Annotated in this window: 52 protein-coding genes and 1 pseudogene; 18 read left to right on the top strand and 35 right to left on the bottom strand. The window is 71.3% G+C overall.

All coding sequences use genetic code 11. The annotated features are described in order from the left end of the window. Positions 1–244 precede the first annotated feature (244 nt). On the bottom strand, positions 245–448 hold the full coding sequence (locus B1L11_RS47280) for a hypothetical protein (protein WP_179155406.1): 204 nt from the start codon (positions 446–448) through the stop codon (positions 245–247). Between the two features lie 272 nt (positions 449–720). Here B1L11_RS47280 and B1L11_RS47275 point away from each other — a divergent pair, with 272 nt between their 5' ends. Both B1L11_RS47275 and B1L11_RS47270 read left to right on the top strand, forming a co-directional pair. After that, positions 721–1593 carry a hypothetical protein gene (locus B1L11_RS47275; protein WP_079318982.1) on the top strand — a complete coding sequence of 291 codons (873 nt, stop codon included), beginning with the start codon at positions 721–723 and terminating at the stop codon, positions 1591–1593. 55 nt (positions 1594–1648) lie between these two features. Beyond that, a complete protein-coding gene (locus tag B1L11_RS47270; protein ID WP_256863046.1) occupies positions 1649–1891 on the top strand; it encodes a CDGSH iron-sulfur domain-containing protein in 243 nt (80 codons plus the stop codon). Positions 1892–1919: 28 nt separating this feature from the next. On the opposite strand, the gene B1L11_RS31250 is transcribed toward B1L11_RS47270, so the two are convergent. The 15 genes and pseudogenes from B1L11_RS31250 to B1L11_RS31185 all read right to left on the bottom strand — a co-directional run bounded on the left by B1L11_RS31250 (position 1920) and on the right by B1L11_RS31185 (position 11296). Continuing rightward, on the bottom strand, positions 1920–2954 hold the full coding sequence (locus B1L11_RS31250; RefSeq protein ID WP_256863045.1) for a glycosyltransferase family 2 protein: 1035 nt from the start codon (positions 2952–2954) through the stop codon (positions 1920–1922). Next, entirely contained in the window at positions 2951–3958 is a 1008-nt protein-coding gene (locus tag B1L11_RS31245; protein ID WP_079318981.1) for an iron-containing redox enzyme family protein, read from the bottom strand. Before B1L11_RS31245 ends, B1L11_RS31250 begins: the two co-directional genes overlap by 4 nt. Beyond that, the gene (locus B1L11_RS31240) at positions 3958–4695 is read right to left on the bottom strand and encodes a class I SAM-dependent methyltransferase (protein WP_079318980.1); all 738 of its coding nucleotides are present in this window, start codon (positions 4693–4695) and stop codon (positions 3958–3960) included. Before B1L11_RS31240 ends, B1L11_RS31245 begins: the two co-directional genes overlap by 1 nt. A 51-nt stretch (positions 4696–4746) precedes the next feature. Continuing rightward, positions 4747–4983: a hypothetical protein gene (locus tag B1L11_RS31235; protein ID WP_079318979.1), complete on the bottom strand. Its 237-nt coding sequence runs from the start codon at positions 4981–4983 to the stop codon at positions 4747–4749. Positions 4984–5053: 70 nt separating this feature from the next. Next, complete coding sequence (locus B1L11_RS31230) at positions 5054–5488, bottom strand: gas vesicle protein K (protein ID WP_079318978.1); 435 nt, start codon at positions 5486–5488, stop codon at positions 5054–5056. Beyond that, the gene (locus B1L11_RS31225; protein WP_079318977.1) at positions 5475–5780 is read right to left on the bottom strand and encodes a gas vesicle protein; all 306 of its coding nucleotides are present in this window, start codon (positions 5778–5780) and stop codon (positions 5475–5477) included. Before B1L11_RS31225 ends, B1L11_RS31230 begins: the two co-directional genes overlap by 14 nt. Next, positions 5777–6112, bottom strand: coding sequence for a GvpL/GvpF family gas vesicle protein (locus B1L11_RS52410; RefSeq protein ID WP_256863044.1), 336 nt, complete (start codon positions 6110–6112; stop codon positions 5777–5779). Before B1L11_RS52410 ends, B1L11_RS31225 begins: the two co-directional genes overlap by 4 nt. A 119-nt stretch (positions 6113–6231) precedes the next feature. Beyond that, positions 6232–6495: pseudogene (locus tag B1L11_RS52405) on the bottom strand (GvpL/GvpF family gas vesicle protein); the annotation flags it as partial. Positions 6496–6756: 261 nt separating this feature from the next. Next, positions 6757–7320 carry a gas vesicle protein gene (locus tag B1L11_RS31215; protein ID WP_079318976.1) on the bottom strand — a complete coding sequence of 188 codons (564 nt, stop codon included), beginning with the start codon at positions 7318–7320 and terminating at the stop codon, positions 6757–6759. Further along, entirely contained in the window at positions 7317–7751 is a 435-nt protein-coding gene (gvpO, locus tag B1L11_RS31210) for a gas vesicle protein GvpO (RefSeq protein ID WP_079318975.1), read from the bottom strand. The genes B1L11_RS31215 and gvpO overlap by 4 nt, the downstream gene beginning before the upstream one ends. A gap of 6 nt (positions 7752–7757) precedes the next feature. Beyond that, positions 7758–7991 carry a gas vesicle protein GvpG gene (locus B1L11_RS31205; RefSeq protein ID WP_030509755.1) on the bottom strand — a complete coding sequence of 78 codons (234 nt, stop codon included), beginning with the start codon at positions 7989–7991 and terminating at the stop codon, positions 7758–7760. An 18-nt stretch (positions 7992–8009) separates the two neighbouring features. Beyond that, entirely contained in the window at positions 8010–8801 is a 792-nt protein-coding gene (locus tag B1L11_RS31200; protein ID WP_079318974.1) for a GvpL/GvpF family gas vesicle protein, read from the bottom strand. Position 8802: 1 nt separating this feature from the next. Beyond that, on the bottom strand, positions 8803–9216 hold the full coding sequence (gene gvpJ, locus B1L11_RS31195) for a gas vesicle protein GvpJ (protein WP_079318973.1): 414 nt from the start codon (positions 9214–9216) through the stop codon (positions 8803–8805). A gap of 71 nt (positions 9217–9287) precedes the next feature. Next, positions 9288–10736, bottom strand: coding sequence for an SRPBCC family protein (locus tag B1L11_RS31190; protein ID WP_079318972.1), 1449 nt, complete (start codon positions 10734–10736; stop codon positions 9288–9290). A gap of 5 nt (positions 10737–10741) precedes the next feature. Then, positions 10742–11296 (bottom strand): hypothetical protein, encoded by a 555-nt coding sequence (locus B1L11_RS31185; RefSeq protein ID WP_079318971.1) that lies wholly within the window; start codon positions 11294–11296, stop codon positions 10742–10744. A gap of 333 nt (positions 11297–11629) precedes the next feature. Between B1L11_RS31185 and B1L11_RS31180 the strand changes: the two genes are divergently transcribed. From B1L11_RS31180 to amaP, 6 genes are read left to right on the top strand one after another with little or no spacing between them, the layout of a single operon-like run. Then, positions 11630–12106: an Asp23/Gls24 family envelope stress response protein gene (locus B1L11_RS31180; RefSeq protein WP_079318970.1), complete on the top strand. Its 477-nt coding sequence runs from the start codon at positions 11630–11632 to the stop codon at positions 12104–12106. Continuing rightward, positions 12103–12525 carry a hypothetical protein gene (locus B1L11_RS47265; RefSeq protein WP_179155405.1) on the top strand — a complete coding sequence of 141 codons (423 nt, stop codon included), beginning with the start codon at positions 12103–12105 and terminating at the stop codon, positions 12523–12525. The genes B1L11_RS31180 and B1L11_RS47265 overlap by 4 nt, the downstream gene beginning before the upstream one ends. 2 nt (positions 12526–12527) lie before the next feature. After that, positions 12528–12713, top strand: a complete 186-nt coding sequence (locus B1L11_RS31170; protein ID WP_079318989.1) for a hypothetical protein — start codon at positions 12528–12530, stop codon at positions 12711–12713. After that, positions 12710–13024: an Asp23/Gls24 family envelope stress response protein gene (locus tag B1L11_RS31165; RefSeq protein WP_079318969.1), complete on the top strand. Its 315-nt coding sequence runs from the start codon at positions 12710–12712 to the stop codon at positions 13022–13024. Before B1L11_RS31170 ends, B1L11_RS31165 begins: the two co-directional genes overlap by 4 nt. A 22-nt stretch (positions 13025–13046) precedes the next feature. Continuing rightward, the gene (locus B1L11_RS31160) at positions 13047–13655 is read left to right on the top strand and encodes a DUF6286 domain-containing protein (RefSeq protein ID WP_143737672.1); all 609 of its coding nucleotides are present in this window, start codon (positions 13047–13049) and stop codon (positions 13653–13655) included. Between the two features lie 17 nt (positions 13656–13672). Further along, entirely contained in the window at positions 13673–14251 is a 579-nt protein-coding gene (gene amaP, locus B1L11_RS31155; protein WP_079318967.1) for an alkaline shock response membrane anchor protein AmaP, read from the top strand. 125 nt (positions 14252–14376) lie between these two features. On the opposite strand, the gene B1L11_RS31150 is transcribed toward amaP, so the two are convergent. Both B1L11_RS31150 and B1L11_RS31145 read right to left on the bottom strand, forming a co-directional pair. Further along, entirely contained in the window at positions 14377–15180 is an 804-nt protein-coding gene (locus B1L11_RS31150; protein WP_143737671.1) for a hypothetical protein, read from the bottom strand. A gap of 66 nt (positions 15181–15246) precedes the next feature. Further along, entirely contained in the window at positions 15247–15609 is a 363-nt protein-coding gene (locus B1L11_RS31145) for a DUF488 domain-containing protein (RefSeq protein WP_079318965.1), read from the bottom strand. 190 nt (positions 15610–15799) lie between these two features. Here B1L11_RS31145 and B1L11_RS31140 point away from each other — a divergent pair, with 190 nt between their 5' ends. Further along, on the top strand, positions 15800–16927 hold the full coding sequence (locus tag B1L11_RS31140; RefSeq protein ID WP_143737670.1) for a cellulose binding domain-containing protein: 1128 nt from the start codon (positions 15800–15802) through the stop codon (positions 16925–16927). A 54-nt stretch (positions 16928–16981) separates the two neighbouring features. Here the strand turns inward: B1L11_RS31140 and B1L11_RS31135 are convergent, their stop codons facing one another. Continuing rightward, positions 16982–21277 carry a discoidin domain-containing protein gene (locus B1L11_RS31135; protein WP_079318964.1) on the bottom strand — a complete coding sequence of 1432 codons (4296 nt, stop codon included), beginning with the start codon at positions 21275–21277 and terminating at the stop codon, positions 16982–16984. A gap of 438 nt (positions 21278–21715) precedes the next feature. Between B1L11_RS31135 and B1L11_RS31130 the strand changes: the two genes are divergently transcribed. Beyond that, positions 21716–22663, top strand: a complete 948-nt coding sequence (locus B1L11_RS31130; protein ID WP_079318963.1) for a GerMN domain-containing protein — start codon at positions 21716–21718, stop codon at positions 22661–22663. A gap of 54 nt (positions 22664–22717) precedes the next feature. Here the strand turns inward: B1L11_RS31130 and B1L11_RS31125 are convergent, their stop codons facing one another. Next, the gene (locus tag B1L11_RS31125) at positions 22718–23557 is read right to left on the bottom strand and encodes a YwqG family protein (protein WP_179155404.1); all 840 of its coding nucleotides are present in this window, start codon (positions 23555–23557) and stop codon (positions 22718–22720) included. Positions 23558–23930: 373 nt separating this feature from the next. On the opposite strand from B1L11_RS31125, the gene B1L11_RS31120 reads away from it, so the two are divergent. Further along, a complete protein-coding gene (locus B1L11_RS31120) occupies positions 23931–24986 on the top strand; it encodes an endo-1,4-beta-xylanase (RefSeq protein WP_079318987.1) in 1056 nt (351 codons plus the stop codon). A 544-nt stretch (positions 24987–25530) separates the two neighbouring features. Here the strand turns inward: B1L11_RS31120 and B1L11_RS31115 are convergent. After that, entirely contained in the window at positions 25531–25869 is a 339-nt protein-coding gene (locus tag B1L11_RS31115) for a hypothetical protein (RefSeq protein WP_143737668.1), read from the bottom strand. Between the two features lie 601 nt (positions 25870–26470). Here B1L11_RS31115 and B1L11_RS31110 point away from each other — a divergent pair. Next, positions 26471–26953: a hypothetical protein gene (locus B1L11_RS31110; protein ID WP_143737667.1), complete on the top strand. Its 483-nt coding sequence runs from the start codon at positions 26471–26473 to the stop codon at positions 26951–26953. Positions 26954–26958: 5 nt separating this feature from the next. Here B1L11_RS31110 and B1L11_RS31105 read toward each other — a convergent pair whose 3' ends face one another. Both B1L11_RS31105 and B1L11_RS31100 read right to left on the bottom strand, forming a co-directional pair. Beyond that, the gene (locus B1L11_RS31105; protein ID WP_079318959.1) at positions 26959–28911 is read right to left on the bottom strand and encodes a hypothetical protein; all 1953 of its coding nucleotides are present in this window, start codon (positions 28909–28911) and stop codon (positions 26959–26961) included. A 30-nt stretch (positions 28912–28941) separates the two neighbouring features. Next, positions 28942–29250 carry a hypothetical protein gene (locus tag B1L11_RS31100; protein ID WP_143737666.1) on the bottom strand — a complete coding sequence of 103 codons (309 nt, stop codon included), beginning with the start codon at positions 29248–29250 and terminating at the stop codon, positions 28942–28944. Between the two features lie 315 nt (positions 29251–29565). On the opposite strand from B1L11_RS31100, the gene B1L11_RS31095 reads away from it, so the two are divergent. Beyond that, positions 29566–29985, top strand: coding sequence for a group 1 truncated hemoglobin (locus B1L11_RS31095; RefSeq protein ID WP_256863043.1), 420 nt, complete (start codon positions 29566–29568; stop codon positions 29983–29985). A 271-nt stretch (positions 29986–30256) separates the two neighbouring features. Continuing rightward, positions 30257–31429 (top strand): glycoside hydrolase family 36 protein, encoded by a 1173-nt coding sequence (locus B1L11_RS31090; protein ID WP_218671426.1) that lies wholly within the window; start codon positions 30257–30259, stop codon positions 31427–31429. Between the two features lie 34 nt (positions 31430–31463). Here the strand turns inward: B1L11_RS31090 and B1L11_RS31085 are convergent, their stop codons facing one another. Further along, complete coding sequence (locus B1L11_RS31085) at positions 31464–31967, bottom strand: nuclear transport factor 2 family protein (protein ID WP_079318957.1); 504 nt, start codon at positions 31965–31967, stop codon at positions 31464–31466. Between the two features lie 41 nt (positions 31968–32008). On the opposite strand from B1L11_RS31085, the gene B1L11_RS31080 reads away from it, so the two are divergent. After that, positions 32009–32368 (top strand): helix-turn-helix transcriptional regulator, encoded by a 360-nt coding sequence (locus tag B1L11_RS31080; protein ID WP_079318956.1) that lies wholly within the window; start codon positions 32009–32011, stop codon positions 32366–32368. A 25-nt stretch (positions 32369–32393) separates the two neighbouring features. Here B1L11_RS31080 and B1L11_RS31075 read toward each other — a convergent pair whose 3' ends face one another. After that, on the bottom strand, positions 32394–33629 hold the full coding sequence (locus B1L11_RS31075; RefSeq protein WP_179155403.1) for an ImmA/IrrE family metallo-endopeptidase: 1236 nt from the start codon (positions 33627–33629) through the stop codon (positions 32394–32396). Beyond that, entirely contained in the window at positions 33616–34407 is a 792-nt protein-coding gene (locus B1L11_RS31070) for a hypothetical protein (protein ID WP_143737665.1), read from the bottom strand. The genes B1L11_RS31075 and B1L11_RS31070 overlap by 14 nt, the downstream gene beginning before the upstream one ends. A 187-nt stretch (positions 34408–34594) precedes the next feature. Between B1L11_RS31070 and B1L11_RS31065 the strand changes: the two genes are divergently transcribed. Further along, the gene (locus tag B1L11_RS31065) at positions 34595–35518 is read left to right on the top strand and encodes a DUF72 domain-containing protein (RefSeq protein ID WP_079318954.1); all 924 of its coding nucleotides are present in this window, start codon (positions 34595–34597) and stop codon (positions 35516–35518) included. Here B1L11_RS31065 and B1L11_RS31060 read toward each other — a convergent pair. Then, positions 35503–36171, bottom strand: a complete 669-nt coding sequence (locus tag B1L11_RS31060; RefSeq protein WP_143737664.1) for a trans-aconitate 2-methyltransferase — start codon at positions 36169–36171, stop codon at positions 35503–35505. The two genes, B1L11_RS31065 and B1L11_RS31060, sit on opposite strands and share 16 nt — an antisense overlap. An 83-nt stretch (positions 36172–36254) precedes the next feature. Here B1L11_RS31060 and B1L11_RS31055 point away from each other — a divergent pair, with 83 nt between their 5' ends. Next, positions 36255–37424: an acyltransferase gene (locus B1L11_RS31055; RefSeq protein ID WP_079318953.1), complete on the top strand. Its 1170-nt coding sequence runs from the start codon at positions 36255–36257 to the stop codon at positions 37422–37424. An 18-nt stretch (positions 37425–37442) separates the two neighbouring features. Here B1L11_RS31055 and B1L11_RS31050 read toward each other — a convergent pair whose 3' ends face one another. Further along, positions 37443–37988: a phosphatase PAP2 family protein gene (locus B1L11_RS31050; RefSeq protein WP_256863041.1), complete on the bottom strand. Its 546-nt coding sequence runs from the start codon at positions 37986–37988 to the stop codon at positions 37443–37445. A 5-nt stretch (positions 37989–37993) separates the two neighbouring features. Next, positions 37994–38122, bottom strand: coding sequence for a hypothetical protein (locus tag B1L11_RS52400; RefSeq protein ID WP_256863040.1), 129 nt, complete (start codon positions 38120–38122; stop codon positions 37994–37996). 94 nt (positions 38123–38216) lie between these two features. Between B1L11_RS52400 and B1L11_RS47260 the strand changes: the two genes are divergently transcribed. After that, the gene (locus B1L11_RS47260) at positions 38217–38381 is read left to right on the top strand and encodes a hypothetical protein (RefSeq protein ID WP_179155402.1); all 165 of its coding nucleotides are present in this window, start codon (positions 38217–38219) and stop codon (positions 38379–38381) included. A gap of 62 nt (positions 38382–38443) precedes the next feature. Here the strand turns inward: B1L11_RS47260 and B1L11_RS31040 are convergent, their stop codons facing one another. The 6 genes from B1L11_RS31040 to B1L11_RS31020 all read right to left on the bottom strand — a co-directional run bounded on the left by B1L11_RS31040 (position 38444) and on the right by B1L11_RS31020 (position 42782). Then, positions 38444–39340 (bottom strand): oxidoreductase, encoded by an 897-nt coding sequence (locus tag B1L11_RS31040; protein ID WP_079318950.1) that lies wholly within the window; start codon positions 39338–39340, stop codon positions 38444–38446. A 16-nt stretch (positions 39341–39356) separates the two neighbouring features. After that, positions 39357–39668, bottom strand: a complete 312-nt coding sequence (locus tag B1L11_RS48815) for a TetR-like C-terminal domain-containing protein (protein WP_218671425.1) — start codon at positions 39666–39668, stop codon at positions 39357–39359. Then, a complete protein-coding gene (locus B1L11_RS48810; protein ID WP_218671424.1) occupies positions 39668–40039 on the bottom strand; it encodes a TetR/AcrR family transcriptional regulator in 372 nt (123 codons plus the stop codon). The genes B1L11_RS48815 and B1L11_RS48810 overlap by 1 nt, the downstream gene beginning before the upstream one ends. Positions 40040–40107: 68 nt before the next feature. After that, a complete protein-coding gene (locus B1L11_RS31030; protein ID WP_079318949.1) occupies positions 40108–40596 on the bottom strand; it encodes an SRPBCC family protein in 489 nt (162 codons plus the stop codon). A gap of 21 nt (positions 40597–40617) precedes the next feature. Further along, complete coding sequence (locus B1L11_RS31025) at positions 40618–41961, bottom strand: carotenoid oxygenase family protein (RefSeq protein WP_079318948.1); 1344 nt, start codon at positions 41959–41961, stop codon at positions 40618–40620. Then, a complete protein-coding gene (locus B1L11_RS31020) occupies positions 41958–42782 on the bottom strand; it encodes an MFS transporter (RefSeq protein ID WP_079318947.1) in 825 nt (274 codons plus the stop codon). Before B1L11_RS31020 ends, B1L11_RS31025 begins: the two co-directional genes overlap by 4 nt. Positions 42783–42816: the final 34 nt, after the last annotated feature.

Genomic DNA, 42816 nt, shown 5'->3' with positions numbered 1-42816 from the left:
GCAGTCCCTCCTCCGGCAGTCCCTCCTCCGGCAGTCCCTCCTCCGGCAGTCCCTCCTCCGGCAGTCCCTCCTCCGGCAGTCCCTCCTCCGGCGGTCCCGAAGGCCCGTCCGGGAAGTCACACGAGTCCACCGGATCGTCTCCCGGGTCGTCCGGTGCCACCCTTGGCGCCGGTTCTGGCGGCACCTCCACCCGGGACCGGACGGCCTACCGCGTGGGCGACCGGACGGCTCGTGGCACCCGTGATCACAGCCGCGAGTCCGGCCGCACCAGAGGCGACCGGTCGACCGGCACCTCAGGCCACACCGGCGGCAACGGCCACGCCGAGGGCTCCGCCCCGCCGCCCCCGGCCACTCCGTCGCCGTACACGCCGGGCGGTACGGCGGCACCGCCCGTGTCCTCGCCGTCGGCTCCGCAGGGGCCCACTCCCACCGCGAGCAGCGGCCCCATGACGAAGGCCCTGTCCGCGCCGATCGGGCAGGGCAAGCCGGGGCCGAACGGCGGGCAGGGCGCCGCCTCGACTCCGGGGCCGACGGCAGGCGGCGCCGCGACCGCGACTCCCGGCCAGACCGCTCAGGGCGCGCCGGCGCCGACCGCGGGCAGCGCGCCCACCGCGACGGCGAAGGGGGGCGCAGGCGCAGGGCGGCGCCACCGCGCCCACCGCGAGCAGCGCGCCCGCCGCGACCGCGACGCAGCAGGCCAGCCCGAACGCGACCGTCTCGGTGAGCGTCTCGCCCACTCCGGGCTCCACGGCGAGCAGCAACCCGAGCCCCACGGCCACGGAGAAAGCGACAGCCAAGCCCACAGCCAAGCCCACAGGAAAGCCCACGGACAAAGCGACGGAGAAGCCGACCGCCAAGCCGAGCCCGAAGCCGAACCCCACGGCCAAGGCCACTCCGAAGCCGAAGCCCACGGCCAAGCCGACGTCGAGCGACAGGCCGACGCACAAGCCGGAGCAGCAGCCGACGCAGCAGGCGACACAGCAGGCAACGCAGCCCAAGCCGAGCGCGGCCGTCACCTCGACCGCGCTCCCCACCGCAACGCCGCCCGCCACCCCGCCCGCCGTCCCCACGGCGGCCGGTACGGCGACGCCGGCACGGACGGCCTTCCCGGCGGTGACGCCGACGACCGGCGCCACGGCCGTGCCGACGTCTCCGGGCAGTACGACGTGGGTGACCCCCGTGCCGTCGCTCAACGCCCGTACGGCGGCGGTGGCGCCTCCCGCGGGCGGGCAGCCGCCGGCCACGCCGATCGTGATCCCGGGATACCTGCCGCTGCCGCCGCTGGTCGCCCATACGCATGTTCGGTGCGGGGACGACGGCACGGCCGGCTGCTGGAGCCTGGCGCCCTGGCGGAGCCGTACGCCGGGGCACTCCCAGGCGCTCCCGGGCGGCGGGCGGACGGGCGGCACGGCGACGCCGCGCTGGGCCTTCGCCCCGCCGAGCGTGAAGTCGGGCCTGCCCAGTCCGTCGGGCGTCCCCGGCGCGTTCAGCGGGCCGTACGCCGGGTCCGCGCTCGCGGCGGACGAACCGGCCGCGGGCCGGGCCGGGTGCTGGGCCTTCAGCCCCTCCGCCCACTGCGCGAGATGGGACTGACCGTACGCCACTGACCACGTGTTATGCCGTCACCGTCCCGGGCAGGCTGCACCGCATGGAGCACATGGCGGAGGACCCGGCCGCGGTGACGGCGGTCACGGTGACGCCCTGCGAGGACGGCCCGCTGCTGGTCCGCGGGCCGTTCACGCTGGTGACGCAGGACGGGCGGCGCATCGACCCCGGCAGAACCACGGTGGCGCTGTGCCGCTGCGGCAGGTCCTCGATCAAGCCGTTCTGCGACGGCTCCCATAAGGCGGTCGGCTTCCGCGCGACGAGCGAGCCCGACCCGCCCGGCTGACCGACGCTCCGGCCGCCGGTCCAGTACCTCACCCGAGAACAGTCCCGCGCCTACCCTGCCGCGAGTGCCCAGGCGGCGGAGCCGCCGCGTCGAGTGCGCGGCGACCCGCAGGCGCCGCCCCCGCGTACGGCACACCGCCGAGCGCGAACCTGGCGGCCAGAGCGGCCCAACTGCAGGTGGCGCGTTCGAGCACCCAGACCGGCGCGAACAGGGCGGCGGTGGCGGGGAAGACCCGGCGGCCCCCGGCGCGGCGGCGTCCGATCTCGGCCAGGCCGACCGCCGCCGCCGCGCCCGCCGCGAGCAACTCCGGCCGGCGTCGCCACAGAGCCGCGCCCACACAGGGGAGGACGGCGAGGAAGACCGCCATCCGCGCGGGCTGGGCCAGGTCGTCGTACGCCTGCCGGACCCGCTGTGACCAGAACCGGCGGGTGCCGGGCGGCAGGCGCCGCACGTACAGGTCGAGCGGGCGGACCTCCCGGCCGCCGTGGGCGCGGACCGTGCGGATGAGTTCGAGGTTCTCGAACAGCACGTCGCCGTCGTAGCCGCCCATCTTCTCGAACGTCGAGCGGCGTACGCCGAAGGTGCCCGGATAGTCCGCCCCGAGGCCGCGGTTGAGCAGGGTGCGTGCGGTGTCCCAGCGGGCGTGCCAGGGGAGCGGGTGGAAGTGGTTCTGCGGGCGGACGAGGTCGGCGTGGTCGAGCAGGGCGTGGACCCGGGCGAGCGCGTCCGCGTCGTAGCGCACGTCGTCGTCGGCGATGACGACGTGCTCGCTCCGGGCGCGGCGCATGCCGGTGAGCACGCCGGCCACCTTGCCGTTCGCGACCGTCGGGTCGTCGTCGGGCCGCACGTGCTCGGCGATGCCGCGCCACAGGCGCGCGTGCCGTTCGAACAGCGGCGGAGGCGAGCCGTCGACCACCACGATCCGGGCGTGCCGGGACAGGCTGTGCAGGTAGCCGGTCAGCTCCGCCAGCCCGGCGTCGTCGTGCCAGCGCAGCGGCAGCACGTAGTCAATGTCCGCCGTCGCGCGGCCGGCTTCGGGCAGGCGGCCGCCGGACGTGGTCATCGCACCGTCACCTCGGCGTCGGCCCGCCACTCCGCCTGCCACAGGGACGTGCGCCCCTCCCGCCAGCGGTTCAGCAGATGCTCCGCGAAGAGCCGGTCGAGGGTCAGCGCGCAGGCGGCGCCGTACAGGATGTCGCCGGTCAGGCCGGGGTGCTCGGCGGCGAACGCGCCGCACATGTCGTGCGCGGCGATCTGCTCGTGCACGGCGTCGGCCTGCACGTGCTCGTCGTAGTAGCGGCGCGCGTCGGCGTCGCCGCCCAGCCGCCGGAGGCCCTGGCTGTAGCGGCGGTTGGGGAGCGACGAGGTCATCTCGAACGCCGCGAGGTGCCCGAGGAGCGCGCCCCGGTGGTGGCGGTGCAGCCCGAACAGCGACATGACGTTGCTGATCGCGAGCGTCACGCCGGGGACGCCGCCCAGGTAGGCGCCGTAGGAGTCGTCGAGGCCGAGCCCCCGCATGGTCGCGCGGAACAGTTCGGCGTGCATGCGCTCCGGCCTGCCCCCGCCGTACTCGTCGGACTGGATCTCCACCAGCGCGGCCTTGGGCCGTCCGAGCAGGCGTGGGATGCCCCACGTGTGGGGGTCGGCCTCCTTGAGCTGGTAGATCGACCGGTGGATCACGAACTCGCGGAACTGCGCGGCGTCGCCTCTGCTGCGCAGGTACGCCGACAGAGAGGGGCCGTCGTCGGCCGCCACCAGCGCCGCCAGGGCCCGGGGCACCTCCCGCGGCGGCGGAGCGGGCGGGCGGGGCACGCGCCGGGCCAGCCACCCCTCGAACCACGCCTCCAGGCGCTCCCGCAGGGCCAGCACCGACGGGTTCCACTCCCAGCGGTCGTCGACGCCGTCGAAGCCCTGGTAGTGCAGCTCGTAACAGACGAACAGCGCGAGCTGGGCGTCGTCCTCGGCGTCGCACGCGCCGACGGGCGGCGGGCCGAAAACGTGAGGCGGCCGGGCCAGCTCCGCGAAGAGCCGGTCGGTGATCGGGCCTCGGGGCGCGGGCAACTGCATCAGCTCTCCAGCAGGCGGTAGACGGACACGTGGCCGCGGCTGTCGTCGGTGAACGGAGCGCCGGACCAGTCGGCCCAGCGGTGCTCCCGCTCCATCCCGGCGAGGCGGGCCATGAGGTCCAGCTCGCACGGCCAGGCGTAGCGGTGGTTGGCCGGCAGCAACCGCAGGCCGTCCGCGGTCATCCGCAGTTTCGTGGTGTGCATGAACTGCTCGGCCGGGCTCAGCCGGGCGGCCTCGACGACGACCTCGTCCTCGCCGAGCGACAGCAGCCGCAGTGACGTCCGGTCGCGGAAGGCCGCGGGGTCCGGCACCCACGTCTCGACCACGAAGCGTCCTCCGGGCCGCAGGTGGGCCGCCGCGTTGTGGAAGCACCGCACCTGGGCGTCCTGGGAGGGCAGCGCGAAGACGGTGTTGAAGGCCAGCAGGACGAGCGCGAACCGCCCCTCGACCCGCACCTCCGAGAAGTCGCCCACGGTCACCGGGATGCGGTCGCCGCCGGGCTTGTCCCGCAGGATCGCCACCATGTCGGGCGACCCGTCGACGCCCGCCACGGCCAGGCCGCGGGCGGCGAGGGGGAGCGCCAGCCTGCCGGTGCCGATCCCGAACTCCAGGACCGGCCCTCCCTCGGCCAGCCGGAAGACGCGCTCGACAGCAGGACCGGTGGGCAGGTGCTCCACCATCTCGTCGTAGATGTCCGCGATCGCCCGCCCGTACGCGGACGCGTCGAACTCCCCCATACCTTCCCCCCACCCGACCGGCACGCGCCCATGGGCCTGCCGGTCGGCCCGTCACGCCCCCAGATCGCGGGCGACCGTGTCGAGCCGGTCCGCGAGCTCGCCGAGCCGCCGGTCGTCCAGTGGGTCGTCTCCCACCTGGCTCTCCAGGTCGCGCCGGCTGGCGATCACCAGGCCCTCGGCGCGTGACTCCGGCACGACCTCGCAGCGCCCGCCCACCAGCACCAGCGTCGCGTCGGGCGACGGCGACTCCAGCAGCGCACGGACCTCGTCCCGGCCGACGACACTCATGACATCTCCTCCAGGCCCCGGTCGATGTCCTCCGCCTACCCCTGCGACCTGGCCGTACACGCGCCCGCGCTCACGGCCTGTCGGTGGGCAGCAGCGTGCCGAGGGGCCCCAGGTCGAGGTTGAGGTCGGACGGTGAGACGCCGAACCGCTCGCACAACTCGGTCATGGCCTCCTCCAGGCGCATCAGCGTCAGGCCGAGCGTCTCGACCTGCTCGTCGGACAGGTCGCCCTGGTCCATCCGCCGGATGGCCTGCCGTTCCACCAGTTGGCGCACCAGCTCGACGAGCGTCAGCACGAGACGGCTCAGGTCGCGCCGCACCGTGTCCGGGTCGGTGTTCAGCCGCCAGGGGCTGCCCTTTCCGGTTTCCGCGCTCCGCTCCCCCTGGTCCTGCTCCCACCGGTCCTGCGCCCACCGATTCGGGCCGCCCGCGTCGGTTTCCACGCCGATCCGCCAGGGCCCCGCCTCGGTGTCCCACGGAGTGCTCCCGGCCTCACCACCGGTCATCCTCGATCTCCCTCCTGCCGCCGACGTCGTCCGTCCCCGCGTACGGCTCGCCGAGCGGGTCGAACGGCTCGGTGCCGCGTACGGAGCCGAGCAGCGCCCGCAGGGAGATGCGGACGAGGTCGATGTCGGCGATCGACAGCACGATGTCGCCGGTGATCACCACGCCGCCCGCGAGCAGCCGGTCGAGCAGGTCGACGAGCGCCACGCGCTCGGGCGGCAGGCGGCCCTCGGCGGCGAGGGAGGCGCCCCGCGGCCGCTCCGGCACGTACGCCGGGATCCCGCCGGGCGTCATCGCACGCCCCCGGCCCGGCCCGCCCCGAGGTCGATCGAGGTGAAGGAGTAGGGCGCCCACGGGCCGGTGAGCTCGACGTCCAGGAACCGGTCGCGGTAGCCGCCGAGCACTGCGGCGAACTCCTCCTCCCGGGCCGGATCAACCAGGTAGGCGCCGTTGAGCACCATCGACTCGCTCCGTCCGGACAGCTGGGGGTCCTGCGGGCGGTGGCGGCGGCTCGCCACGGCGACCTGTCCCAGGTCGGCGTGCAACCGCTCGGCCCGCTCGGCCGCCGCGCGCCACAGGTCCTCCCTGCCGCGCAGGTTCTCCTTCTTCCGGCGCAGGTACGCCATCCCGGGGCTGTCGCCACCGGCCTGGGGCGTGGCCGCGGGCGCGGCGAGGGGGGCGGCGTGTCCCGCCGCAGGTATGCCTTGACTCCCCACTCCCGGCGTCCCGCGACACGCGACAGGATCTCCGCGAAGTCGTCGTGCCGCCGGTCGAGGAGGTCGCGGACCTGCTCCTCGCCGGTGTAGACGGTCACGAGGCGCACGGGGGCGGTCGGCCCGGCCGCCGCCAGCGCCTCGACGACCCGGTGGTGGGCGCGGGCGACTGCCTCCACCCAGTCCAGGTCCTCCAGCGAGCGGCGCAGCGGTTCCTCGCCGAACCGGTCGAGGGGCACGTCGCTGACGTGGGCCACGAGCCCGCCGTGCGGCACGGGCCGCACCGCACCGTCCATGACGCCGCGCAGGTCAGGAGGGGGCTCCCCGCCGGACGTCACCGCGTACAGGTAGACCCCCGCGCCGGGACCGCCCGGGGTGGCGGTCTCAGGTGCCGCGCCAGGGTCGCGCCCCGCGCTTCGGGGGCGCCAGGGGTGGCGGTCTCACGGGCCGCGCGAAGGGTCGCCCGTGGTCGCCGCCCCGCGTCTCGTGCACATCGGCGGGGGCCGTCAGGGGCGTGCGCCTTCCGCGGCGGGGTGGTGGGAGCGGCGGGGTGGTTCTCACTCACGGCCGGGCTCCGTTCCGGGAGGCCGGCCGAGCCGCCGGGCGCGGGCCTCGGCCTGACGGTCGCCCCGCCGCTCACCCGCGCCTTCTCTCATGCCTTCTCCCCTGCGTTCTCCCGCACGCTCGCTCCGCCGTTCGACCGGCCGTTCGTCCGCACGTTCGCCCCGCCGCTCGACCGCACGCTCACCCGTGCGCTCGCCCGGTTCGAGTTCGGTCCGCTCCTCCCAGGCGAGCAGGCGCTCCTCGACCGCGTTCAGGCGCTCCCGAAGCCGGCGGTTCTCCTCGACCAGTTCGCGGTCCCTGCCGCTGAGCCACGGGTCGCGCTCCCACCAGTCGATGCCGATCTCCCGCGCGGTGTCGACCGAGGCGATGACCAGCCGGAGCTTGATGGTCAGCAGCTCGATCTCCAGCAGGTTCACCCGGATGTCGCCGGCGATCACGATGCCCCGGTCGAGCACGCGTTCCAGGATGTCGCCCAGGTTGGTCGACTCCCGGCCCATGACGGCCGGCGGCGCGTACGACGACTCGCGCAGGACGGGACGCGAGCGGGGATCGGTCATAGCCCACCGCCGTAGGCGCCGCTGCCGCGCCGGTAGGTCCTGGTGCGCCGGTAGGACATGAGGTTCCCCTCGTCGTCCACCTGGCACTCGTAGATCGACAGCATGTCGCTGGTGGACGGGATCCTGCGGTCCTCGACGACCTCGACGTCCACCAGCCAGCCGTTCTCCACGGGTTCCACCGACGTGACCCCCTCCGTGTCCTTGGAGGTCAGATCCGCGATGAAGCGCAGGCCGAGCCGCCCGGCGGACACCGCGTTCAGCGCCGCCCGGCGTCGGCGCGGCTCGGCACCGCGCTCATCTCCGCGCTCGTACTCGTCTTCGTCCTCGGACTCGTCGTACGGCCCGTCCTCCTCGACGGGCATGCCCGAGGAGGCCCGCCGCCCGTACGGCGCGGCGTCCTCGTCGTAACGGGCTCTCCGCCGGGGAGGCATGGACGATCACCCCCTCCGCGGGCCGCTCATGAGCCTGAGGATCTCTTCCACGGCCTGGGCCTCCTCCTCTTCGGAGATCTGGCCCGAGCGCCTGGCCTCCTCGATGGCCTCCAGCCGTCGCCGGACCGCCGCCGGATCCCTCAGCTCATGCTCGACCTGCTGCTGGATCAGCTCACCCAGCCGGATGACGCCGTGGACCGGGGCGAGCGGCCAGGTGAACAGCAGGCTGATCAGTCCCACGGCGGCCTCCCCTCATAGTCAGGTGGTGACGAAGTCGTACGGTGCCATCGGACCGAGCAGGCGGACCTCGACCCGGTCTCCCCACTCGGAGCGCAACTCCCCGACGGCGCGTTCGAAGTCGGCCTGGCGGTCGTTCTCCACGAGGAACGCGACGTGTGCGGCGTCCCGTTCGTGGCTGGGGTCCCGGACCACCGCGCCGACGGTGACGGGCTCGAAGCGTTCGACGACCGCCCGGGTGTCGGCCTCCCGCTTCGCGGCGATGATCTGCGTGATCAGCTCGCCGAGGCGGATCCGCTCGTTACGCGTCACCTCTTCCGGCAACTGCCTGATCCGGTCACGCAACTGTCTGGCCTCGGCGTTCTCCGTCAGCACCTCGACCAGCACCGGCTGCTCGGCGTACCGCGCCTTGAGCACGAACTGGGCCCGGCCCTCGATCTGCTTCAGCGCGGCCGCGAACGAGTCGTGGTGCGGGGCCAGCAACTCCTCCACGACCGCTTCCGGCGTGGTCATCACGGCGCCGAACCGCAGGGGAAGCACGGGCACCTCGGCCGCGGCCTCGTCGAGCAGCTGCTCGTGCGCCACCAGGTCCTGTGCGCGGCCGAGGGGGCGGTCCACGTCGACGTCGCTCACCAGGGCGGCGATCTCACCGTGCCTGATGATTTTGACACGGCCGGGAGGATCGCCCACCCCGACGGCGTCCTCGCTGATCTCCACGTCCTCCGGGAGGATGCCGTAGACGTAGCACGCGGTGTTGCGCGGGGGAGCCTCGGCCCGGTCGCCCGCCCCGGACTGCCTGGTCGAGCCCGTCATCTCAGTCCTCCTCCCGTCGACGCCGGCGGGTACGCGGGGCGGGTTCCTCCGCGTAGCTCGCCATGAGGTCCTGCAGCTTCTCTCCGGCCGCCTCCAGCACGCCCTGGGCAACGCCCTTGGACTTGCCATGGGCGATGCTCTGGGGCGCACTCGACAGGAGGTCGGGCAGCCCCTGCTGCTGGGACGCCAGGTCCAGCCGGTTCACCGCCTCGGCGAACCGGAGATAGGTGTCGACACTCGCGACGACGACACGCACGTCGATGGTCAGAATCTCGATGCCGACCAGTGAGACCCGTACGTAGGCGTCGATCACGAGGCCCTTGTCCAGGATCGTGTCAATGACGTCGGCCAGGCCCGATCCCGACGACCGGCCCGGCAACCCGCCGCCACCCGCCGGTGGAACGGCTACCGTCATGCGCTTCCCCTCCTCGGTTCCATGTCGCGTTTCCGATCACTCGCCCCGCCCGCCGCACGCGGGCGGCTGTTCTATTCCGGGGGACGGCGGCGCCGGACCAGGGGGCGGCGGCGCACCGGCTGCTCCTCCCTCGCCCCTGCGTGGGTCTCGCCCGTCTCCTCCGACTCCTCGCCCCTGCGGCCCTGCTCGCCCCGCCGGGGTTGCTCGCCCTCGCCTCGCTCGGCCTCCGCCCCGCGCCGCCTGACCGGCGCCCGCGTGCCGCGTTCCTCGGGTTCGTCCCCGCGCCTCCGGGTGACCGGCGCGCCGGCCCGTCCACCCCGCTCCGCACCCGCGTAGGCGGGCCTGCGGGCCCGCTCGGGCTCCTCTTCTTCCTCCTCCTCGTACGGCTCCTCTTCGGCGCCTTCTTCTTCGGCGCCCTCTTCTGCAGCGCCCTCTTCTTCCGGGGCCTCTTCCTCCTCGAATTCCTCGGCTTCCTCGCGCTCCTCGGGGGCCTCCTCGCCCCGCTCGCGGCCCTCGCGTTCGCGCTCCTCGCGCAGCGCCGTCTCGTGGTCCTTGACGACCTCGCTGTCGCGGATCTCGCCCCGCCAGCCCTCGATCTCGTCGGGACGCAGCAGGGCGTTGGTCATGACGTGCCGCTTGAAGTGCTTGAACTCGAGCCGGACCCGGCGGCCCTGGGCCCGCCACAGGTTGCCGACGCGCTCGAAGAAACCCTGCGGGTGATACTCGACGACGAGCAGGACCCGGGTCAGCTCGGGAGCGATCTCGTGGAAGGTCACCGAGCCGTCAGGGAAGCCCTTCGGGCCCTGCGACCGCCAGATGATCCTGCTGTCGGGGACCTGCTCGACGATCGTCGACTCCCACGTGCGGTGGGACCAGAAGACCTGCGCCTTCCACCCGAGCTTCTCGTCGGATTTTTGCTCGACGGTCTCGACCTTCTTCATGAAGCTCGGGAAGTCCTCGAACTGCGTCCACTGGTTGTAGACCAGGCGGAGCGGCGCGCCGATGTCGAGCGACTCGACGATGTTGGTGACCTTGAGCTTCTTGCCCTTGCCGCCCTTGCCTCCGCCGCCGCCCCTGCCGAACAGGCCCTTGATCTTCTCCTTGCCGTAGGCCATGAGGGCCGCGCGTACGGGATGGCCGCCCCCGCCGTCCTCGGTGAGAGCGCTGGTGACAGCGCCGAGCAGGCCACCGCCGCCCGTCGCGCCGAGCCGGTCGGCGGCCGACTTGAGCAGTCCCCGGGCGTCCCGGCCGCGGGTGAGGCCGCGGAGCAGCCCGCCGAGCGCCTCCCGTCCGCCGCCCTCTTTGCCGGTGAGCGCGCTGAACAGCCCGGAGCCGCCGTGCTCCACGTAGTCGGTGAGACGGCCGGCCAGGCCGTCGATCTTCTCGGCGACCCGCGACAACGCGCGCTCGGCCACGGCCGTGGCGAGGTTCTGGAACTCCTGCCCGAGCCGTTGCGTGGGCAGCGCCCCTTCGTCCGGCGCCCGTGCGCCCTGGGTTCGTTCCCGCGTCTGTTCGGTCATGGGTCTCACCTCCGCCGCAGCACGGGACGGGTGGGACGGATCCGGGGCCGGCGCCGCTCTTCGGGTTCGGGCTCCTCTGCCTCCTCCGGCTCCTCCTCGTACTCCTCTTCCTCCTCGTAGGCCTCTTCGGGCTCAGGCTCGCGCTGCGGCGGGCGGCGGCGGGGCACCCGGCGGCGGCCTTCCTCCGGACGCCCCTTCTCCTCTTCCTCTTCTTCCTCCTCCGCGGCCCGGCCCCGGCCCTTGGGCTGCCGGAGCGCCTCGGCGCGTTCGTGCAGCTTGTCGCTCAGGTTGTCGATCTGGCGGCTGGTGGCGCGCATGGCCGCCGCCTTGCCGATGTCGAGCAGGTCGCCGCGTACGCGTTCGGTGAGCTTGCCCAGGTCGGGGACGTTGCCGCCGAGGATCTTGGGGACCTGTTCGAGGAGGGCGCCCGCGGTTCCCTCACCCTTGAGGCGGGCGGCGAGGATGGCCAGTGCGAGCACCAGCGCCAGGCGCAGCTTGTGGTGTCGGCCGAGGTAGTAGCCCGCGATGACAGCCAGGGCCACCTTCAGTCCGTCTTTCATGATCGCGCCTCCTACTGGCCGCCCCCGAAGCGCCTCTCCGCACATCCGTCCGTCTCGCCGTGCGGCGCTGCGATCCGACTGAACGGTATGAATGCCCTAGACAGGAACAGAAAAACTCGATCCCGTACATACCGGGCAGTTTTGGTCGGACTTGATCTCCCCCTTAGGGCCATCCGTTCTGGCCTCCCCGGGCTCGCCGGTCTTGGCGTTTTGGAGGGGTTTCGATGACCCAACCTCGCCCCACCTCGGATGATTACTGTGTGCAAACCGGGTATCACGGGCGTGTATCGGCGGTAAGCGGTACCTACCGCGCACGTGAAGCCGGAGAGTCACATGACCGAGACCAGAACGTCGACCGCGACCGTCGAGCACGCACCCGGACGGTCCCTCGGGACGCAGGGTGGCTCCAGCCTGGTGACGGAGCGAGGCCGCACCACGATCGCCGACGAGGTGGTCGCCAAGATCGCCGGAATGGCGGCCCGCGAGATCGACGGAGTCCACGACTTCGGCACCGGCACGGCCCGCGCGTTCGGCGCGATCAGGGGCGCGCTCGGCGGGGAGGACGGCGTCACCCGCGGCATGTCCGTGGAGGTCGGCGAGCGGCAGGCCGCCGTGGACATCCACCTCGTCGTCGAGTACGGCGTCGCGATCCCCGACCTCGCGCAGGCGGTGCGGAGCCACGTGATCCGCGCGGTGGAGCGCATGTGCGGGCTGGAGGTCACCGAGGTCAACATCGCGGTCGACGACGTTCACCTGCCGAGGCAGCAGGAGCCGCAGGCGCCCGCGGACGGGGAGCCGCGGGTCCAATGAGCGCCGTTCCGGAGAGCGCGGGGGCGGAACACGGCCACCGGCGGGTCCCGGTGCCCGAGCCCGCTGGGCACGGCTCCCCGGAAGCCCCGCCGCAGGAGCGGGATGGCCACACCGAAGCGGAAGAGGAACGCCAGGTCTCCGCCCGCCGGATCGCCGACCGCGTGCTGTCGTGTCCCGACGTCGCCGACCTTTCCCGGGGACCGTTCGGCGTGGTCGCGACGTACCTGCCCGGCGGCCTCGTCCCCGGCGTCGCCGTACGGGACGACGCGATCGAGGTCGACATCGTCGCCCGGTACGGCAGGCCGCTGCCGGAGGTCGCCGACCTGGTCCGCGACGCGATCGGCGACCTGGCGGCCGGCCGCAGGGTGGACGTGACGATCGCCGACGTGGTCAGAGACGACGGCGGAAGGAAGGAATGATCATGGAAGGCTATCCGCTCTGGGGCCTCGCGGGGCTGCTGTTCGGCACGGTGCTGGGGGTGGTCGGGGCCTTCGGCGGCCTCAGCGCGTTCATCATCGTCCTGGTCCTCGGCATCGCCGGGTTCCTCGTCGGCCTGGTGCTCGAAGGCGGCGTACACATGCCGCAGATGCACCCGAGACGGCAATGAGCGAGCCCGCGGCGCACGGGACGACGACGATCTCCGACCGCGCCTTCACGAGGATCGCCGAGAAACTGGCGAGCGAGGACGAGCACGTGACCGGCCTGCCCCACGTGTCGGCGTCGGTGTGCGGGGCGGTCGCTGCGGTCCACTGCGATCTGGCCGTGCGTTATCCGGCGCCGGTGCCGCGGCTGGCCGCGAAGATCCGCGAGCACGTCCGGCGGCGGCTGCGCGAGCTGACCGGCATCTCCGTGGAGAACGTGGACATCGAGGTCGTGGAGCTCGTGCCCGAGCGGAAGACCGGGCGCAGGCCCGTGTGAAGGCCCGAGCGGAGGGGTGGCGATGACCGAAGGCCGAGGCCCGTCTGAGAAGGTGCCGCGCTTCGTCCCGATGCGGGGGTTCGGGGGCGGGGGAGCCTCCCGGGCCTTCCGGCCCAGCCGGGGGCTGCCCGCCGCGGTCGCCGCACTGGCGCTGCTGGCGATCGGCGGCCTCACCGCCGTCCACGTGGTCTCCGCGCTGGTGGGGCTCCCCGTCAGGCTCGTGCCGTACGACCAGTGGGCCCGCTGGGCGAGCACCACGCCCTGGGACGACGGCCGGGCCCTCGCGGTGGCCTCCGCGCTGGCCCTGATCGGCCTGGTGCTGATACTGATCGCGGTGGTCCCCGGCCGGGGGCGGATGATCCCGCTGCGCACGGGAGATCCCGACCTGGTGGTCGGCCTGCCGCGCCGCGCGCTGGCGCGGGCGCTGAGCGCCAGGGCGAACCAGGTGGACGGCGTGCGCTCGGCCGGGGCGCGGATGCGCGGCTGGCACGCGGACGTGTCGGTCCGGACGGACCTGCGCGACACGACGGCGCTCGGGGAGCGCGTGCGTGCGGCCGTCGAGGGCGAACTGGCCCGGCTCGCCCCGGCCCACCGCGTTTCGCTGAACCTGCGCGTCCACGGCCCGTCCTAGGCGAAGGAGGCAGGACCGTGAAGACGAGATCGGGCAAGGGCAACCGAGCGGGCCTGGCGTTGTTCGGCCTGGTCCTGCTGGCCGCGGGCGGCCTCGCGCTCGCGCGGGCGCTGGGCGCCTTCGGCGACGCCGCGGTGCGGGAGCCGGTGGTGGACGCCGGGGCCAGGAACCTGGCGGCGACGGCGCCCTGGTTCTGGCCGGTCGTGGCCGCCATCGCATTCGTGATCGGGCTCGTCGGACTGGCCTGGCTGCTGGCGCTGCTGCGGGTCGACCGGCCGCGGCGGCTGCGCCTGGAGTCGGACACGTCCGGGGTCACCGAGATCGACGCGCATCCCGCGAGCGAGGCCCTGGCCGAGCAGGTCAGCGCCTATCCGGAGGTGCGCCGGGCGCACGCCGTGCTGCGCGGCTCGTCCGACGACCCGCACCTCGACCTCGGCGTCTCCGCCGTGGAACCGGCCGACCTCGGGGCCCTGGTCACGCGGCTGCACGACGAGGCCGTCCCGGACCTGCGCACCACACTCGGCCTGCGCCGCCTCCCGGCGATGGTCCGGCTCAACCTCACCGGCGGCGGCCGCCGGACCCGCGCGGTCCACTGAAGCCGGAACACCGAGTCGCCGGAACACCGAGTCGCCGGAACACCGAGCCGCCGGAACACCGAGCCGCCGGCACAGCGAGTCGGCGGCGGAGGGCGGCACACCCGGTGTGCCGCTCTCGGCGGTCGTCACAGATCGTCGTTCTTGGTGCTACAGGTCACGAGGTAGGCGATCTGGCTGGAACCCTGGTAGGGCGACAAGATCTCCACCCTGAAGTAACCACCGCTCTCCGACACGTTCGTCCTGTATCGGGCGGTGATGGTCTGCTGCTGCGCCCCGGTCGAGCTGAAGGTGGCGCTCCCGTCAGCGAAAGACACCCACTGGTTGCGGGTCTGGTTGCTCCTGCGCCACCAGCGGTAGCCGATGGTGGCAGGGCCGTCGGCCACGGCGAGCTTCGCGGTGAGCTGGAACTCGGCGGGCTGACCGGGTCCGCACCCCTCGTCCATGCGCTGCTTGCTGATGTCGGACACCGTCGGCTGCGCGGTCAGGCAGACCGTGTTGAACGTCGCGTTCTGGGTCTCGGCGACGCCGGCGGGCTCGACGATCCTGAGGCGCATGTAACCGCTGAGACTCGTCTTGCGATAGAAGCCGTTGACGACCGTCTTGGTGCCCGGCGCATCGAACGTCACCGAGAAGGGTTCGGGGCCCGGCCAGGGCAGCTCCTGCTGGTTGACCCAGACATACTTCACGGTCATCGGCCTGGTGACGGTGATCTTCGCGGAGACCTGGTGGTCCAGGCCGTACTCCGTCTCGGTGCACGGGCCGGTGTAGGAGGACGGTGTGATCTGCATGTCCCAGGCGACCACCTCCGAATTCGCCGTCGTGGTGGCGTTCCGCGCCGCGGTCGCCTGCTGCACGGGCAGGGCGAGCAGCAGCCCCGCCAGCAGCACACCGGCCGTTCCGAGCCTGCGGAGAAATGATGGACGTCTCACATGACACCTCGTGTGTGATCGGAAGGCGTCCATGCTCTCCGGCCCGAATGGGAGCCAACTTGTGGATCACTGCAACGAGCGGCCGGACAGAACCTCGGCGAGGACGGCGGCCTGGCTGTGCTCGACGTCCCTGGTCGCGGTGAGCAGGGTCAGCGGTCCGCTCTCCATGAGCCGGCGCAGCCGGTCGAGGACGGCCTGCCGCTCGGGATCGTCCAGCTCCGCGAGGTAGCGGCTGCGGAACTCGCCGAACCTCTCGGGGACGTGGCCATACCAGGAGCGCAGGGCACTGGACGGCGCCACGTCCTTGACCCATTCGTCCAAGTGAGCGGCCTCCTTGGTGAGGCCGCGCGGCCACACCCGGTCGACCAGCACCCGCGTCCCGTCCCCGGGCGCGGGGTCCTCGTACACGCGGCGGACCGTGACGGACATCGCCCTCACCTCCTCCTGGCCATACTCCCCGGCGAGTGGTCGCGCACGCCGGCGTCCGGCGGCCGGACAGGACGTGTAAGTGAAAGTTTCACTTTCCGTAAGGGCGTTGTCGCTGGTCGGGGTTTCGTCCAAGTTGTCGATCAAATCGGCCCATGTCGCCCGCCTTGCCCCGATGTCTATCGTCCGGGACATGAAGATGCGAATGATCACGGCGGGCCTCGCCATGCTCGGCTCGATCGCCGCGTCGCTCGTCGTCGGTCAGGCGGCGCACGCGGACACGACGATCTGCGAGAAGTACGGATCGACCACGATCCAGGGCGGCAAGTACGTCGTCATGAACAACGTGTGGGGGAGCAGCGCCCCGCAGTGCATCAACGTCACGAACACCGGCTTCACGGTGACGCAGGCGGGGCACAACAACACGGGCGGCACCCCGGCGGCGTATCCGGCCATCTACGCCGGCTGCCACTACGCCAACTGCTCCACCGGCAGCGGCCTGCCCCTCCAGGCGAGCGACAGCCAGTTCAACACGGTTCAGACCAGCGTCAGCATGAGCTACCCCGGCTCGGGCGTCTACGACGCGGCGTACGACATCTGGTTCGACCCGACGCCTCGCAAGGACGGCCAGAACACGGGCGCGGAGATCATGGTGTGGCTCAACCACACCGGCTCGGTGCAGCCCGTGGGCTCCCGCGTGGGCACGGCGAACATCGCCGGCGGCACCTGGGACGTCTGGGAGGGCAACATCGGCTGGAACGTCATCTCCTACGTCCGCACCTCGCCGACGAACTCGATCAGCTTCGCCGTCCGCTCGTTCTACGACGATGCGGTGAACCGCGGCTACGCCCAGCGGTCGTGGTACCTCACCAGCGTCCAGGCGGGATTCGAGCCCTGGGTGGGTGGCACCGGCCTCGCGGTGAACAACTTCTCCTACAGCATCGGCGGTGTGGTCCAGAGCCCGTCGCCGACGCCCACCGCCAGCCCGACCCCCGGCAACGGCGGCGGCGCCTGCCGGGTGAGCTACAGCAAGAACGAGTGGCAGGGCGGCTTCACCGGCAACGTCACCGTCACCAACACCTCCTCCAGCCCGGTGAACGGCTGGACCGTCGGCTTCTCCTTCCCGAACGGCCAGAAGATCACCGGCTACTGGAGCGCCGACGTCACCCAGAGCGGGTCGTCGGTGACCGCGAAGAACCTGTCCTACAACGGCTCGATCCCGGCGGGCGGCAACGTCTCGTTCGGCTTCCAGGGCACCTGGAGCGGCTCGAACGGCAACCCGACCGGCTTCACGCTGAACGGCACCCGCTGCTCGTCCTGAACAGCATGAAAAAGCGCCGCCGGAGAGGAGTCTCTCCGGCGCGCCGTCATGTGATCAGGGGTTGATGTTGATCGTGAAGGTGGACGTCGTGTTCTTGATGTCCTGGTAGTTGTCGCTGAGCTTCAGGTTGTTGAAGGTCACCGACCCGACCGCCGGTCCCTGGTCGGGCTCCGGCAGCTCGTTCGCCCAGAGGGCGAAGCCCGACTTCGCGTCGAACGCGTCGCCGCTCTTGTGCGCCCCGGAGATCGAGATGTTGGTGAGGACGGTGTCCTTGATCGGGTTGACCGGCTGGCCGCCGAGGTACTGGGTCTGGAACATGATCCCCGAGTACGTCGGGTCGACGATGTCGACGTTGCTGATCCGGATGCCCTGGAACACCTTCGAGGCGGAGAACAGCCAGATCGCCGGGAAGGTCTGCTGGCCCCAGAAGTGGCCGCCCGCACGGACGATCGAGATGTTGTCGAACACCGTGGGCGGGCTCGCGCCGAAGCCGTTCATCGGGTAGCCGAAGTCGAGCGAGCTGATCGTGATGCCGGAGTAGGTCAGCGTGTCCGCGATGTAGATGTTCCTGAAGGTGTTCGCGTACCCGCCGTACACCGCGATGCCGGCCGCGCGCCACGGCAGGATCGCGGTCAGGTTCTCGTAGACGTTGTTCTTCTCGTCGGCGCCTCCCGCGTCGATGGCCGAGAACAGCGCGAAGCTGTCGTCGCCGGTCGTCCTCGCCTCGTTGTTCGAGACCAGGTTGTCCGTGCTGCCGTTGGTCATGTTGACGCCGTCGGCGAAGGTGTCACGGATCCGCGAGTTCTTGATCGTGATGTTGTCGGTGTTCGCGCCCCAGTACATGCAGACCTGGTGCTCGACCCAGATGTTATCGATCGTCATGTTCGCGACGTTCTGCCAGTCGAACACCTTGCCCGGCCCGTCGATGCGGCTGGTGTAGTTGCCGAAGTAGGCGAACCCGGAGAACGTCGAGCCGTTGGCCGACGACTCCGCCCGGAAGCCGATGTCGGTGTTCTCCTGCGTCGAGGGCGCGTAGAACCGGGTGAACCACGGCCCGGCGCCGACCACCTTGATCGCCTTGCCGTACACCTGGAACTTGCCCGACGTCTGGTAGTCGCCCGGCGGCAGGTAGACGCCCACGAGCTTGCCGGTGGTGTCCATCCGCACCTTGTCGAGCGCGTTCTGCACGTCCTGCTGGGTGAACCCGGTGGGCACGGCGTACGTCGCGGGGTCGGGGTTGGGGATCGCCGACGCCTGCTCCAGGTTCACGAAGTCGATCGCGTACGTGGAGGTGTTGGCGGCGTCCTTCTGCAGCCGGATCTTGCTGCCCTTCGGGACGGTCGTCCCGAGCAGCACGTTGGCCTCGTCGTAGATGTGCCGCGGGCCGCCCGCACCCGGCGAGTTGCCCGGGCTCGCCTCCGGGCCGTACAGCCACGCGTACTTCGAGGTCAGGTTGATCGCCTTGAGGAAGGTGCCGTCGACGTAGACGTTCAGCGTGGCGTCGGTGCCGCCGCCGCCCGCCGCGTCGGGGATGGAGAAGCGGGTGACCAGGGTGTTCGTGTCGGCCCTCGTCGTCCACTCCACGTAGCTGCCGGTGGTGGTGAGCCGCACGGCCTTGCGGCCGGACGCCTCGCCGGCCAGGTCGCCGATGGTCCGGTTCGGGCCGACGACCGTCGCCCCGCCGCCGGTCACGCCGTCCTCGGCCTCGTACATGTCGTACGGCATGTTCGCGCCGCGGCCGACGAAGAACGGCAGCGTGGAGGTGTTGTTGGCCTGCTTGACCGGCAGCTCGTTCGCGTCGGCGGCGAGCACGGTCTTCACCGTGTATCTGCCGTTGGCGGCCGTCCACGTGCCCAGGGTGACCGGGCCGGTGGTGGCCCCGGCCGCGATCGCGCCGCTGTAGGAGCCGGTCAGCGTCTTGACCACGGTCCCGGAGTCGTTGGCGATCGTGAGCGTGATGCCGTGGGCGCCGCCCGCCGAGGCGACCGTGCCCTGGTTCTTGATCGCGACGGTGAACGTCACCGTGCTGCCGCCCGCCGGGTTGCCGGGCGACCAGCTCACCGGGGAGGCCACCAGGTCGGAGCTGTCCACCGGCTTCACGACCAGCGGGGAGGAGGCGGTGAAGGCGTTGTTGGTCTCGTTCTGCTCGATGACCGCGTTCAATTCGTCGACCTTGGCGCTCAGCGGGTAGCTGCCCGCGTCGCGCTGGCCGATGTTCGCCGTAACGGTCGCCGAGGCACCGGCCGCGAGGGCGCCGACCGAGGCGGTGCCCACCTTGGTCCCGCCCAGGTAGAAGTTGACGTTGGTCGCACCGGAGCCGAGGCTGCCCGCGTTGCGCACCGTCGCCGACAGCGTGAGGGCGTCGGTCTCGACCGGGGAGGCGGGGGAGGCCGACAGGGAGGTGATGGTCAGGTCGGGGTTGGGCGCCGGGGAGCCGATCACCTGGAACTCGGCCACCTGCCCGGCCGGGGCGCCGGAGTTGGCGGTGAACTTGAGCTGCACGTCGGCGACCGTGCCGGAGACCGGGATCGTCACCGTGTTGCCGGTCGCCGGGTTGAAGGTGTAGGTCGCCGCGCCGGTCAGGTTGGTGAACCCGGAGGCGCTCTGCTCGCGGCCCAGCACCTGGATCGTCTGCGTACGCGTGGACCAGGCGGCGTCGGGGTTGAGCTTCAGCACGACCGAGCTCACGACCGCGTTGGCCCCGAGCTGGACGGTCAGCGTCTGCGGGTACGAGCCGCCCGCGCCCTCCCAGTAGGTGGTCACGTCGTTGTCGTTGGCGTTGGTGGCGACGTACGTGAACGTGGAGGAGGAGGCGGTGATCGGCCTGCCGACGGCCATGTTCGAGCCGCCGCCCGTGCCGTTGCGGGTGACGGTGTTGCTGTTGATCGACTCGTTGCCGGCGGCGTCCTTGGCCCGCACGTAGTACGACACGGTGGCGCTCGTGGGCTGCGTGTCGGTGTAGGTCGTGATGTTCCCGGCCACGCTACCGCGCAGCGCGTTGTTCGCGTAGACGTCGTAGCCGGTGACGCCGACGTTGTCGGTGGAGGCGGTCCAGGTGAGCTTGACCTGCCCCGGCGTGGTCTCGGTGTAGGCGAGGTTGCCGGGAGCGGTCGGGGCCTGGGTGTCGCCGGTCGCGCCCTTGCGGGTGACGGTGTTGCTGTTGGCCGACTCGTTGCCTGCCGCGTCCTTGGCCCGGACGTAGTACGACACGGTGGCGTCGGCCGGCTGGGTGTCGGTGTAGGTCAGGACGTTCCCGGCGACGCTGGTGCGCAGCACCCCGTTGGCGTAGACGTCGTAGCCGGTGACGCCGACGTTGTCGGTGGACGCCGACCAGGTGAGCCTGATCTGGTTGGCGCCGGGCTCGGTGTAGGCGAGGTTCGAGGGCGCGGTCGGGGGCTGGGTGTCACCGGTGGGCGCCGGGCCGTAGACCTCGAACTCGGAGACCTGCGCGGCCGGCCAGGCGGTGTTGGCGGTGACGTTGATCCGGACGTACCGGACGTTCGCGGTGGAGAAGCTGATCGTGACCGTGTTGCCGCTCGCGGGGTCGAAGGTGCGGCCCGCGGAGGCGGCGAGGGTGGAGAAGTTCGTGCCGTCGGCGCCGCCCTGCACGGCCAGCGTCTGGGTGCGGGCCTCCCAGGTGGGCGGGAGCTTCAGCACCACCTTGTCGACCGCGGTCGAGGCGCCGAGGTCCACCTGGAGCCACTGGGGGAAGGCGTTGTTGGCGCTCTCCCAGTAGGTGGCCTGGTTGCCGTCGTTGGCGTTGCCCGCGCCGTACACGTCGGCGTGCGCGCTCTCCTTCATGGTCTTGCCGAGCGCGAGGTTGCCGGAGGCGGTGGCGGCGCCGTACACCTCGATCTCGGACAGTTGCGCCGCGGGCCACCCCGTGTTGGCGGTGATGTTGATCCGGACGTACCGGGTCGTGGTCGCGGTGAAGCCGATCGTCACCGCGTTGCCGGAGCCGGGGGAGAAGGAGCGGCCGGCCGAGCTCACGATGGTGTTGAAGGAGGACCCGTCGGTGCTGCCCTGCACCGACAGCGTCTGGGTGCGGGCCTCCCACGACGCCGGCAGCTTGAGCACGACCTGGTCGATGCTCGTCGCGCCGCCGAGGTCGACCTGTGCCCACTGGGGGAAGGCGTTGTTCGAGCTCTCCCAGTAGGTGCCCTGGTTGCCGTCGTTGAGGTTGCCCGCGGCGTACGGGCTGTTGCTGCTGCTCGCGGTCACGGTGCGGCCGGCGGCGAGGTTGGGGCCGCCGGCGGCGGAGGCGGGGGAGAGGGGCGCGGCCACGGCGAGCAGGCAGGCCGCGGCCACCACGGCGATCAAGCGCAATAACGGGACATGCGTTTTCGACATTTGCGTTCCTCTGTCCGGCAGGAACCGACCGGCGGGTCGTCCGATCCGCGGTCGTGGGGGGATTTCGGAGATCGGGGCTCGACGGGGTCGCGGCGGCGACCGGTTGCCCACTGCCGTGGCCGACATCACCTCGTGTCCTTTCATGCGAAAGGTGACGGTGGCGGGGCGCACGGACGCAGTGCTTCCTGCCGGAACTTGCGGAGAACCGCAAAGTCTCGATTTAGTGCTGCAAATTTCTTACATTAGGTTGCCCAGATGTTACATAGGGCCCACCGTGCCGTCAATGGGTCGGAAAGGCCGGATGGAAGGTGACAGGTCTGTGCCGTCCCCGATGCGGGCCTACCTGGGGATACTTCAAGTGGGCGCCGGTCCGGAACTGGTCGCGCGCCCGCCCGCGGGTCCCCCAACTCGCGAAAGGAACCCGGCAGAGGAGCCCTCATGTTTCTGCCCCCCAAGCGCTCGCTCGCGGCGTCGGCCGTGCCGTTGGTGAGCCTGACCGCGGCGTTGGCCGTGCCGCTGGTGAGCCTGACCGCGGCCCCGGCCGCCGCGACACCCGTCCCCTCGAACGCGGCCGTTCACGCGGCCCCGCGCGTGGCGACCCTGGTCGACGTGCGCGCCTCGCACCAGCCCGGACTCGACCGGGTCGTCTTCGAGTTCCGCGGGCCGCTCCCGGCACGGCGCGACGCCGGCTACGTGTCCCGGCTGATCGCCGACGGCTCGGGCCACACGGTCCCGGTGGCCGGCGACGCGATCCTCGGGCTGCGCTTCGGCGGCGCGACCGGCCATGACGACCACGGGCGCCCCACCTACGGGCCCGCCCGCGAGACCCTCGCGCTGCCCGGCGTGATCCAGGTCGTCAACGCGGGCGACTTCGAGGCGGAGCTCACGTTCGGTATCGGCCTGAGCAGGAAGGCGCCCTATCGCGTCTACACCCTCACGCACCCGAGCCGGGTGGTCGTGGACATCAAGACGCCCTACCGGACGGTGCCGGTGCGGACGTACTTCCTCGACTCCCGGGCGTACGCGGCGGGGCGGCGGCCGTACACGGCGGCGGTGTCACGGCCGGTGACGCCGCCGTCCACCGCGCGCGGCGCGCTCCAGCGGCTGTTCGCCGGGCCGACACAGGCCGAGTACGCCAAGGGGCTGCGCTTCGTCGCCTCGGGAGCCACCGGCGTCCGTTCGGTCGTCGTCCGCGACGGGGTCGCTCACGTGCGGCTCACCGGTTCACTCGGCAGCGGTGGGTCGGCGTTCACGGTCGCCGACGAGATCACGCCCACGCTCAAGCGGCTTCCCGGCATCCGCTGGGTGAAGATCTACGATGCCCACGGCCGCACCGAACACCCGAAGGGGCGGTCCGACTCCGTTCCGGAGAGCCTGGAACCGTGACGGCGGGAGGGCCGGGGCGACCCGGCCCTCCTTCTTCGTCCGTGACCACCGGGGTCAGTGCCCCTGGACGGAGAGGTGGACCTTGGAGAAGTCGCGCGCGGCCAAATGGTCCTTACGGATGCCCCAGATGAGCCGTGCGCCGTCGCCCCAGATCATTCCGGCCCTGGTGTCCTCGGCTAGCTGCAGCAGCGTGACCCACTGCCGCGCCTCCTCCTGGAAGGCCGGATCTCCGTAGTCGCCGGTGCCGACGGCATACGCCGCCACGGCCTCGATCGGGCTCTGGAGCCCGTCGGAGTATCCGCCCACCTGGTGCGGCGGCCCGTCCCTTCTCCCGTCTTCGAACAGCTGGAGCTGCTCCTCGAAGACCTCGCCGGTGTCCTCGTCCAGCACGTGGTGCCACACCATGTCCTCGGCCTGCTCGAGGCTCCCGAAGACGTCCACGAGAGCGGGGTGGTTCCGCGGCGGCCAGGTCGGCTCGGTGACCGCGGCGAGCGGCAGCTCGGCGTACACCTCGACGCGGTCGTCGGGCACGGGCCGCTCGGCGACGGCGGTGCCGTGCGGCACGTAGATCACTTGATGCTGCCTCGCGTCGGCAGTGGCGAAGAACAGCAGCGTGCCGGAGCCGGGCAGGGCGATGTCCACCTCGTAGCGCGCCAGTTGCCCGCAGTCGAGCTCGGCCAGGAACGACAGCGGCCGGCCCCCGCCGGGGAGGGACGGCCACGCCATGCCGTCCGGCAGCTTCGGGAGACCTCCGAGCCGCCCGACCACGATCTCCCCGTCCTCGGCGGCGGACAGCCGGATGGCGGGCCGTGACAGCCCGATCAGTCGCTCCGCGCTCTCCGCCGGCAACTCCTCGCGTACGAACTCCGCGAAGTCGATCATCCAGTCCTTCATGCCGCCCATCATGCTTTTCGAGTACGACAGACCCGCCGCCGTTGCCTCGCGACGTACGTCGCCACCCTGCCCGCCCGCCGCGACCTGTTCCTCGGGCGGGAGCGGTACGACGCGGAGGTCGACGGCCGGATGTCCTTTACGGCCTCTCCGCTGAAACTTTCCGGACTTGACTGTGTTGTTGTCGACTCTCCGCTGGCGTTTTAGCTGGTGATTCTCGGATTTGTCATCCGGTATTGACCCGGGGCGGGTCGGTTCGTAGGGTACGTCAACAGAAAAGTTAGGGGATTGTTTCGAAAAGTTTCGGCTTGTGGAGCATTCCCGGCTCGTGCATCTGGACGTCCGAACCCGTACCCCCGACCGGAGGACCTTCCTCATGCTGCACAGATTCGCCGCGGCCCTCGCCGCGGCCGGGCTCGTCACCGCGCTCGCGGCGGCCCCCGCCTCCGCCCACCCCGACCGGCACCACGAGCAGACCCTGGGTGAGCTGGCCGCCGCTTCGCATCGCTACCTCGGCTCGGCCACCGACAACCCCGAGTTCTCCGACGCGGCGTACCTCAAGATCCTCGGCAGCGAGTTCAACTCGACCACGGCGGGCAACGCGCTCAAGTGGTACGCCACCGAGCCGCAGCAGGGGGTGTTCGACTTCACCCAGGGTGACCAGGTGCTCGACTTCGCCCGCCGGCACCACATGTCCTTCCGGGCGCACACCCTGGTGTGGCACAGCCAGCTCCCCGACTGGCTGAACAACGGCACCTTCACCGCCGACCAGCTCCGGGCGATCCTCAAGAACCACATCTTGACCGAGGCGCGCCACTACCGGGGCAAGGTCTACTCGTGGGACGTCGTCAACGAGGCGTTCAACGAGGACGGCACCTACCGGGACACGATCTTCTACCGGACGCTCGGCCCCGGCTACATCGCCGACGCGCTGCGCTGGGCGCGCCAGGCCGACCCGCACGCCAAGCTCTACCTGAACGACTACAACATCGAGGCCGTCGGGCCCAAGAGCGACGCGTACTACAACCTGGTGAAGCAGCTCAAGGCCCAGGGCGTGCCGATCGACGGCGTCGGCTTCCAGGGGCACCTCGCGCTGCAGTACGGCTATCCGGACACGCTCCAGCAGAACCTCCAGCGCTTCGCCGACCTCGGCGTGGACGTGGCCATCACCGAGCTGGACATCCGCATGTACGTCCCGGCCGACGAGGCCAAGCTCGCGACCCAGGCCGACTGGTACGCCAGGGTGACCAAGGCGTGCCTCGCCGTACGCCGCTGTGTCGGCATCACGATCTGGGACTACACCGACAAGTACTCCTGGATCCCCGCCTTCTTCGAAGGTGAGGGCGCGGCCCTGCCGTACGACGAGAACCTCCAGCCCAAGCCGGCCTACTACGCGATCCGCGACGCCCTGCGCGACGCCGGAAGGCACTGACCCTGCCCATGACGGTGCCCGCGCCCATCGGGGGCCGGGCACCGTCTCGCCTCCTGCGCCATGTTCTCCGAACGCTTTCACCTGGCCCGGGCCCCTTCGCACCAGGCGGTGTCATCGCTCTGCCGCCCTCAAGGCCTCCTCGATGCTCTGCCCGCTCTGAAGGCGGAGGGGGCGCAGAGCGGCGGACAACTTACGTAGGTCCTGAACGGCGTAACGGTTGACGGCCAGGGCGTCGGGAACCGCAGCGCCCGCGAATCGCTCGGCGGCCTCCACGTCACCCGCGAGGGCCCGGCTTCGCCCATCTCGGCATGGCCGCGGGCCGCCATCCGGGCCGCCATGCCCTGCACGCCGAGGATCGTCCGCCCATCGTGCCGGCGCGCGGCCTCGGCCAGCCGTACGCACCGGAGCGGGTCGCCGATGCTCCAGGCGAGGTGGGCGCGGCATGCTGAGCGTGGTGGCGGCCAGAGCCGCGTCGCCAGCCTCCAGCGCCCAGCCGTGCGAGCGGTCGTACCAGGCGAGCGCGGGCGGCATGGTCGCCGGAGTCCTAGCACATCCAGGCGATGAACTGGGCGTACTGCCCGAGCATGGCGACCACACGGTCAGCGAGCGGGCCCGGAGCACTTTGCGCGAGCACAGTGATCGCGTCGAGCTGGGCGCGTACGACCGGCAGCAGCGGGCCGCTCCCCAAGGTGTCCTCGACGCGGCGATGTTCGCTCAGACAGCGTTCAAGCCACTCGATCGTGGTGGCATCCACGCGCTGCGGACGTTCGATGGCCTTCGTGATGCGCTCATACAGCTCGGGGTCTGGAGCATTTGTGAGGAGGGGGAAGGGCTGCCGTCCCGAGCCGAACAGGTCGGCCCATGGGGGGAGTTGGGCGGTCATCTCGTGCACCTCTTCGTCAGACGTGGGGGCGTCCTGACCACCCCAAGTGCCCCCCGATCGCATCTGTGATACGGAAGTTACTTGCTGTTGTCTTTGGAGGTAGCAGAGGTGAGCAAGTGGGATCCGTGGGCGCGGGAACGTCGTACCCACCCCTTGGCCAGGAATCGAGGTCCTGACCTGTGACACACCATAGAACCGTTGCCCCGCCCCGGGGTGCGATGGATGGAGGATCCTGCGCAGCGATGCCGGGCGCCTGTGGGCGTCCCGGGAGCGGCCGTTTTCCGCCGTGGTCGAGCAGGCGGGAGCGTGCCGTACGGTCGAGGCCGACGACCTGATCGAGCTGTGTCAGGCCATCGCGCGGCAGGAGAGCATCGCCGAACAACAGGCCCCCGAGCCCGCGTGAGTCGCCGGAAACGGGACGCAGGCCACTGCCGCCCGGCCACCTGAGCCGCCCGTCCGCCGGAAGCCCCCGTGACGGCAGGCGGGCCACCAATCGGGGGCCGTGCTCCCTATAGGTAACCGAATTATTGACGGGATGACGAGGGGCCAGGATTTGGGTCAATATTGCTTTGTCCATCTGTCGGCTGCTGGAGGTAGCGACGTGCGTGTTGCACGGATGGTCGTGGCGTTTCTCCTGGTCGGCTGGGTCGTTTCGGGTTGCGGTGCCGGCCCGACCCTGCAGGCGGCCACCATGGAGCTCCAGAAAGACCTGGTACGTCTGGAAACCGACGGGCTTTTGAAAAATCCTCTCAGCAGACTTCGCATTGTCGAGCGTCCGGACAAGGATCTGCCCTGCGACAAGGGCAAGTTCCAGCGAGTGCTACGCGCGACGGCGGACTACGAACATGTCCCTGGCGATCCTGTGGACAACCACCTTGATCACGCACAGCGCGTGATGGAGAACACGCTGTCTCAGAATCTCCACTACAAGGTTGCCTTCGATCTCACGCAAGTGGACTGGAAGGACGCGCGATTGATCGAGGGAAGAAAGGACACTCTCGGTATCACGGTCAAGGTAATCGTGGTGCCCGAGGCGCCAACCTGGCGATTGGTGGCTGAGACCGATTGTCTCTCCCGCTCATGAGTCCTTCACCCCCAAACGCGGATGAGTTCCTTAGCCTGTTCGCTGCTCACGTTATCTGCGGCATCCTCGGCCTTCCAGTCGAGGGCGTCGTTGCGATCCATCCATCGTTCGTAAGGGGTTAGTTTCGTCCGTAGGGCGCTCTCCCAGCTTTGTCCGGTTCGTGCAGCCTCTTGCTTGGCCTCAAGCATGAGTTCGTCGAACGTTTTGGGGTGGCCGGTATTTGCGCTGATCAGCTCGGTCGGCAGCTTGCTTGCCGGGTAACCCGCCTCATGCAGCAGGTACGCCATGTCGTACTTCTGGCGCAGGGTGAAGCTTGCTCTGGCATCGGTAAGCGCCTGAACACGGGTTTCGAAGCTGGCGGCCCAGTTGTCCAACCACTTGCTTACAACGTAGGCCTTGGTAAGGGTCCAAGCTGTTTCCGCGAACGGGACGGGAATCTTGTCGATCCCCAGGGCCATCGTGTTCTTGACGACATCCCGGATCAGGCTGTCCGTGGCATCCTTCTCACCCCGTACGTACATCGCTGCCTTGAACTCGAGCCCGCCGAGGTCGCCGAACATGCCGGCCGCATCCTGGAAATGTCTGCCTCCGCTCCTGGCATCCAGGTGGGCGGCGCGCGTCAGGATTTCATAGCGGAAATTGGCGGCGGTCTTGTCGAAGTCGTCGGTGAGCCGCTCCTCGCCGGCGAACGTCTGGAGGAAGCGGTAGGTGTCGCCGGGGCTCAGATAGAAAGCGGGGGTGACGCCCGGGATCGGCAGCCACTCGTCGGGCCGGGTCATGCCGGAGGTTCGGTAGGCGGCCTTGTCGAAGCGGGCGCCGGAGGCGAGTTCGTGGATGTACGACTTGGCGATCGAGGCCATGGAGTCCCGGGCGGAGTTCGGCAGGTCCTTGCCGAAGGAGCCGGTTGCCAGGATCGCGTCCAGGGCGAACATGGCGGCCTCCACCGAGTGCTTGCCCGGCTTCTCCGTCGTGGCCTCACTGCCCGACTCCATCACCCGGCCGAAGGCGTCGGCGACCTGGTCACCTGTCCCATGGGCCTTGGCGTAGCCCAGAAACCGCTTCATCTTCTCGACCTGGCTGAGCTTCACCCCGTCGCCGCCCATCTGGGCGAAGGTGGCTCGGGCCGCCTTGCCGTCCCCGGCCAGCACCTCCAGCGCGAGGGCGACGGTGTCGGTGGAGTAGCCGTACGTCCGGGACAGGCTCGGGCTGCCGCCACGCCACTCCTGCCGTGGGTTCTTCACGAAGTCGTCCAGGGCGAGAGCGCGGGCGGCGGCCACGCGGACATCCGTCGGGGCCTTCGCCCCGGCCAGCAGCGCCAGCCGGTTCCACGCCACACCGCGGTCGGCCGGTTTGCCGACCAGTTCGGCCTTCACCTTCTCCATCGCTGGAATGCGGCCGGGGGCACGTAGCGCGGCGCCCAGGGCGGCGCTGAAAGCGGCCAGGTCCTCCTTGGCGGTGGGGTTGCCCGTGGAGGCGAGGATGTCGGGCAGCGCGTCGCGCACCTTGGCGGGGAGGGTGGCGAAGAACGCCGCGGCCGCGGCGGGGTCCTTCGCCAGTGCGGCGACCTCCTTGATGTGCAGGTGGGCGAGCTCGCCCTTGGCCTCGACGCTGGTGGCCGGGTTGGTGAGGATGCCGGTGCCGTACATCAGGCCCAGGCCGCGGCCGGCCGCGAAGCTGTCCATCGCGTCGGGCAGGCGGGCGAAGGTGGGATCGCCGGTCCCGTTCAGCGCCTTGATTAGCTCGGCCCGCTCCGACAGCGTGGGGGCCTGGCTTCTGCCCCAGTCAGCGATGGCGGTGATCTGCGCGAGCGGCGTGGTGCTCACTCCGTTGGCCCGGAAGAGCCCCTCGAATTCGGCGGCGAAGTCGGTGAGCCGGTCGGCCGCCTGACGCAGGTCGGCCGCCATGGCGTTCATCGCCGCCGGGTCGATGCCGCAGAAGTCGCCGCTTGGGGATGTCATCGCGTCCTTCCTCCCGTGCCGCCGCCGGGATCAGGGACGTCCGGTCAGCTGGTGCCGGATGAGTTCGGCCTGAGAACGGGTCACCATCGCCGGATGCCGGTGCAGCTCATCCTCGATCGCGTTGGTCATCTGCCGTACGAGCTGCGCCAGGCGGTGGTGCCGTTCGGCGACCTCGGTAGTCCATTTCGCAGCGGTCGGTCCCGTCCATACCTTGCCGGACTGCATCGACGCGTAGACGCGCTGGTATGCCTGCCCGACCTCCTGAGATCGGTTGTGTACCTCTTTGAGAAGTTCCACCAGTTGTGCGTGGCGAGGGTTGGGCACCATCTCTTCCGCCACACCGCCCCCTGCTGCCGCCCGCCGCTCGCCCCCGCGTCGTATTTGATGTCAAAGGTAGACATCGCCCTCAAGTGTCGGCAACCCCGAAATGGCCCTATATATCGAGAGTGAATTCGCTGACGCTTTTCTTGTCGTGAAGGCGAAAACGTCCTCCCGAGTGGGACCGTATCCCCGTCTCCTTAACGTCGCCAGCGGAAACAGGCAACTACCTGGAGCGACAACCCCGTCGTCGCCCCCGGCCTTTTCGGTCGTGTCGACCGCGTGAGCGCCCGGCTACGTACGTATTTCCGCCTGGTCATCGGCCCGTAACGAAGCGTGGCGATCGTCGTGGGCAACGAGGCCACGCAGATGCGGGAGGAAAGCGGTATGGCGTCCATCTTCGATCGGATCGGCGGCTCGGACGCGGTCGCGGCCGTGGTCGACGAGTTCTACACGCGGGTCGTCGCCGACCCGATGCTGCGGGGCTACTTCGGCGACGTCGACATGGCCAAGCTCAAGGCGCACCAGCGCAGTTTCGTCGCCGCCGCGCTCGGTGGCCCGCAGGAATACCGAGGCAGGTCGATGGACGAGGCGCACGCCGGGCTCGGCATCACGGCGGAGGAGTTCGACCAGGTGGTCTTCCATCTCGCCGGGGCGTTGGAGTCGTGCGGCGTCGACGCCGAGACGATCGGCTCCATCGCCGGGGCTCTGGCGCCGCTGAAGGAGGAGGTCGTGCAGAGCGCCGTCGCGGCCTGAACAACCGGCGCGACGGCGCCCCCGATCCGTCCACCCGATGAGACGGCTCTTGACCCTTAACCGGTTCATGGATGAACTGGCCGGTGATGGAACCGCGATTTGAGGACGTCGCCGCCCTGGGCGTGGACCCGGCGAGGGCCCGGGTCTACGCGGAGGGCTGGCAATCCTGGAGCGTCACCGCCGCCCTTTCCCTGACGGAGACCCCCTATCGGGTGACCCTGCCGAACTCGCTGGTCATCGACTGCCACTACGGCTCGCCCCGGACAAGGGCGTGTTCCGGGGCGAGGGGCTGCTGGCCGTCGATCCCGGGGACGGCGGGCCCGTCCACGTCTTCGGCGCCGCGAGCGCCGCGAGCGCCGAAAGCGTCGCGTCCCGGGTGCCGGTCATCGAGGCGCGGCCGTACGGCGGGCAGGTCGTGATCGCGTCGGACGCCCCCGTGGTCCACACGGAGCATCAGGGCGGGCTGGAGGCGGCACTGGCCCGCTGGGGCGACGCCTTCGCCGAGCCGGCCGGCGTGCGCCCGCGCCCGTCGCCGACGGTCTGGTGCTCGTGGTACCAGTACTTCTCCGAGGTCACCCAGGAGGACGTCGCCGAGAACCTCACGGCCATGGACGACCTGGCGGTCCCGGTGGACGTCGTGCAGATCGACGACGGCTACCAGGCCGCGCCGGGCGACTGGCTGACGCCCTCGGGCCGCTTCGACGACCTGCCCGGGCTGGTCCGGCGCATCAGGGAGCACGGACGGCGGGCCGGGATCTGGATCGCCCCCATGGTCGTGGCCCGCAAGAGCGCGCTCTTCGCCGCACACCCGGAGTGGCTGGTGACCGATCCCGCGAGCGGCGACCCGGTCTTCGCGGGTGACGTCCTCGGCGACTCCTGCGCCGCGCTCGACCTCACCCACCCGGATGCGGCCGAATACCTGGCGGACACGCTGCGGACCATGCGCGGCTGGGGCGTCGACTACTTCAAGATCGACTTCGTGTACGCGGGAGCGCTGGAGGGCCGCCGCCACGAGGACGTGACCGGTGTGGAGGCCTACCGCCACGGCCTGCGGCTGATCCGCGAGGCCATCGGTCCCGAGGCGTACCTGCTGGGGTGCGGGGCACCGATCCTGCCCTCGGTCGGCATGGTCGACGCCATGCGGGTGGGCCCGGACATCGCCGCGTACTGGCAGAACCCCAGCGGACACCCGTCCGAGCCCAGCCAGGCCAACGCCACCAGGAACACCGTCGCCCGGGCGTGGCAGCACGGCAGGTTCTGGATCAACGACCCCGACTGCCTCATGCTCCGCCCCGAGGTCGAACGGCGGGAGGACTGGGCGCGCACCGTCGAGCGGTACGGCGGCCTGCGGGCCTCCAGCGACCGGCTGCGCGGCCTGGACGAGTGGGGGCTGGAGACCACCCGCCGCCTGCTCACCCCCGCCGATCCCACCCCGCTCGTCTGACCCGCGCTCCCGGCTCCGCCGGGCCGGCGGCGCATCAACCGGCGGCGTGGCGACCGGACACCGCCTGCTGATAGGCGGCCAGCGCGCCGGGGTCGTCGATGCTGCCGTGATGGTGGAACTGCCGCCAGCGACCGTTCTCGTAACGGAAGTAGCGGCTGGTGCGGATGGCGAGCGGCACGGCGAGGCCGTCCGGGCCGGTGTACGTGCCACTCTCGCGGCCGGCGAAGACGGCGTGCCCATCGCCCAGATACTCGACGATGTCGCCGAAAGTGACCTCGACGCGCACGGGACCGTCGAAGATCCTTCCGTACAGCTCCGCTATCGCGTCGCCGCCACGCAGGATGCCGCCCAGCGGGTTGTTGAGCTGTGCCAGCGGGTGATCGCTCCAGTCCTCGCGAAGCACGGCCGCATCACGATGGTTGAGTGCGTAGTAGAAGGTCTCGAGCGCGGCGTACGCACCTTCGGCCGAGGGGTCGCCGGTCGCGTCGAGCCGGTTGCGCGCGGCGGCGCCGTATCGGGAATCGCTCTGCTGGATCACGCTGAGCTCCCATCTAGAATGTTCGATGGAGGTCTAACACCATGAGTGTACGACAGGGATCGAACATCGCGCCCACGGCCCGGGCCCGCAGTCTCGTGCACCGGCATCCGCGCGAGGTAAGCCTGCAGACCGCCCTCGACGCGGTCGCCGACCCGGTACGGCGGGCGATCATCCGCGAACTCGCCGGTCAGCCCGACTGGACGCGCGCGTGCGGCACCTTCGACCTGCCGGTTTCCAAGGCCACCCGCAGTCACCACTTCGCGGTTCTGCGGGAGGCAGGCCTGATCGAACAGCGGGACGAGGGGGCGCGCCGGTTCAACCGCCTGCGGCGTCCCGAGTTCGACGCCGAGTTTCCCGGCATGCTCGATCTGATCCTCGACGAGCGTCGGCCGGCGGAATGAGGAGGCCGTCGCCCGGGACGCGGCCTCAGGGGACGAGTCTCAGCTCGGGGCGGTGGGTGGGCAGGCCGATCAGCTCGCGTACGCGCGCCACGGGCCAGGCGAGCTCCCGGGCCAGCGCGGGCACGGTCAGCCCGGTCTCGGCCGCCGCCATCTCGAAGGCCTGGGCGAGCAGGACCGGCTGCTCGCCGGGGTAGCCCGACACCGGCTCGGTGGCGAAGCCCGGCTGCCCGCGCAGCGCGGCGAGCCGTTGGTAGGCGCGCCCGGCCGCGGAGTCGGACAGCAGGCCGACCTCCCGGCACCGGTACAGCAGGGAGTCGACCGACACGCCCCAGACACGGCGCAGCTCCGCCAGCCGCCGCAGGTCCGCACGGGCGGGCAGGCTGGGCAGGATGCTGTCGCGCGGCGTGAGGAACTCCGCGGCGAAGGAGTCGGCCTCGCGCTCCTGCTGGCTGTCCCCGGCCGCCGCGTCCCCGTGCAGCACCAGATGCCCCAGCTCGTGGGCGGCGGTGAAGCGATGCCGGTAGACGTCGTCGAAGCGGTTGGGCGTCAGGACCACGATGGGCCGGGGCAGGCTGGAGGTGGAGAAGGCGTCCACCGTGACCGCGTCCTCGTCGGCCTGAGGGAAGACGACGACGATCCCCCGGGACTCCATGTGCCGCACCAGGTGGCTGACCGGCCCGGTGCCGAGCTCCCAGTGGGCCCGCAGCGCGCGGGCCGCGCCCATGGGATCGCGGGGCAGGGCGCTGCCCGAGTGCACCTCGCCTCCGGCGAAGCCCGGCAGGTCCACGTAGGGGAGCCGCACCCGCTTCTCCAGCGCGTACGTCAGCTCCCAGACCTGCTCGACGAAGGCCACGGCCTTGGCGCGCTGGTAGGCCCGGGTGGAGCGCAGGCTGCGGAAGTGCGCCATCGAGCCGTCCAGCTTGCCGTGCGGGCGGCCCGGCAGGAAGAAGGCCGCGGGGACCGCGAGCACCTCGGCGAGGAGCGGGACCAGATCGGGACGCGGCCGGGTGACCCCGGCCTCGTACTGGCCGACCGCTGCGGGTGACACGCCGATGCGCTCGGCCACCTCCTTCTTCGTCAGCGCCGCCAGCCGCCGCGCCTGGGTGAGGCGGGTTCCGTCGAAGGCGTCCGACACCGCCTGCGGGCTGAGCGCCGCGTTGCCGGGTGCCGGGTTGCTGGATGCTGTGTTGCTGGATGCTGGGTTGCCGGATTCGGGGGGAACGGTTTCCTCGACCAGGCGCAGCCGGTCATCGTCCTTCATCGGCGGCGGCGTCCGGTGCGTACGGTGCCTCGCTCATCGGAGGCAGGGCGGTCGCGCGCTCGTACGGCGGGCGGGGATTCAGCGTGGGAGCCGGCATCGCGCCCCGGGTGAACGCGGACGCCTCGCCGACGGAGGCCACCACCCCGGGCAGCTCGGCCGCGGGCGCCTGCCCGGCGAGCGGGATCGGCTCGCAGTGGTGCCAGCGCAGGCTGCCGGTGCGGTCGAGCAGCTCGGCCTCGCCCCACCACACGTCGAGCAGCCCGGCCTTGGCGTTGCACGCGTACGCGATGAGCACGAGGCGGGTGCCCTCGGGCAGCCGGGTGAGCGCACGGGCGGCCGGAGTCGCGGGCTCCGGCAGGGCGGCCTCGACGCCGCCGAGCGTGAGCTGCTCGGCCCAGGGTCGCGGGCCGAACCTGGTGAACAGCGCCTGCACCAGCCCGGACGGCCTGCCGTCGCCGATCCTGGCGTTGACCACGCTGACCGAACGGTCCTTGGCGTAGCGGAAGGGGAACAGCAGGTTGCCGCCGAGCACGACGAGCTCGTGCTGGGAGCCCGGCGGCTTGACGGTCACGACGTCGGGCATGTCCGCGAACGCGCTGGCCAGGGCCTCGAACTTGCGGGACATGAGCGTGAAGCCGAACGGGTGGAGGAGCTCGGTCCGCGCCGTCTTCTGGGCGTCCTGGGCGTTCTCCAGCGCGAGCGCCAGCGCCTCGGTCACCCCCTGGCGGATCTGCTCGGCGCGCGGGCCGAACGTCTCCAGAGCCCAGGTCGACAGCATCGCCACCTCCGGTGTGCTCCGCGCAGTGCTGGTTTCCGGTGCTACTTCGTCCAGTGGCCGCCGGGCACCGGGGGCACTTTATTTTCCAACATCATAGTCCCGCGAACGCTTCATGAGTCACGTAGGTCACAGCTCTTTTTGACCGTCGGAGACGGGCCAGGGCGGACCGGGCTCCTTATCGTGAGGTATGGGGGAGATCCTGGTCGGCACGGCGTCGTGGACCGACAAGACGCTGCTGGAGTCCGGGTGGTATCCGCCCGGCGTCACGACGCCCGAGGAACGCCTGCGCCACTACGCGAGCCGGTTCCCGCTGGTGGAGGTCGACTCGACCTACTACGCGCCACCCGCCGAGGCCACCGTACGGCTGTGGGCCGAGCGCACGCCCGCGGGATTCGTCTTCGACGTCAAGGCGTTCTCGCTGCTCACACGGCATCCGACCCGACCGGCCGCGCTGCCGAAGGACCTGCGGCCGAGCGGCGGTGGCAAGAACCTGTACGCCCGCGACCTCGACCCGAAGGTCGTGGACCAGGTCTGGGAGCGGTTCCTCAGCGCCCTGCTGCCGCTGCGGGAGGCGGGCAAGCTCGGGGCGGTCCTCTTCCAGTTCCCCCGGTGGTTCCCGATCGGCAGGGCGAACAAGCACTACATCCTGGAGTGCAAGCGGCGCTGCGAGCCGTTCCGCATCTCGGTGGAGTTCCGCAACCACACGTGGATGAGCGAGGAGAACCAGGCCGAGACCCTCGATTTCCTCCGCTCGTACGCGATTCCGTACGTGTGCGTGGACATGCCGCAGGGCTACCCGGACTCGATCCCACCGGTCGTCGCGGCCACGTCCGACCTGGAGGTCGTGCGGTTCCACGGGCACAGCGACAAGTGGACCAGCCACGACATCCACGAGCGCTTCGGCTACCGCTACTCCCTCGACGAGCTGAAGCGGTGGGCGCCGAGGCTGCGCGAACTCGGCGGCCAGGCGTCCGCGACCCACGTGCTCATGAACAACTGCTACCGCGACTACGCCCAGGTCAACGCCCGCCAGCTCGCCGGCGTGCTCGCGGGCCTGCCGGACTGCGACGTACGCCCCCGGCCCGGCGACGGGCGTCAGCCGAACGCGTAGTAGGAGTCCACGGCCGCCTGGCCGGTGTAGTTCGGGCCCGCGCGGTCGTCGGCGCCGAGGTAGGACCAGGGCAGGTCGATCTGCCCACGGCCACGGCGGCTCACCCGCCTGTTCCTGGCGTCGTAGACGAGGCCGCTCGCCCGAAGCGCCGCCGTCAGCCGCCGTCCCGCGGGCGTCCCGTCGGCACGCCGTACGCTCCGTACGTCGAAGTTGGCGGCGAACAGGCCGTCGTCGGTCAGCCAGGAGGCGGCCCGGGCGATCACACCCAGCTTGTCGCCGACGTAGTGCAGCCCGTGGACGCAGGTGATCAGGTCGAACGCCGCATCGGGGGTCCATGTGGCCACCGACGCCGTGACCAGCCGCAGCCGCGGCGGCCGGGGCGGTCCGGCGAAGTAGCCGACCAGGTCCACCCCGACGATCTCCGCCCGGTCTCCCAGTTCATGACTGACCTCGAACAGCGCGTTCGCCGTGCCGCAGCACAGGTCGAGCCACCGGACGACCCCATCGCCGCCGCGTAGGAGGGCGAGGACGTCGACGCCGAGTTCGCGCCGGTAGGCCGGAAGGCGGCGTTCGCGGTTCATGTCGCTGTTGGCCACGACCGAGGACCGCTCCAGAGCGTCGTCGTCCAGGAGCCGGAGATCACGATGGTCCATCCCCGTTTCCTAGCATCCCTGCCGAGTGCGCGGCTCACCAGGCGCGGTGCTGCCAACGCCCAATTTCGCCTAAAGTCACCTGAATGGCAGCAAACCGCGCCCGGCTGGCATGGCTGGACGCCCTACGCGGGGTCGCCGCTCCGGCCGTGGCGCTGCACCACTCGGCCTGGACCTTCGTCCCGGCCGTCTGGGGGGAGGTGGACCGCAGGGTCGACGTCGGCACCTGGGGCGTCTTCGTGTTCTTCCTGGTCAGCGGATACATCATCCCGGCCTCGCTGGAACGGCGGGGCGACCTGCGGGCCTTCTGGACCGGCCGGGCCTTCCGGCTCCTCCCGCTGCTGCTCGCCGCGCTCGCCCTCGCGCTGCTCCTCGCGTACGCCGGGGTGTTCGCGACGTCGCCGGGCCTCGACCGCCGGCCGCCGCCGCTCGTCGCGCTGGCGAACCTCACGATGCTGCAGGAACTCCTCGGCGTCCCATCGGTGATCAACGTGATGTGGACGCTCTCCTACGAGATGGCGTTCTACCTGATGACGGCCGGGCTGTTCGCCGTACGGCAGGCGCACAGGTCGGCGCCGATCGCCGTGGTCCTGGCGGTGGCGGCCGTGCCGCTCGGGCTGCTCATGCCCGGCGCGACGATCAACGGCGGCGCGGACCTGGTCGCCGCGCTCATGGGCGTCGCGGTGGTCCTGGTCATCGTCGTGACCGTGGCCGCGAACGGGCGCCTCAGGACGGCGGCCGCGGTGGTCGGCGGCCTGCTCGGCCTGACGCTGGTGATCCTCGGCAGCCGGATCGGGGCGGGGCAGGGCCTGGTCATCGCGGCCGTGATGTTCGCCGGGACCGCCGTGTATCGCGCCGAGCAGGGCACGCTCCGGCCGGTCCGGGCCGTCGCCGCCCTGCTGACGGTCGTCGTCTGCGGCGTCCTGGTGGCCGACGAGCCCGCCTGGGCCTCGGCGGTCCTGCTGGCGGCGGGCTTCTTCGCGCTCGCGTTCGTGCTCCGGCACCGGGCGTTCCCCCGGTGGCTCGCCTACCTCGGGGTGATCAGCTTCTCCCTGTACTTGCTGCACCCGCTCCTGCTGCGGGTCGTCCCGAACCTCCCGGTGTTCTTCCTCGTCCTGCTGGTGCTGGGCCACGTGGCGTACCGGCTCGTGGAGGCCCCCGGGCAGCGCCTCGGCCGCCGGCTGAACCGGAAGATCGGCACCGCCGGGTCCGAGGCCGTGAGGGGTGAGCGTGGGCCCCTGTCGGACGGTGCGTGAGCCGCCGGCCGCTCGCGGTCACAGGAAGATGGCGAGCGTGAGCCACGTCGCGGCTCCGCCGGCCATGGCTCCCGCGACGGTCTGACCGAGCGTGTGATCGCGGATGACCACCCGGGACCAGGCGAGCGCGGCCACCAGTACGGCACCGGCCGTGTAGACCGGAACCGGCGGCAGGATCCACGCCAGCATCACCACGCCGCCCGCCGCCACCGCCGTATGAAAGCTGATCTTCCACCAGAGCGTGACCGGGCCGGTCACCGCCAGCGTGGAGAGCATGGCGGTCGCACCGGCGACCATCAGGCGCGGAGCGCCGAGCATCACCGTCAGGGCCAGCACGGTGCCGACCAGGACGACGATCAGTGCGATCAGCTTCGGGCGTTGGGCGCGATCCTTGACGTGCCTGTCGCCGAACCGGCCCGATCGAACGCCCAGGAGAAGCACCCCCAGAGGAATCCCTCCGCACAGCGCCGCGGTCAGCGCGCCCCAGGCGACGCCCGCCCAACCGCTGGTGATCGCGCCCACCACCAGCGGTAGTCCTATGACGATGTGCGCGGGTGCGAACACTTCGGTCAGTCCACGGGCGAAACGGTTCTCTCCTTGACGACCTTCGTGCACGCCGCCGCGACCTGCCGAAGCCACTGGATCTCCCTCTCGATGTCACCGGCGAAGTCCGGTCCCGCAATGATCTCGGACGGCACGCAGAACTCGTGCAAACTCTGGCCGACGGTCGTGTGGGCGGCGCGTCCGCGGGGAACCAGCGGCTCTGATGTCGGTACGCAGAGGGGACGGGTCATGAGTGAGGACCGGGAACTCCACGACCCGCACCGTCAGGGCCATGAGGCGGGTGTCGAGGGCAGCTCCAAGATGACCGCCGAGCAGTTTCGTGAGGCGCTGGCCAAGGTGGGCAAGGGCGAGGACACGCAGTCGGCCAAGGCCGAGGCCGAGAGCGACCAGTGACCGCCGCCCGACCAGGGCCGTCGGCTCCCCCCGGGGCCGGCGGCCTTCGTGCGAGTCCCCGGTCAGCCGGCGTCGGAGACCGCGTCCAGGCGGGCCATCTCCTCGTCCGTGAGGCGCAGCGCGGCGGCGGCGACGTTCTCGGTCAGGTGATCGGGGTTGCCGGTGCCCGGAATGGCGAGCACATGCGACCCCTGCTGGAGCGTCCAGGCCAGCCGCACCTGCGCGGGGGTCGCGCCGTGCGCGCGGGCCACGGCGAGCACCTCCTCCTGGTCCGTGCCGCTCGCCCCCGACTCGCGGCCCTCACCGGCGATCGCGAAGAACGGCACGAAGGCGACGCCCTGGTCGCCGCAGGTGTGCAGCAGTTCGCGGCTGCGCGTGGCGCCGACGCCGTACCGGTTCTGCACGCTCACCACCGGCGCGATCGCCTGGGCCTGCGCGAGATGCCCGGGCCGGATGTTGGAGATCCCGAGGTGCCGGACGAGACCGGCCTCGCGCAACTCGGCGAGCGCGCCGAAGTGCTCGGCGATCGAGTCGAGCCCGGGCTGGCGCAGGTAGACCAGGTCGAGGTGGTCACGGCCGAGCTGGCGCAGGTTCTCCTCGACCTGGCCGCGCAGCCGGTCGGGCCGGGCGAACGGCAGCCACTCGCCGGACGGGTCCCGTCCCGGGCCCACCTTGGTCGCGATGACCAGGTCGTCCGGATACGGCGCGAGCGCCCGGTTGATCAGCTCGTTGGCCGAGCGCAGCCGCGAGAAGTAGAACGCCGCCGTGTCGATGTGGTTCACGCCGAGATCGACGGCGCGCCGCAGCACCGCGATCGACCGCTCGCGGTCGCTCGGCGTGCCGAGGTCGAAGGCGGCGCTGCCCGTCAGGCGCATCGCGCCGAACCCCATCCGGTTGACCGTGAGGTCGCCGAGCCGCCAGGACCCCGCCGCCGCCGCGCTGATCGTTTCCGTACTCATCGTTCCAGGATGCCCGTCACAGGCCGATGCTGTCGGCGAGCGCGTCCATCACGGCGGCGAGCAGGGTGGCCCCGCTGTGCCCCATGCCGGCGAACTGCCCCTGCACCTCCAGGCTCACCACGCCCTGGAGCTGGGCCCAGGCCATGACCGTCCCGGCCAGGGCGGTCGCCGGATCCCCCTCCGGGGCGAACGCGCGCACCCACTCGGCGACCGCCGGGGTCTCCTCCACCCACCGCCGCATCTGCTCCCGCAGCGGTTCGGTCCCGGGCCGGCAGTGCCCCCCGGCGAACACCGGGAGGAAGGGCCCGAGCACGTTCCGGGCCCGCATCACGCTCTCCGGGGGAGCCTGCGTAGCCGGGCGAGGGCGTGCCGGCCAGCAACTGGGAACAGGTGCGGGTTGGCCACCGCCCATCCGTGGAAGGCCCGGGCCAGCGCGTGCAGCCGCTCCCGCGGCGCGCCCTCGCCTGCGGCGGCCCGTACGGCCGCGGCGACCTCGTCGAAGCCCTCGAGGATCAGTTCGGTCAGCAGGTCGTCGCGGCTGCGGAAGTACTTGTAGATCGCCGGGCCCGTGACGCCGAGCTGTTTCGCCACCGCGTTCAGGCTCAGCGCCGCCGCCCCGCCCTCGCCGATCTGGACGAGGGCGATCTGCTTGATCTCCGAACGGACCTGGTCCCGGTAGCGCTGTCGCGGCGTTGACATCCCCTCATTATGGTGAGTGCCTCTCATCGGCGTCTCCAGGCTCATCGCGTCCGCCGGGCCCGAGGGATTCATTCGGGGGCCCGCTTGGGCGCCGTCTGCTCGAGCGCGGTCTGCTTGGGCGCCGTCTGCCTGACCGCTGTCCGCTCGAGCGCGGCGAGCCAGGCCCGGAGCGAGCCCTCCAGCGCCGCCCGCATGCCCTCGGGGTCCGCCTCGACGGGCGGGCCCGCCCACGACTCCCGGGTCCGTACGAGCACCCCGCCGTCGGTCTCCTCGAAGGTCCAGACGTGCACGCCGTCGATGCCGTGGGCCGGGCCGCCCCAGACGACGCGGCGCCCGGGGACGAGCTCGGCGACCGTCGAGGCGATGACCAGCCCGTGGGTCTCCCAGTCGAAGGTCGCGCCGACGGCGAGGTCACCGCGCAGGCGCGCCGAGGAGATGTCGGGGTTCCAGCTCGGCCAGGCGTCGATGTCGGTGTGCAGCCGCCAGACCTTCTCGATCGGGGCGTGCACGGTGGTCTCCAGCTCGACGACGACGGGGGCGTTCCGGTCGATGTCCATGGTTCTTCCTCTCAAGGGATGTCAGTTGTCGGAGATCCACGAGCCGTGGATGCCGGCCACCACCCGGCGGGGCAGGTGCACGGTCGCGACCGGGGGCCGGTTCAGGTCGGCGGCGTCCAGGACCAGCAGCCGGGAGGCGTCCGCGTGCAGGTCGCTCACGACCGTCAGCAGGTATCCGTCGTCCTCGTTCACCGCCCCCGCGGCGGGCACGAAGACGGCCTCGCTCGGCAGCCGCCCGTCGCCGACCGGAAGCACCTGCCTGCCGCCGGAGACCCGGTCGTACTTGACCACGCCGTAGCCGCCCACGCCCCGGTCGTCCGGGAAGGAGATCGCGTACTGGTAGCGGTGCTCGCGGCCCAGCAGCTCGTCGTTGATCGTGGGGAACTCGATGACCAGGTCGTCCACGAGGTCCTCGGCGACCTTGCCCGTCCGCGGGTCCACGACCCAGCGGCGGTTGAAGGAGCGCGAGTTCGGCACGACGCCGTGTCCGGGCAGCCCCGCCCACCACTTCCACGAGCGCCGGAACCCGTCGCGGTCCATGGCCGGTCCTTCGAGGACGATCCGGCCCTCGGCGTCCTCGTACGCGTTGGCGACGTGCAGCAGGCTGCCGGGCTCGATGGCGAACCACCGGATCTTCGCCGCGCCGCCCCGGCCCCGCGGCATCACGCCGATGCGGGTGACCTGGTCGTCGCTCCAGGAGTACGGGATGCCGGAGGTCTCGGTGTGGTCGAAGGTCACAGAGCCCTCCACGAACACCACGAAGCGCTCGGTGATCCCGAAGTCGTGCTTCAGCGAGGCGGTCGCCCCGGGCACCTCCTCGCTGAACTCGATCTCGCCCGTCTCCGAGGCCACGTGGTAGACGAGGTACGGCGGGAACGGCGAGGAGCCGAAGAAGTGCAGCTCACCGGTGACGGGGTCGCTCTTGGGGTGGGCGGTCATCATCGTGGTGAGCTTCCCGCCGAAGTCGTACGCTCCGACGGTCTCCAGCTCGGGGGTCAGCTCGAAGGGGTGGTTGGCCTCGCACAGCGCCAGCAGCCTGCCCGCGTGCTCGATCACGTGCGTTCCCGCGGTGCTGGCCGTCAGGTCGGGCCCCTTCTCGGTCATGTACGGCGCGCCGTCGAGGGCGGGGGTCCGCACCCAGCGGTTGCGATACCACTCGGCCCGGCCGTCCCGCAGCCGGATGCCGTGGACCATGCCGCTGCCCTTCCACCAGTGCGCAGGCGTGACCCCGGGGAGGGGGTTGTGGCTGTTGCGCACCAGCCGGCCGGACAGTTCGGCGGGCAGCGTGCCCTCCACCACCAGGTCGCGGGCGGTCACCTCGTCCACGTGCGGGGTGAAGTGACCGGTCAGATACGGCTTGTTCATCGGGTGCGTCCTTTCAGGAGCGCGGCGGTCGCCGCGACGAGGGAGATGGCCGCCGCCGTCAGGAAGGCGTGGCGGTAGCCGGTGACACCGGCGGGGGCGAGGCCCGCGACCGAGGTGAGGACGGCGAGGCCGAGCGCGCCGCCGACCTGCCGTGTGGTGGTGATGAGGCCGCTCGCGACGCCCGCCCGCTCGCCGGGCACCCCGGCGACGCCGAGCGCGGTCAGTGGCACGAACGCCAGCCCCAGTCCCGCGCCCACCAGGACCGTCGGCCCCAGCAGGTCGACGAGGAAGGTCCCGTCCTCCGGCGCCCGCGCCAGCCAGGCCAGCCCTGTGGCCAGCGTCAGCAGGCCGGGGACGAGCGTGCGGCGCAGCCGGCCCGCCGCGAGCGGCGCCAGGACGAGCGCCAGCGCGAGGGGAAGCTGGGTGAGCCCCGCCTCCAGCGGCGAGTAGCCGAGCACCCGCTGCTGGTAGAGCGGCAGGAAGAAGAACGTGCCGACCCAGACCATCCCGAGCAGCAGCATGAGCACGTTCCCGATCCCCACGTCGGCCGTGCGCAGCAGGCTCGGCGGGATCAACGGCACGGCGGCGCCCTGCTTGGGTCCCCGCTCCACCCGCCGCTCCCACAGGGCGAACACGCCGAGCAGGGCCACGCCCGCGGCGATCGCCGCCCATCCGCCGCCGCCCAGGCCGTACGCGACGCCGAGCAGGCCCAGCGTCACCGAGACCGTTCCCGGCAGGTCGAGCCCACCGCCGCGCGGCGGCCGGTCGTCGCCCGGCACCAGGCGCGGCAGGGCGGCCAGGACCGAACGCCGCGCGGGCACGCCGACGGCGAAGACCGACCATCAGCCGACTGCC

The organism is Microbispora sp. GKU 823 (assembly GCF_002027145.1).
Lineage (GTDB): Bacteria > Actinomycetota > Actinomycetes > Streptosporangiales > Streptosporangiaceae > Microbispora > Microbispora siamensis.
This window is presented reverse-complemented; position numbering and strand designations above follow the sequence as displayed.

Excerpts from the sequence above, each read along its gene's own strand:
- B1L11_RS47280 (WP_179155406.1), bottom strand. The coding sequence starts at position 448 with ATGGGGCCGCTGCTCGCGGTGGGAGTGGGCCCCTGCGGAGCCGACGGC.
- B1L11_RS47270 (WP_256863046.1), top strand. The coding sequence starts at position 1,649 with ATGGAGCACATGGCGGAGGACCCGGCCGCGGTGACGGCGGTCACGGTG.
- B1L11_RS31250 (WP_256863045.1), bottom strand. The coding sequence starts at position 2,954 with ATGACCACGTCCGGCGGCCGCCTGCCCGAAGCCGGCCGCGCGACGGCG.
- B1L11_RS31245 (WP_079318981.1), bottom strand. The coding sequence starts at position 3,958 with ATGCAGTTGCCCGCGCCCCGAGGCCCGATCACCGACCGGCTCTTCGCG.
- B1L11_RS31240 (WP_079318980.1), bottom strand. The coding sequence starts at position 4,695 with ATGGGGGAGTTCGACGCGTCCGCGTACGGGCGGGCGATCGCGGACATC.
- B1L11_RS31235 (WP_079318979.1), bottom strand. The coding sequence starts at position 4,983 with ATGAGTGTCGTCGGCCGGGACGAGGTCCGTGCGCTGCTGGAGTCGCCG.
- B1L11_RS31230 (WP_079318978.1), bottom strand. The coding sequence starts at position 5,488 with ATGACCGGTGGTGAGGCCGGGAGCACTCCGTGGGACACCGAGGCGGGG.
- B1L11_RS31225 (WP_079318977.1), bottom strand. The coding sequence starts at position 5,780 with ATGACGCCCGGCGGGATCCCGGCGTACGTGCCGGAGCGGCCGCGGGGC.
- B1L11_RS52410 (WP_256863044.1), bottom strand. The coding sequence starts at position 6,112 with ATGGCGTACCTGCGCCGGAAGAAGGAGAACCTGCGCGGCAGGGAGGAC.
- B1L11_RS31215 (WP_079318976.1), bottom strand. The coding sequence starts at position 7,320 with ATGACCGATCCCCGCTCGCGTCCCGTCCTGCGCGAGTCGTCGTACGCG.
- gvpO (WP_079318975.1), bottom strand. The coding sequence starts at position 7,751 with ATGCCTCCCCGGCGGAGAGCCCGTTACGACGAGGACGCCGCGCCGTAC.
- B1L11_RS31200 (WP_079318974.1), bottom strand. The coding sequence starts at position 8,801 with ATGACGGGCTCGACCAGGCAGTCCGGGGCGGGCGACCGGGCCGAGGCT.
- gvpJ (WP_079318973.1), bottom strand. The coding sequence starts at position 9,216 with ATGACGGTAGCCGTTCCACCGGCGGGTGGCGGCGGGTTGCCGGGCCGG.
- B1L11_RS31190 (WP_079318972.1), bottom strand. The coding sequence starts at position 10,736 with ATGACCGAACAGACGCGGGAACGAACCCAGGGCGCACGGGCGCCGGAC.
- B1L11_RS31185 (WP_079318971.1), bottom strand. The coding sequence starts at position 11,296 with ATGAAAGACGGACTGAAGGTGGCCCTGGCTGTCATCGCGGGCTACTAC.
- B1L11_RS31180 (WP_079318970.1), top strand. The coding sequence starts at position 11,630 with ATGACCGAGACCAGAACGTCGACCGCGACCGTCGAGCACGCACCCGGA.
- B1L11_RS47265 (WP_179155405.1), top strand. The coding sequence starts at position 12,103 with ATGAGCGCCGTTCCGGAGAGCGCGGGGGCGGAACACGGCCACCGGCGG.
- B1L11_RS31170 (WP_079318989.1), top strand. The coding sequence starts at position 12,528 with ATGGAAGGCTATCCGCTCTGGGGCCTCGCGGGGCTGCTGTTCGGCACG.
- B1L11_RS31165 (WP_079318969.1), top strand. The coding sequence starts at position 12,710 with ATGAGCGAGCCCGCGGCGCACGGGACGACGACGATCTCCGACCGCGCC.
- B1L11_RS31160 (WP_143737672.1), top strand. The coding sequence starts at position 13,047 with ATGACCGAAGGCCGAGGCCCGTCTGAGAAGGTGCCGCGCTTCGTCCCG.
- B1L11_RS31145 (WP_079318965.1), bottom strand. The coding sequence starts at position 15,609 with ATGTCCGTCACGGTCCGCCGCGTGTACGAGGACCCCGCGCCCGGGGAC.
- B1L11_RS31140 (WP_143737670.1), top strand. The coding sequence starts at position 15,800 with ATGAAGATGCGAATGATCACGGCGGGCCTCGCCATGCTCGGCTCGATC.
- B1L11_RS31135 (WP_079318964.1), bottom strand. The coding sequence starts at position 21,277 with ATGTCGAAAACGCATGTCCCGTTATTGCGCTTGATCGCCGTGGTGGCC.
- B1L11_RS31130 (WP_079318963.1), top strand. The coding sequence starts at position 21,716 with ATGTTTCTGCCCCCCAAGCGCTCGCTCGCGGCGTCGGCCGTGCCGTTG.
- B1L11_RS31125 (WP_179155404.1), bottom strand. The coding sequence starts at position 23,557 with ATGAAGGACTGGATGATCGACTTCGCGGAGTTCGTACGCGAGGAGTTG.
- B1L11_RS31120 (WP_079318987.1), top strand. The coding sequence starts at position 23,931 with ATGCTGCACAGATTCGCCGCGGCCCTCGCCGCGGCCGGGCTCGTCACC.
- B1L11_RS31115 (WP_143737668.1), bottom strand. The coding sequence starts at position 25,869 with ATGACCGCCCAACTCCCCCCATGGGCCGACCTGTTCGGCTCGGGACGG.
- B1L11_RS31105 (WP_079318959.1), bottom strand. The coding sequence starts at position 28,911 with ATGACATCCCCAAGCGGCGACTTCTGCGGCATCGACCCGGCGGCGATG.
- B1L11_RS31080 (WP_079318956.1), top strand. The coding sequence starts at position 32,009 with ATGAGTGTACGACAGGGATCGAACATCGCGCCCACGGCCCGGGCCCGC.
- B1L11_RS31075 (WP_179155403.1), bottom strand. The coding sequence starts at position 33,629 with ATGAAGGACGATGACCGGCTGCGCCTGGTCGAGGAAACCGTTCCCCCC.
- B1L11_RS31070 (WP_143737665.1), bottom strand. The coding sequence starts at position 34,407 with ATGCTGTCGACCTGGGCTCTGGAGACGTTCGGCCCGCGCGCCGAGCAG.
- B1L11_RS31065 (WP_079318954.1), top strand. The coding sequence starts at position 34,595 with ATGGGGGAGATCCTGGTCGGCACGGCGTCGTGGACCGACAAGACGCTG.
- B1L11_RS31060 (WP_143737664.1), bottom strand. The coding sequence starts at position 36,171 with ATGGACCATCGTGATCTCCGGCTCCTGGACGACGACGCTCTGGAGCGG.
- B1L11_RS31055 (WP_079318953.1), top strand. The coding sequence starts at position 36,255 with ATGGCAGCAAACCGCGCCCGGCTGGCATGGCTGGACGCCCTACGCGGG.
- B1L11_RS47260 (WP_179155402.1), top strand. The coding sequence starts at position 38,217 with ATGAGTGAGGACCGGGAACTCCACGACCCGCACCGTCAGGGCCATGAG.
- B1L11_RS31040 (WP_079318950.1), bottom strand. The coding sequence starts at position 39,340 with ATGAGTACGGAAACGATCAGCGCGGCGGCGGCGGGGTCCTGGCGGCTC.
- B1L11_RS48815 (WP_218671425.1), bottom strand. The coding sequence starts at position 39,668 with ATGCGGGCCCGGAACGTGCTCGGGCCCTTCCTCCCGGTGTTCGCCGGG.
- B1L11_RS48810 (WP_218671424.1), bottom strand. The coding sequence starts at position 40,039 with ATGTCAACGCCGCGACAGCGCTACCGGGACCAGGTCCGTTCGGAGATC.
- B1L11_RS31030 (WP_079318949.1), bottom strand. The coding sequence starts at position 40,596 with ATGGACATCGACCGGAACGCCCCCGTCGTCGTCGAGCTGGAGACCACC.
- B1L11_RS31025 (WP_079318948.1), bottom strand. The coding sequence starts at position 41,961 with ATGAACAAGCCGTATCTGACCGGTCACTTCACCCCGCACGTGGACGAG.